Below are 53,555 nucleotides of genomic sequence, written 5' to 3' on the forward strand. Positions count from 1 at the left end.
GGGGGTGTTTTTGGGGGGGGGGGGGGGGGGGGGGGGGGGGGGGGGGGGGGGGGGGTGGGGGGGGGCGGGGGGGGGGGGGCGGGCCGGGGGGGGGGGGCCCCCCCGCGCCGAGTCACTGGGTGGCGATCGCGGTGAGCACGTCGAGCCGGGCGGCGCGTCGGGCGGGCACGAGCCCGGCGACCAGACCGGCGAGGACTGCGGCGGCGACGACGGCCACCACCTGTCCGACGGGCACCTCGATGACCAGGGGCTCGTCCGCGGACAGTCCGGCCAGGGTGGCCGCCGCCAACCCCAGACCGAGGGCGACGCCGGTGACCACGGCGACCGCGGCGATGAGCAGCGCCTCGGCGCGGACCATCCACGACAGCTGCGCCCGTGTCATACCGACCGCCCGCAGCAGTCCGATCTCCCGGGTCCGCTCGACGATGGACAGCGCCAGGGTGTTGGTGATGCCCAGCAGCGCGATCAGCACCGCGAACCCGAGCAGCACGGTGATCAGCCCGAGCACCTGGTCGACGGCGGCGGCGCGGTCGGCGGCGGCCTCGGCCTGGTCGAGGACCTCGGCGTTCGGGAAGTCGGCAACCGCGGCCTCCACCGCCGTCCGCGCCTCGCCCGGGTCGACCCCGTCGGCGAGGGCGACGTAGACGGTGGCGTCGACGTTCTCGCTGTAGTGCGCGGCGTAGGTGCCGAGGGAGAGCACGTAGCTGGTGGACAGCGCCCGGGCCGAGTCGTCGGCCATCAGCCCGACGACCGGCAGCAGTTGTTCGCCGTCGCGCGAGAAGGTCATCGCCAGGGTGTCGCCGACGGACAGGCCACGCTCGGCGGCGACGTCGGCAGCGAGCACGATCCCCCCGCCGTCGAGCGCCGCCAGACTGCCGGCGGCCATCTCGACGTCGGCGACCGACGGGAGGGTTGCCGGGTCGACCGCGGTGAGCGCGCTGGTCGTCCCGGCGTCCAGCCAGTGGCCGAAACGGACCGGGGAGGTCGCGGCGACCTCCGGTCGGGCGGCGACGCGCGCGGCGACCTCCGGGGAGAGCCCACCGAGCATCTCGTCGCCGCTGCTCTGCACCAGCAGGTCGGCGGTGATCGCCTCGCCCGAGCTGGCGCCGATCGCCTTCACCGAGCTGCCGACCACCGTGACGAACGCGATCAGCGCCAGGCCCAGGGCGAGGGCCGTCGCGGTGGCCGCGGTGCGCCGCGGGTCGCGCACGGTGGACTCCCGGGCCAGCCGCCCGGGCACGCCCAGCCCGTCGAGCGGTCGGCCGACCGCGCGGGCCAGCCGTGGCGCGAGCACGGGAGCGAGCACGACCAGCGCGGCCAGCAGCGGCACCGCGCCGAGGCCGACGCCGGTGACGTTGCCCAGCAGCGCGGCCGCGACCAGCTGCACCAGGCCCAGGCCGAGCAGCACCCAGCCGGTGACCAGACGGCCCCGCCGCGGACCGGCGGGCGCCGGCGCGGCGGCCCGCATCGCCTCGACCGGCGCGGTGCGGGCGGCGCGGCGGGCCGGGCCGAGCGCCGCCAGCAGCGTGATCAGCGTGCCCGCGGCCAGACCGACGACCAGCGTGCGGGCGGTGACGGTGAGCGGGCCGTCGGGCAGCGCCAGTCCGGCGCCCCGGGCGAGGCCGCGCAGCGCGTGCGCGGCACCGATGCCGGCCGCGGTGCCGCCGGCCGCGCCGGTGAGGCCGACCAGCAACGCCTCGCCGAGCACCGAGCCGAACACCTGCCGGCCGGTGGCCCCGGCGGCACGCAGCAACGCCAGTTCCCGGGCCCGCTGGGTGAGCACGATGGCGAAGGTGTTGGCGATCAGGAACGCCCCGACCACCAGCCCGGCGGCGGCGAGCGCGAGGAGCACGATGCGCAGGTAGCCGATGCTCTCCTTCGCCGCGTCGGCGCTGGCGGCGGCGGCGTCCTGGCCGCCGGTGACGGCGTACTGCGCGCCGAGCGCGGCGGCGAGGTCGCCGCGCAGGTCGGTCACGGCAACACCGTCGGCGGCGATCACGTCGACCGAGGTGAGGCCGGTACCGAGGTCGAGCAGCGTCTGGGCGGTGGGCAGGTCGACGAGCACCACGGTGCTGTTGGCCAGCCCGTCGCGGTCGCCGACGCCGGTCAGCCCGACCACGCGCAGCTGCCGGGTCGCGGTGGCCGAGACGGTGACCGTGTCACCGAGGGCGATGCCCTGCTCATCGGCGGTGGCGGCGTCCAGGACGACCTCGTCGGCCGCACGGGGGGCGTGCCCGGACCTGAGCTCGTAGGCGGTGAACGGGGCCTCGGCCCAGGTGCCGAGGATCGTCGGCCCGGCGGGTTCCACGGCGGTGCCGCGGACCTGCAGCTGCCCCGGTCCGGAGGCCACCGGGCGGATCCGGTCGACGCCGGCGACGGCGGCGATCCGGTCGGCCAGGTCGGCCGGCAGCGGGTCGCGCGCCACCTCCACGCCCATCGCGGCGTCGAAGGCGGCCGCATCCCGGACGGTGAGGTCCACCCCGGCGGCGGTGGTGCGGAACTGCTCGTCGAGCAGGCGGGTGCTGGTGTCGGTGAGCACCAGGCTGCCGACGGCGAACGCGACGCCGAGCGCGACGGCGAGCCACGTCAGCGTCAGCCGGGAGCGGTGCGCGAGCGCGTTGGACCAGGACAGGCGCCACATCGCGATCACGCCCCCACCGGCTCGTCGCGGCGGGAGACGTCGAGGCGGGCGAGGCGGGCCAGCACGGTCTCGGCGGTGGGGCCGGTGAGCTCGTCGACGATCCGGCCGTCGGCGAGGAAGACCACCCGGTCGGCGTAGGCGGCGGCGACCGGGTCGTGGGTGACCATGACGATCGTCTGGCCGAAGCTGCGGGTGGCGTCACGCAGGAACGTCAGCAGCGCGGCGCCGGCGCGGGAGTCGAGGTTGCCGGTCGGCTCGTCGGCGAACACCAGCTCCGGGCGGGCGATCAGGGCCCGGCCGACGGCGACCCGCTGCTGCTGGCCACCGGACAACTGGGCCGGGCGGTGGTCGAGCCGGGTCCGGAGGCCGAGCATGTGCACGAGCTCGTCCGTCCACGCCGGATCCGGCCGCTTGCCGGCCAGGGTCAGCGGCAGCGCGATGTTCTCCGCCGCGGTCAGCGCCGGGATGAGGTTGAACGCCTGGAACACGAAGCCCAGCCGCTCGCGGCGCAGCAGGGTGCGGCCGCGCTCGGACAGCGCGCCCAGGTCGGTGTCGCCGACGAACACCTGGCCGGAGTCGATGTCGTCCAGGCCGGCGAGGGTGTGGATCAGGGTGGACTTGCCCGACCCGGACGGTCCCATGACGGCGGTGAAGTCCCCAGCAGGGATGGTGACGCTGGCCGAGTCGAGGGCGCGGACGGCGGCCTCGCCACGGCCGTGGGTCTTGACCACGTCGACCGCGCGGGCGGCGATCACGGGCCGGGTCGGGGGCGGGGCGGGCTGCGTGTCGGTGACGGTCATCGTCTCTCCCGGGAGGAGCGGGTCGTCGGGGGCGGCAAGCGGGTCGAGGTGGTGGAGGCGGCGGTCAGGCGCAGGGGCACGGGCGGGGGCGTCGCCAGGGCCGGGCCGGGCGCAGGCAGCGGACCAGCCGGGCGTGCTCGGCCTCGCGGATCAGTTCCTGCTGGCGCGAGCGAGTGAGGTGCTCGTGGGTGGAGGTCATGGCGGGCTCCTGGCAAGCGGTGGCGGACGGTGGACTCCGGACGCCGCTGCCCGGGTCGTGGGGCCGGAGTGCCGGTGGACGACCCGGACAGCGGGGTGGCGATGAGGGCTACGGGACGAGGGCGTAGCCGGCCTCGTCGACGGCGGCGGCGATGTCGGCGCGGTCGACCGGGCGGTCGGCAGTGACGGTGACGGTGCCGCTGGCCAGGTCGACGGTGACCGACCGGACGCCGGCCACGCCGGAGATCTCCTCGGTGACCGCCCGCTGGCAGTGCGCGCAGGTCATGCCGGTGACGGTGAAGGTGGTCGAGCCGACGAAGGTGCGGGGCGTGTTGGACAGCACGGGGACTCCTCGGGGTGGTGGTGGGGTCGGGGACGAGAGTCGGCGTGGGGGTGGGTCGCTCTCACCGGGGAAACCGCCGGGTTCCACGCCGGGTTCGCCAGGAGGCCGGGTTCGCCAGGAGGCCGGGAGCGCCGGGTGGCTCAGTGGCCGTGGGCGCCGTGGCCCTGGGCGCCGTGGCCGTGGGGGCCGTGGCCGTGGCCGTGGGCGCCGTGGCCGGCGGCTGCGGCGGCCGGCCGGCCGCCGGGCACGGCGAGTGCGGTGAGGACGAACAGGGCGACCAGGACACCGGCGGCGGCAGCGAATGCGCGCCCGTAGCCGTCGACCAGACCGGCGGAGGTGGCGAGGTCACCGGCGACGGCGGTGAGCCCGGCGACGCCGAGGGCCGCGCCGATCTCGTGTCCGGTCATCATCAGCCCGCTAGCCACGCCGGAGCTCTCGCCCGGCACGTCGCCCATCGCGGCGACCGCGATCGCCACGAACATCGGCCCCACGCCCGCGCCGACGAGCAGGAGGCCGGGCAGCACGTCGGCGGCGTAGGAGGTGCCGCCGGCGTTCGCGGCCAGAAGGAGCGCGCCGCCGGCCATGACGACCAGGCCGCCGAGGACCAGCGTGCGGGCACCGACCCGGCCGACCACCTTCGACGCGGCGGTGGCGGCGAGGGTGATCGCGCCGGCCAGGGGCAGGAACTCCAGGCCGGCCACGACCGGCGAGGCTCCGACGACGTCCTGCAGGTACAGCGAGGTCAGGAAGACGGCGCCGACCACCACGCCGGTGACGCCGGCCATGACCGCCGACGCGGAGACCAGCGACCGGATGCGCCAGGTCGCCGGGGGCACGAGGGGATCGGTGGTGCGGCGCTCGAGCCGGGCGAAGGCGGTCAGCAGCACCGCGGCGGCGGCCAGCGCGAGCCAGGTGCGGGGCGCCGTCCAGCCGGCCGAGCGGGTGGCCTCGATGCCGGACACCAGGGCCAGCAGCCCGCCCACCAGGGTCAGCGCGCCCGGCACGTCGAGCCGGCGCAGCGCCCCCGCCCGGGAGGCGCCCCGGGCCACGGCGCGCAGGGTGCCGAGGACGACGGCGACGCCGATCGGCACGTTGACGAAGAACACCGCCCGCCAGCCCAGTGCGCTGGTCAGCGCCCCGCCGAACAGCACGCCGGCGGCGATGCCGAGGCTGCCGACGGTGCCCCACACGGCGAGCGCCGTCTGCCGCTGCCTGCCGGCGTAGGCGGTCATGACGATCGACAGCGCCGCGGGGGTGAGCAGCGCGGCGCCGGCTCCCTGCGCGGCGCGGGAGACGACCAGCATCCACGGGGCCTGGGCGAGCGCGCTGGTCAGGGAGGCGGCGGTGAACAGGCCGACGCCGGTGAGGAACGCCCCCCGGCGGTCGATCAGGTCCGCGATGCGACCGCCGAGCAGGAGCAGGCCGCCGGAGAGCAGCACGTAGGCGCTGACGGTCCACTGGTAGTCCGCGGCCGAGAGGTGCAGACCGCGGCTGATCGACGGCAGTGCGACGTTCACCACGGAGACGTCGAGGATCACCATCACCTGCGCGGTGATCATCAGACCGAAGACGGTCCACGGCCGGCGCGGCTCGTCGACGGTGGGCACGGTCGGGTGGGCTGACGGGTGCGGGTCGGCGGGCGCCGCCGGTCCGGCGGCGGAGTGGGTCGTCACGGGTTCCCTCCTCGGGAGGCAGGTCCGGGTGTGCCGCCACCGTCCGGCGTGGCGGAGTCCGGTCGCGCCGGTGGTTCCGCCGGGATGGCCTGCCCGCGGGCGACGACCCGTCCGGCCGGGAACCGCGCGGGGAAGGCGGCTCGGTTCCGTCCGGTGGCGCACTAGGGTCTCGGCGTGCTCTCCGGCAGGGACTCCGAGCGGGCAGCCATCGCCGCACTGGTGGACGAGGCGTGGGCCGGCCGGGGCGGGGCGCTGGTGCTGGTCGGACACCCGGGCGTGGGCAAGTCGGCGTTGTTGCGCGACACGGTGGCCCGGGCCGACGGCATGACGGTGCTCCGCACGCAGGGTCTGGAGTCGGAGTCCCCGCTGGCGTTCGCCGCGCTCCACCGTCTGCTGCGCCCGGTCGTGGCCGACTGTGCGCACCACCTGCCGCAGCCGCAGGCCCGGGCGCTGCGGGCGGCCTTCGGTGAGGTCGACGACGGCCCCGGCGACCGCTTCCTGGTCTTCCTGGCCGCGTTGAACGTCCTCGCCGACGCCGGGCAGCGCCGCCCGGTGCTCGCCGTCGTCGACGACGCCCACTGGCTCGACGACGCGTCCGCCGCGGCGCTGCTGTTCGTGGCCCGGCGACTCCAGGTGGAGCGGGTCGCCCTCCTGTTCACCGCCCGCGACGCCGACGTGCGCACCTTCGACAGTGGTGACCTGCCCCGCCTCGCCGTCGGGGCCCTCGACGCCCAGGCCGCCGGTGACCTGCTCTCCGCCCGCGCCGGGGTCCCCGTCCCCCCGGAGGTGCGCGACGCGCTGGTCGCGAGCACCGGCGGCAACCCCCTGGCGCTCGTGGAGCTCGCCGGGGCCCTGACGCCGGAGCAGCTGTCCGGCCGGGTGCGGTTGCCGACCCGGCTGCCGCTGACCGAGGGCGTGGAGCGGGCCTTCCTCGACCGCTACCGGCGGCTGCCGGAGCAGGCCCGGACGGTTCTGCTGGTCACGGCCGCCGACGACTCCGGTCAGACGCGGGTGGTGCGGCAGGCGGCCGCCTCCCTGGGAGCCGGTGAGGACGCACTGCAGGTGGCCGAGCGCTCGGGGCTGCTCCAGGTCCGCGACGCCGCCGTCGACCTCCGGCACCCGCTGGTGCGCTCGGCGGTGTACGGCGCCGCCACCAGCACCGAGCGCCGACGGGCCCATCGAGCCCTGGCGGCCGTGCTGACCGGCCCTGACGAGGCCGACCGGCGCGCCTGGCACCTCGCCGCCGCCGTCGAGGAGCCGGACGAGGCCGTGGTCGCCGAGCTCGACGCCGCCGCCGAGCGGGCCCGGGCGCGAGGAGGTCTGGAGGCGGCCGCGTCCGCCTGGGAACGCGCCGCCGAGCTCTCACCGGCCGGGAACGCCCAGGCCGAGCGGCTCTACGCCGCCGCCCGCTCCGCCTGGCTGGCCGCCCGACCCGCCCGGGCCCGGGCGCTGGTCGACGCCGCCGCGGCGCAGGCGCGTGACGCGCTGCTGCTCGCGGACGTCCTCCGGCTCCGGGCGCGCATCGAGTGGAACACCGGCTCGCTGCACGCCGGGCAGCGGATGGTGCTCCAGGCCGCCGCCGAGGTGGCGCCGCACGACGCGCAGCGTGCGCGGGAGATGGCCATGTTCGCCGCGGCGCTGGCCGCGTTCGGTGCGCGCTCCGGCAGCGCCGTCGCCCCTCCGGCCCTGGTCCCCCGCCCCGAGCCCGACGCGCCGGTGCGCGCCCGGTGCTTCTCCGACCTGCTGCACGGCCTCGACGCCGCCGTCCACGGCGACTGGCAGGGGGCGATGCCGCCGCTGGAGGAGGCCTTCGCCCTCGCCGAGCACCTGGCCGAGGAGGACCTGGACCTGCTGCCCAACCTGGGCATCGCCGCGATGTACCTGGGCGACGACGCGTTGACCCGGCGCTACCACGAGCAGCTGCTGACCCGGGCGCGCAGCACCGGCGCCGTGCTGATGATCCTCTACTCGCTGGCCCGGCTCGGCTTCGCGGAGGTGGCCACCGGGCGGTGGACCGCGGCCCGCGCCGCGGCCGCCGAGGCGCTGCCATTGGCCGACCAGTCCGGGCACCGGGGGTTGGCCGCCCTGCCGACCGCGTGGCTGGCGTTGCTGGCCGCGCTGCGGAGCGACGGGGCGGTGGACCGGTACCTCGCCGACGCGGAGCGGATCTGCGCCGATCACGCGCTCGGCATCCTGGCCGAGGTGGTGCCCGACGTGCTGCGGTGGGCCCGTGGCGTGCGCGACGCGGCCGATCCGGCCGCCGCGCTGCACCAGCTGGAGCAGATCCGCCATCCGATGACCCGCCGGCTGGCCGCCACGGACCGCATCGAGGCCGCCGTGCGGGCCGGGCGGCCGCACCCGGCTCACGCCTGGGTGGAGGAGCTGGCCGGCTTCGCCGAGGCCACCGGCTCCGCCTGGGCCTCCGCCGTGGCCGAGCACGGCCGGGCGCTGCTCACCGACGGCCCCGAGGCCGAGCGCCACTTCGAGCAGGCCCTCGCCGCGCACGCCAAGAGCGACCGCCCGCCCGACCGGGCCCGCACCCAGCTGGCGTACGGCGCCTTCCTGCGCCGCTCCCGCCGCCGGGTCGACGCCCGGCCCCACCTGCGCGCCGCCCTCGAGACGTTCGAGGACCTCGGCGCGCAGCCGTGGGCCGAGCGCGCCCGGCAGGAGCTGCGCGCGTCCGGCGAGACCGCCCGCCGTCGCGACGCGTCCACGGTCGTGGACCTCACCCCGCAGGAACTGCAGGTGGCCCGGTTGGTGCGTCAGGGCCTGGCCAACCGGGACGTCGCCGCGCAGCTGTTCGTCAGCCCGCGCACCGTCGACTTCCACCTGCGCAACGTGTTCGCCAAGCTGGGCGTCACCAGTCGCACCGAGCTGGCCGCCCACCCGCTCGACTGACGCCCGCGTCGGCGGCCGGGGCCCACCCGGCGGTCTCGCCGGTGCGACGGGAGCTCCGCAGCGCTCGGTACGGTCGGCGCCGTGCTGGCCGGACGGGACGCCGAGCGTGCGCGGATCGCCGCCCTGCTCGACGGCGCACGCGCCGGGACCGGGGGTGCGCTGGTGGTCCGCGGCGTCGCCGGGGCCGGCAAGTCGACGCTGCTGGCCGAGGCGGTGGACGCCGCCGCGGGCATGCGGGTGCTGCGCACCTCGGGCGTGGAGTCGGAGTCGCCGCTGGCCTTCGCCGCCCTGCAGCGGCTGCTGTGGCCACTGCGGACGCTCCTCACCGGGCTGCCGGCGCCCCAGCAGGCCGCGCTCGGTGCCGCCCTCGGCGAGGCGGCCGGTGAGGGCGAGCGCTTCCTGGCGTTCCTCGGCACGCTGAGCCTGCTCGCCGACGCCGCCGAGGACTCCCCCGTGCTGGCCGTCGTCGACGACGCCCACTGGCTCGACGACGCCTCGGCCGCGGCGCTGCTGTTCGTCGCCCGCCGGCTGCAGGCCGAGCGGGTGGCCGTGCTGTTCGCCGCCCGCGACGGCGACGCCCGCCGCTTCGACGCACCCGACCTGCCCGCCGTCGTCCTCGGCGGCATGGCCGGGGCGGACGCCGAGGCGGTGCTGTCCACGCGGGCCGGCGCCACGGTGGACCCGGCGGTGCGCGACCGGCTGGTGGCGGCCACCGGCGGCAACCCGCTGGCGCTGGTCGAGCTGGCCGGGGTGCTCACCCCCGAGCAGCTGGCCGGGCGGTCGCCGCTGCCCACGCAGCTGCCGCTGACCGGTGGGGTGGAGCGGGGCTTCCTGGACCGCTACCGGCGGCTCGGCGAGCCGGCGCAGCGGTTGCTGCTGCTGGCCGCGGCCGACGACACCGCCCGGCTGACGGTGGTCCGGGCCGCGGCGGAGCACCTCGGAGCCGGCGACGACGCCCTCGACGAGGTGGAGCGCGCCGGGCTGCTGCACGTCGACGGGGACGTGCTCGCCCTCTACCACCCGCTGGTGCGCTCCGCGGTCTACCGGGCCGCCACCAGCGCGCAGCGCCGCGCGGCACACCGCGCCCTGGCCGCGGCGGTCGGCCCCGACGCGGACCGCCGGGCCTGGCACCTGGCCGCCGCCGCCGACCGGCCGGACGAGACCGTCGTCGCCGCCCTCGACGACGTGGCCGAGCGCGCCGCCACCCGCGGTGGCCACGAGGCGGCGGCCGCCGCGTGGGCCCGCGCCGCCGAGCTCACCACCGCGGGCGCGGCCCGTGGCTGGCGGCTGTACACGGCCGCGTCGTCGGCCTGGCTGGGGGCGCACCCCTCCCAGGCCACGGCGCTGGCCGCCGCGGCCGCGGCCGAGCCGCTCGAGCCGCGGGTGCGGGCGCGGCTGCTGACCCTGCAGGGGCAGATCGAGTGGAACACCCGCTCGCTCGACGACGGCTACGACCTCGTCCTGCAGGCCGCCCGGGTCGCCGCCGAGGCGGACGAGGCGATGGCGCAGGAGCTGGCGATGCTCGCCGCCTCGCTGGCCGCCTTCGGTGCCCGGTCGCCCCGGGACGTCGACCCGGCCGCGCTGGTCCGCCCCCCGGCACCGGACGCGCCGCCCCGCGTGCGGGCGGCCTCCGCCCTGCTGCGCGGGTTCCGCGCCACCGCCTGCCGGGACTGGGCCACCGCCGCCGAGTGCTTCCGCGGCGCCTTCGCCCTCACCGACGCCGACCCGGTCGACGACCACGTGCTGCAACCCAACCTGGGGGTCGCGGCGATGCTCGTCGACGACGACGAGCGGGGTCTCCGGCTGCACGCCGAGCAGCTGACCGCCGCCCGCCGCGCGGGCGCGCTCACCATGGTCGAGCACGCCCTCACCCGGGGGGCGCAGTTCCAGATCGCCACCGGCGACTGGGCCCAGGCCGCCGGCGCCGCGACCGAGGCGCTGGCGCTGACCGCCGGCACGGGACACCCCGGCCTGACCGCGCTGCCGACCGCCGAGCTCGGGCTGCTGGCCGCCCTGCGCGGGGACGACGCCGCCGACCGCCTCCTGGCCGAGGCGACCGCGATCCGGGAGGCGCACCCGGTCGGGCTCGCGGACTTCCTCGTCGCCGACCTGGTGCGCTGGGCACGGGGGCTCCGCGCCCGGCAGCCGGCGTCGGCCCTGTACCACCTCGAGCAGATCAGCTCACCCGGATACCGCCGCATGGCCGCGCTCGACCGGCTCGAGACCGCGGTCCGCGCCGGCCGCGAGGACCTCGCCCGCACCTGGCTGGGCGAGCTGGAGGACTTCGCCGCGGGCACCGGCGCCCCGGCCGCGCGCGCCGTCGTCGAGCACGGTCGCGCCCTGCTCGCCGGGGACGACGCCACCGAGGAGCACTTCCGGCGTGCCCTGGACGCGCACGCCGCGTCGCTGCGGACGCCCGCCCGGGCCCGCACCGAGCTGGCCCTCGGCGAGCACCTGCGCCGTGCACGGCGCCGGGTGGACGCCCGGGAGCACCTGCGCACCGCGCTGTCGCTGTTCGAGGAGCTGGACGCGACCCCGTGGGCCGAGCGGGCGGCGCAGGAGCTGCGTGCGTCCGGGGAGACCGCGCGGCGCCGCGACGTCTCCACGACCACCGAGCTGACCGCGCAGGAACGTCAGGTGACGGCCCTGGTCCGGCAGGGCCTGTCCAACCGGGACGTCGCGGCACAGTTGTTCGTCAGCCCGCGCACCGTCGACTTCCACCTGCGGAACGTGTTCAGCAAGCTCGGGGTGGCCTCCCGCGCCGAGCTCACCGCCCTCCCGCTGGACTGACGCGCGGCTGCCCGGCTCCCGGGGACGCCGGGGAACCCGGTGGTTCTCCCGGCGTGACGCCTCCCGTCCGCTCCTAGCGTCCGGCGCAGAGCCAGCCCGGACCGAGGAGCCTCCACGACCAGCACCGCCGCGCACGCTCACCGCGGCCTCGGCTGACCGCACCGCCCGTCCCCTCCCCCACCCCTGCCAGGAGCCGTCATGCCCACCCCCGTCCCCACCGACCGGTCCGTCGACGTGCTCGTGATCGGTGCCGGCCAGGCCGGTCTCGCCATCGGCCACCACCTCGCCCGCCGCGACGCGGACCTCCTGCTGCTCGACGCCGGACCCGAGGTCGGCCACTCGTGGCGCTCCCGCTGGGACTCGCTGCGGCTGTTCAGCCCCGCCCGGTACGACTCGCTGCCCGGCCTCCCGTTCCCCGCTCCCGCGGACACCCACCCGAGCAAGGACGACGTCGCCGACTACCTGGCCGCCTACGCCCGGCGCTTCGCCCTGCCGGTGCGGACGAACTCCCCGGTGCTGCGGTTGCACCGCGACGGCGACGGCGGCTTCACCGCGACCACGCCGACCGGGACGGTGCGCGCCGAGCAGGTCGTCGTCGCCACCGGGCCGTTCCAGACCCCGCACGTCCCGGCTCTGGCCCAGCAGGTGGACCCGGCGGTACCGCAGCTCCACAGCGCCGGGTACCGCAACCCGACCCAGCTGCCCGGCGACGGCCGGGTGCTCGTCGTCGGCGGCGCCAACTCCGGCCTGCAGATCGCCGCCGAGCTCGCCGCCACCCAGCCCGTCACCGTCGCCGTCGGCACCCGGCCGACCGAGCTGCCGCAGCGCATCGCCGGCCGTGACCTGTTCACCTGGCTGGACACGGTCGGGTTCTTCACCGTGCCCGCGCACACCCGCATCGCCCGCCGGCTGCGCGCCCGCGGTGACCTGGTCATCGGCACCCGCACCCGCGACCTGCGCCGCCGCGGCATCGACCTGCGACCCCGGCTCACCGCGGTCACCGGACGCACCGCCCGCTTCGCCGACGGCACCACCCTCGACGTCGACGCGGTCGTGTGGGCGACCGGGTACCGCAGCGACCACTCGTGGCTGCACGTGCCCGGCGTGGTCGTCGACGGGCAGGTCCGGCACGACGCCGGGGTCACCGCGGTGCCCGGGCTGTACTTCCTGGGGTTGCCGTGGCAGACGTGCCGCGGCTCGGCGCTGCTGGGCTTCGTCGGCGCGGACGCCGCCCCCCTGTCCGACCGCATGGCCGCCGACGCGCGCGGGTCGCGGCCGCAGGCCGCACCCGGCCGTGGAGAGCCCGAGATCCCGGCGGTCACGCCGGCGTGACGCCTCCCCCGCGTCACCGTCCCGGGTGGGGACCTCGGAGGCGGCCGAGGTGGTCGTGGACCATGCGGATGGCGACCGCGCCCTCCCCGACCGCGGAGGCCACCCGCTTCACCGACCCGTGCCGGACGTCGCCGACGGCGAACACGCCGGGCACGCTGGTCTCGAACTCGCGGACCTCACCGCCGGCGGGGCCGCCGCGCCGGTCGGCGCCGGTCAGGACGTGGCCCGTGCCGTCCCGGTCGATCGCGTCGGGCAGCCAGTCGGTGTGCGGCTCGGCCCCGATCAGCACGAACAGGCCCGCGGCGGGGACCGTCTCGGTGTCCCCGCCGTCCCGGTCGCGCACCACCAGGTGGGTCAGCCGCCCCTCACCGCTGCCGCCGACCGCCTCGGCGCCGTGGCGGACGGTGACGTTGGGCGCCGCGTCGATCTCGCGGACCAGGTAGTCGGACATGGTCGCGGCCAGTGAGGCGCCGCGCACCAGGAGCGTCACCCGCCGGGCGTAGCGGGCCAGGTGCAGCGCGGCCTGCCCCGCCGAGTTGGCCCCTCCGACGACGTACACCTCCTCCCCCGCCATCGCCTGCGCCTCCGGTGCCGCGGCGCCGTAGAAGACCCCCGCCCCGACGAGTGCGTCCAGGGACGGGACGCCGAGCCGCCGGTAGGTCACCCCGGTGGCGAGGACGACGGCCCGGCTGGTGACGGCGCTGCCGTCGCTCAGCGAGACGACGAGGCCGTCGCCCGAGGTCTCCAGGCCGACCGCGCGCGGTCCGTAGACGAACTCCGCGCCCAGCAGCCAGGCCTGCTCGTAGGCCCGCTGCGCCAGGTCGGCGCCGGGGATGCCGCGGGGGAAGCCCAGGTAGTTGCGGATGAGCGAGCTGGTGCCGGCCTGCCCACCCATCGCCTCGGCCTCCAGCACGACCGTGCGCAGCCCCTCGGAGGCGCCGTAGACCGCCGCGGCCAGCCCCGCGGGGCCCGCACCGACGACCGTGACGTCGTGGGGCCGCGGGTCCGGCCGGGTCCTGACGCCGAGCGCGTCGGCGATCTCGAGACCGGACGGGTCCTCGAGGACCCGTCCGTCGAAGAGGACGACCACCGGCAGGCGGGCGGCCGGCCGGCCCACCTCCCGCAGCAGCGCCCGGCCCTCCTCGGACGCCACGTCGTGGAAGCCGTAGGCCACGCTGTTGCGGCTGAGCAGGTCCCGGATCTCGTGGGAGCGCGCCGTCCAGCGCTCCCCGACCACCCGGGCCGCCAGGAACCGCGGCCGGTTCGGCAGCGCCCACTGGTACAGGAACTGCCCGATCGCCTGGTGGAAGTGCTCGTCCCCGGGCTGCCAGGGCTTGGTGACCCAGTCGATCTGCCGCAGCACCGACACCGGCAGCACGGGGGCGGTCGACCGGTCGTGCCAGGTGATCAGCACCGACCGTCGCGCCTCCGGGTGCAGCGCCCGCACCCGGTCGAGGAACTCGACGCCGGTCATCCCGGGCATCCACTGGTCGGCGAGGACCAGCGCCACCTCCCCGCCCGCCGCCCGCACCCGCGCCAGGTCGCCGAGCGCCTCCTCCGCCGAGGTGAGGCAGCGGACGTCGTAGTCGGTGCCGTAGCGCTTGGTCAGCTCCTCCTGCACCGGACGCAGTGCGGCCGGGTCGGCGTCCACCGCCATCAGCACGGGCCTGTCCATCGCGTCCCCTCCGCCGGTGACCGCGCAGTGTGCCGCAGGCCGGTTCGCGCGTGGGGTGGGTGCTCAGCCCCCGCCACGGCAGGAGGCCCCGCGGTCGCCGACCACGGGGCCTCCGTGCGTCCTCGGAGCGGCCTGACGTCAGCCGCTGCGATCAGGCGGCCGTCGCGCGGGCGGCCTCCTCGATCAGCCGCGCGACGACGTCGGGCCGGGAGACGGTCACGGCGTGCGACGCATCGACCTCGACGGTGTGCGAGTTCGCCCGCTCGGCCATGAACCGCTGGGCCCCGGCCGGGACGGCCAGGTCCTGGAGCGTGACCAGGGTCCAGGACGGGACGGTCCTCCAGGCCGCCTTCGTCGCCTTGTCCGCGAGCGCGTCGCCGGTGATCGGCCGCTGCGTGACGGCCATCAGCTCGGCGACGTCCGCCGGCACGTCGGCGGCGAAGACCGGCCGGAACCTCTCCTGCTCGATGTAGAGGTCGTCGACGGTCTGCCCGTCGGGACCCTGCACGGGCACCGGGCGCAGCGCCGACCCCAGCTCGTTGCCCGGGAACCTCCCGGCCAGTTCACCGGTGCTCTCCCCCTCGTCGAGCAGGAAGCTGGCGACGAAGACCAGCGCCCTCACCTGCGGGAGCCCCGCGGCCGCCTCGCTCACCACGCTGCCGCCGTACGAGTGGCCGGCCAGGACGACCGGCCCGTCCACGCTCTCCAGGACGTCGCGCAGGAGCGCGGCGTCGCCGTGCAGCGAACGGAGCGGGTTGGCCACCCCGATCACCGGATGGCCGTCCCGCCGGAGCCGGGCGATCACGCCGTTCCAGCTCGACGAGTCGGCGAAGGCCCCGTGGACAAGCACCACCGTGGGCGGGGCGGTGCGGGTCTCGAGCGTGCTGCTGGTCATGGCTCCTCCTCATCGGTCAGGCGGGCGCTCCGACGTCGCCCGTCCGGTGGCACCTCTCCTGCGTCCCCCGCGAACGCCTCCGGTATGCGATATATTGCATGCAGTACGGACGAGCGGGAAGGGTCTCTTCCGCGCTTCCTCGTTCCGCCTCGTCCCGCCGTCCGTGCGCCCGGTACCGCCAGGAGGTCCACCCGTGCCGATCCCCCCGACGAGCCCTGGGGTCGACCGCGGCCTGCTGCGCGACGACGTCTACCGCCGCCTGCGCGACGCGATCGTCGACGGCACGTTCACCCCCGGCGAGCAGCTCAGGGACCTGGAGCTCGCCGCCTGGCTCGGCGTCAGCCGGACGCCGGTCCGCGAGGCGCTGCTGCGCCTCGCGCACAGCGGGCTGGTCCTGGCCCGGCCGGGTCGGTCGACGGTCGTGAGCCCGCTCGACGTCCGCGCGGTCCGGGACGCCCGCGACGTCGTCGCGGCGATGCACGAGCTCGCCGTCCGGGAGGCCGTCCCCGTCCTCACCGAGGCGGACCTGGCCGCCATGCGCGACGCCAACCGCCGGTTCGCCGCCGCCGTCGACTCCGGGAACGTCGAGTCCGCCCTCCGGATCGACGACGAGCTGCACGGCGTCCTGGTGCGCATCTCCGGCAACCGGGCGCTCGCGACCGTCCTCGAGCAGTTCACGCCCACGGTGCGCCGTGCGGAGCGGTTGCGGTTCGGCTCCCTCCGCGGCCGGGCGTCGGTCACCCGGCACGACGAGCTGATCCGGCTCTGTGCCGCCGGTGACGTCGAGGGCGCGGCCGCCGTCGCGTACGACACCTGGCACAGCCTGCCGAGCGCCGGGGCGTGACCGCCGGACGGCGGTCGTCACGGGGCGATGACCAGCCCCGCGACGAGGTCGCCGTCCATCGTGAAGCGGTAGCGGAGGTCGACGACGCCGCCGGGGAAGTCGCCCTCCAGCCGGTGGGTGGCGACCCAGTGCGCGTCGTCGACGCGCTCGGCACCGACGAGCTCGGTGGTGTAGCTGAACCCGGCGCCGGCCTCGGACAGGAAGCGCCGGATCTCCTCGGTGCCCCGGTGGGTCCTGCCCTCGTCGACGACCACCGCGGTCGGGGTGAAGGCGCGCAGCGCGACGTCGGCCTCCCGGGCCCGGTGCGCGGTGAGGAAGCCGCGGATCGTCGCGGGCAGCTGGTCGGGCCGGATGCCGGTCGGTGTGGTCACGCCCCGACGGTGCACCCTCCCCCTGGGGGAGGGTCGAGCGGTGGACCCTCCCCCAGGGGGAGGGTGCACAGTGCTCCGGTGCTGGCGATCGGCGAGTTCTCCCGGCTGACCCACCTCAGCGTGCGCACCCTGCGCCGGTACCACGACGCGGGCCTGCTCGAGCCGGCGACCGTGGACGAGGCCACCGGCTACCGCTACTACAGCGCGGACCAGATCCCGACCGCCCAGGTCGTCCACCGCCTGCGCGAGCTCGACGTCCCCCTGTCCGACGTCCAGCGCATCCTGCGCTCCCCCGACCCGGGCGCCCGTGCCGCGCTGGTCTCCGAGCACCTGCAGCGGCTGGAGTCCGAACTGGACCGCACCCGGGCCGCGGTGGCGTCGCTGCGCCGGCTGCTGCGACCGGAGCCGGCCCCGCTCGACGTCGAGGTGCGCGCGGTGCCGGCCACGACCGTGGCCGCGGTCGAGGACGACGTGACGCACGACCAGCTCCTCCCCTGGTACGCCGGCGCCACGGCCGAGCTGGACGCCGTGGTCGGCGAGCCGACCGGCGTCCCCGGAGGGCTGTACGACAACGCGCTCTTCGAGGCCGGCCGCGGGCACGCGCTCGTGTACCGGCCGACGGCCCGGCCGCCGAGCAGCGGCCGCGTGCACCCGGTGACCCTGCCGGCCGTCGAGCTGGCCGTCACCACCCACGTCGGCGAGCACCACGACATCGACGTCACCTACGGCGAGCTGGGGACCTGGGTGGTGGCCAACGCCCTCGCGGTGGCCGGGCCGGTGCGGGAGACCTACCTGGCCGGCCCGCGCGACACCCCCGACCCGTCGGCCTGGCGGACCGAGATCGGCTGGCCGGTCTTCCGCGTGGCCGCGCGCTGACGGTCACCCGCGCGGCGTCAGGCCCCGCCGCAGCTCCTCCAGGGCCTGCGCGAGGCCGACCCGGGGCACCCAGCCCCACCTCCGCGCGCGGTCGGTGAGCAGCTGCCCGGTCCACACCGGCTCGTCGGTCCACTCCGGGGCGACGCCCAGCGCGTCGGTCACCGTGCCGAGGTAGTCCCGCCACGTCGCGGGCTCACCGGCGACGATGACCGGGGTCGTGCCGCCGGCCACGGGGCCCCGCTCCGGGTCGTCGGACGTCGCGACGGCACCGGTGGCGACGTCCGCGACGAAGGCCGCCAGGTCCTCGACGTGCACCCAGGGCCAGGTCTGCGACGGGTCGGCCCGGCGGTCCCCGCCGTCGCGGATCCCCCGCGGTCGCAGCGTGTTCCACACCGAGGTCTCGCCGGTGCCCAGGACCGCCGGCGGGCGGACCAGCACGGTCGTGAGCCCGCCGACCTGCGCCAGCGCGGCGTCGGCGGCGTTCTTGGTGTCGGGGTAGTCGCCGCTGCCCTCGGGCAGGAGGGGGCCGTCCTCGGCGATGTCCCCGACGCCGGCCGAGCGGTCGTAGACCCCCGCCGTGGAGAGGTGCACCAGCCGGGCGACGCCGGAGTCGCGGGCGGCCCGGGCGAGGACCGCCGTGCCCTCGACGCCCACCCGGTGCTGGACCTCCCGCGGCGAGCCCATCGGGTGGACCGTCGTGACGACCGCGTCGGCGCCCCGGGTCACCGCGCGGGCGAGGGACTCGTCGGCGAAGTCGCCGACGTGCTCGGTGACCCCGTCGAGCGCAGGCGCGCCGCCGGCGCGGCGGACCACGGCGCGCACCCGCGCCGACCGCTCGACGAGCGCCCTGCACACCGCGGTGCCCACCAGGCCGTTCGCACCGGTCACCACGACGACGGGAGAGACGGGGGCCATGTCGCCCACCCTGTCAGCGAGCCCACGACGGCGCTCGTCGGTGGGCCCCTCACGACGAGAGGTAGCGGATCACCGCCAGCACCCGGCGGTGGTCGTCGTCGCTGGGCGCCAGGCCGAGCTCGTCGTAGATGTGGGACGTGTGCTGCACGACCGCCCGTTCGGTGACGGACAGGGTCCGGGCGATCGACGCGTTGGTCCGCCCCTCGGACATCAGGGCGAGCACCTGCTGCTGGCGGGGGGTCAACCGGTCGAGCGCACCGTGGTGCCCCCTGGCGCGGGCGACCATGAGGCTCACGACCTCGGGGTCGAGGACGGTGCCGCCGGCAGCGATGCGGCGGATGTCGTCGGTGAACGTGTCGACGTCGGCGATCCGCTGCTTGAGGAGGTAGCCGACGCCCGACGAGCGGTCGCCCAGCAGCTCGACGGCGTAGGCGCGCTGGAGGTGCTGCGACAGCACGAGGACGGCGATCCCGGGGTGCTCCCGGCGGATCCTCACCGCCGCGCGCAGGCCCGCGTCCTTGCGGTCGGGGGGCATCCGGATGTCGGTGACGACGACGTCGGGGGCGTGCTCCTCCGTGCTGCGGACCAGCTCGTGGGCGTCCCCGACCGCGGCGACGACGTCGAACCCGGCCGCCTGCAGCACGTGCGTGAGCCCGGTGCGCAACAGCGCCTCGTCCTCGCCGATCACGACCCGCACGGCAGCTCCACCAGCAGCCGGGTGCCGCCGCCGGCCGGGCTGTCGACGGTGAACCGGCCACCGAGGGCGTCGACACGGTCGGCGAGGCCGCGCAGCCCCACCCCACCCTCCTGGGTCGCACCGCCGACGCCGTCGTCGGTCACGCCGATGACGAGCCGCGCCGGCGCGTGCTCGAGCGTCACGGTCAGGGTGGCGGCCGCGGCGTGCTTGACCGCGTTCGTCAGCGCCTCCGCGACCACGAAGTAGGCCGTCCTCTCGACCGTCGCCGGCAGGCGCCCGTCGACCTCGGCCACCGCCAGCCGGGTGGGCAGCGGCACGCGGTCGACCAGGTCCTCGATCGCCGCGGTCAGGCCCCGCTCGACGAGGGCGGCCGGCATCAGGGCGTGCACGATCCCCCGGAGGTGCCGGGCGGCACCGTCGATGCCGACACGGAGGCGCGTCGCCGCGCCGGGGAGATCGGCCGCCCCGTCGACGTGCGCCAGCTGCTGTGCCTCCAGGGCGAGCAGGACGAGCTCCACCTGCAGACCGTCGTGCAGGTCCTGGGCGATGCGCTGCCGCGCCCGGTCGCCGGCCTCGACGAGGCGGGCGCGCGACTGCCGGAGGTCGGCGTGGCTGGCCCGCAGCTCGGCCGTCAGCCGGTCGTGGTCGATGGCGAGGGCGGCCACCTGCCCCGCCCCGCGGACCAGCTCGGCGTCGTCGACCACCGTCGTGTCGTAGACGACGGCGCCGATCCGTCGCGACCCGAGCTCGATGTCGACCAGGTCGCGGTGCTCGCCCAGCGCCGACGCGTCGAACGGTGCGCCGCTCCCGTCCACGAGCGTGCGCCCGTCGCGCGAGGCGTAGACGACCTGCAGCGACGGGTCCCCGAGGACCCGCCCGAGGGCCTCGGCGAGCCGCTCCGGGGTGGCGGCGGGCGAGGCCACCCAGGCACCGAGCTCCTGGATCTCGGCGGTCCTCGCGAACCCCCCGCGCAGCACCGCCGCCGCGAGGGCGACGGGCACCCCGGCGAGCAGTCCGATCTGGAGCCCGACCACCTGCACGGGCGAGAGACCGGCGGACGGACCCAGGAGAGGACCCAGCGGCGTCGCCAGGACGGCCAGGATCCCGTAGGCGTACAGCGGCAGCAGGACCCTCCGTTGGCCGGGCGTCGCGGTCCGCAGCCGCCCGGCGAGCACACCCGCCGTCATGAGCATGACGACCATCCCGGCGGCCCGCTGGAGCCAGGTCCCGGCGGCGAGCAGGTCCACCCGGTGGCCGACGGAGAGCACGCCGCCCGGGCTGGCACCCGCGTCGAAGAGGTAGGTCGGGACCTGCAGGACCAGGGACACCCCGAAGGCCCCCACCACCGTCAGGCGGGAGGTGCGCGAGCGGAGGCGGCCGGACGGGAAGGCGTGCAGCAGCCAGACGGTCACGGCGAGCGGGGTGGTGGCGAGCACGACACCGACCGCCACCAGGACGGGTGTCCCGGTGTTGGCGAGGGCGGCCACGAACCACGAGAGAGCCCCGATGACCATGATCGGGCCGGTCCGGTTGCTCGGCCGGCGCCGCCACGCCTCGAGCCCCGCGGCCAGGTGGACGAGCCCCCCGGCCGGGAACAGGGCGAGCAGCCACCACCCGGCGCCACCCCGGTCGGCGAACAGGGCGATCTCGACGCCGGCGACGACGGCACCGGACGCGCCGATCAGCGCGAGGCCCACCATCAGCGCCCGGGCCAGCGGCGACCGGACACCGCCCCGATGCGCCACCGGTGCAGCATGGCACCGGCGACGTGCGCCCGGTGCGGCGTCGCACCGGCCACGACTCCCGCCGGACCCTGTACCCAGGTCCAGGTGAGCGGGCCACCCCGGTCCATTGGCCGGCGGTCGCGACCTCGCCAGGGTCGGCTACGCCCCCGGACCGGCTCCCCTCGGAAGGTCGACCATGACAGCTGCAGAGCGCTCGTGCGGGTCGCGTCGTCCCCGGTCGGCCGGCTCGCTGACCGCCTCGATCGCGGCCACGGCGGCCGCGCTGCTGGTCGTGGCCCCCGCCCCGGCGCACGCGTCGCCCGGGAACGCGACGGCGTCGTCGGGGGTCCCGGCGTACGCCGCGGCCGTGCAGCCCGAACTCGACCGGATCGTGCGGGACCTGGCGGTCACCGGCGCCGTCGTCCTGGTGCGGTCCCCCGAGCTGGGCGACTGGGCCACCACGATGGGCACCGGGACCTGGCACGGCACCGAGCCGGTCTCGCTCGCCGACCACGTCCGGATCGGCAGCAACACCAAGACCTGGACCGCCACGGTGGTCCTGCAGCTGGTCGACGAGGGCAGGATCGGCCTGGACGACCCGGTGTCGCGGTATCGCCCCGACGTGCCCGACGGGGAGGACATCACCATCGCCCAGCTGCTCGACATGACCAGCGGCCTGGCCAACTACACCACCGACCTCACGCTGAACGAGCAGATGGACAGCAACCCCGGCCGGGTGTGGGACCCGGAGGAGCTGCTCGCCATCGGCCTCGCCGAGCCGCCCGCCTTCCCCCCGGGCGAGGGGTTCCTGTACTCGAACACCAACACCGTGCTGCTGGGCCTGATCATCGAGCAGCTCACCGGGGTCCCGGTGGAGCAGGCCTTCCAGGACCGGATCTTCGACCCGCTGGGGCTGGACGAGACCTCCTTCCCGGCCCGGACCGACGCGTCGATCCCCGAGCCGCACCCGCGGATGTACACCTTCGGCACGAACGTGGAGACGATCGACAGCCTCGTGCTCCCACCCGAGGTCCAGGCCGCGGCCACCGCCGGGACCCTGGAGCCGATGGACGTCACCGACACCAACCCCTCCTGGGGGTGGACCGCGGGCGCCGGGATCTCCACCGCGGAGGACCTCGCCGATTACGTGGAGGAACTGGTCGACGGGTGCCTGCTCAGCCCGCGGCTGCAGCAGGAGCGGATCGCCAGCGTCCAGCCGGTGGACCCGGACGACCCGGCGAGCCCCGGCTACGGGCTCGGCCTGGCCCGCTTCGGGCCCGTGTACGGGCACACCGGTGAGCTCCCCGGGACCAACTCCTTCATGGGCCACGACCCGGTGCGGGACATCACCGTCGTCACCTGGACCTCCACCGCCCCCGCACCCGACGGCGAGGGCCCGGCCGTCGAGCTCGGCAGGACGGTGATCGACGAGCTCTACGCCGGCTGACCGGCACCCCGGCCGGCCGGGTCCCCACGACGGGGCCCGGCCCCGGGACCCCACCCCGTCCCCTCCACGGGAGGAGCTGTTCCTCGTGCGCCGATGGATGCGCCCCGCCGCCCTCGCCCTCGCCCTGCTCGCCGGGGCCGGGACGACCGGCTTCACCGCCACCCCCGAGCACCCGGCGGGGTCCGCTCCCGCCCCGGCCGCGACCCTCGACCCGGACCTCGCCGCACGGATCGACGAACTGGCGCGGGCCGCGCTGACCGACGGCGTCACCGGCGCGGTGGTCGGCATCTCCGACCCGGCCCGTGGGAGCTACCTGCAGGCCTACGGGACCGCGGACACCACGGGGACCCCGATGACCACCGACGTGCACTACCGCATCGCCAGCGTCACCAAGACCCTCACCGCCCAGGCGGTGCTGCGCCTGGTCGACCAGGGGCGGCTGTCCCTCGACGACCGCCTGGACGAGTACGTCCCCGACATCCCCCACGGGGACGAGATCACCATCCGGGACCTCCTGGGCATGCGCGCCGGTGTGTACGACTTCGTCGCGGACGAGGACTTCCTGGCGCGGTACGCCGCCGATCCGCTCCTGCCGGGGTGGTCCCCCTACGACGCGCTCGAGATCATCCGCGCGCACGCCGGCGAGGCCACCCCACCGGGCGAGGCGACCGTGTACTCCAACTCGGAGTACGTGCTGCTCGGGCTGGTCCTCGAGCGGGTCACCGGCCGCTCGGCACAGCAGGTGACCACCTCGGTGATCGAGCAGCTCGGCCTCCCGGAGACGTCGTACCCCACGACCGCGGCCCTGCCGGAGCCGTTCGCCCACGGCTACGTGAACACCGACAGCGAGCTGGCACCGCCGGACCCCGGCGCGGAGGAGCCCCGGGACGTGACGTACAGCAACCCCGAGGTCCCGTTCACCGCCGGCGCGGTCGTCTCCACCGTGCCGGACATGCTCCGCTACGCCGAGCAGCTGGCGACCGGGGCGGGCCTCACCCCGGAGACCGCCCGGCTGCGCCAGGAGTGGACGCCGCTCACCTCGAGCGGCATCCGGGTGCAGTACGGCCTCGGCGTCCTCCGGCTCGGGGACTGGGTCGGCCACAACGGCTCGGTCTTCGGCTACAGCGACGTGGTCTCCCACCTGCCGGAGCAGGGGGCGAGCGTGGTGGTGATGGTGAACGCGGCCGACGGCGAGGCCGTCCCCGCGACCGACCTCTGGGGCGGGATCGTCAGGCTGCTGTACCCCGACAGCCTGCCGACCTGGTGACCGTCCGGGCGTCGCGGTCCGCCGCGACGACGGAGCACGGGCGCCCACCCGACCAGGCCGCCGCACCGCCCCGGCCCCCGCGCGACGACCACCCGCGGCACGCCGTCCGCGACGGCGCGCCCGGCACCCTGGCCCCGCACGCCGCCGAGGGCCACACTCCGTGTCCCGCCCTCCTCCTGGAGCTCGCGATGCTGCGGACCCGGTTGTGCGACCTGCTCGACATCGCCGTGCCGGTGGTGGTCGCGCCGTTCGGGCCCTGGGACGAGACGGCGCTGGCGGTGGAGGTCTGCCGGGCCGGGGCGCTCGGCAGCCTCGGCACCGCGCTGCGCCGGCCGTCGGAGCTGCGCGCGCAGTGGCAGCGGGTGCGGGAGGGCACCGACCGCCCCTTCGCGGTCAACCACACCGGGCGGCCGTTCGACCCCGAGGCGTTCGCGGCCACGCTCGAGTTCGCCCCCGCGGCGATCAGCTTCCACATGGGCGTCCCCGCCGACCTCGTCGCGCGTGCGCACGACGCCGGGATCCGCTGGATCCAGGCGGTCGGCGACGTCCGGGCCGCGGAGGCCGCGCTGGAGGCCGGTGCCGACGTGCTGGTCGCCCAGGGCACGGAGGCCGGCGGCAACGGCGGGTGGGTTGGCAGCCTGGTCCTCGTGCCGGCCGTCGTCGACCTGGCCGGGGACGTGCCGGTGGTCGCCGCCGGCGGCATCGCCGACGGCCGGGGCCTGGCCGCCGCCCTCGCGCTCGGGGCGCAGGGGGCGAGCCTGGGCACCCGCTTCCTCGCCACTCCCGAGATGGGCGTCGACCAGGAGTGGAAGGACCGGATCGTGGCCGCGGACGCCACCGACGCGGTCAAGGTCCCGCACAGCGAGCGGGTGATGCCCCGGTTCACCCTCCCGCAGATCGGGCAGCCGTACGCGCCCCGGGCGCTGCGGACCGAGCTGGTCTCCCGGCTGGAGCGGGCGCCGGAGACGGTCGACCCGGAGCGCGTGGGGCACGAGCTGCGCGCCCGCGTGCGGGCCGGCGGCGGCCACGACCTGCTGCCGTTCGCCGGGCAGTCGGTCCAGCTCGTCCACGACGTCGTCCCGGCCCGCGAGCTGGTCGCCCGCCTCGTCGCCGAGGCCGAGGAGGCCCTGCGGACGGCGGCGGGGGCGGTCACGACCGGGCCGGCACCGCGACCGCGGACCCCGGCACCCCCGGCCGCGCGGGGACCCGTCGACCAGCGGGCGTGAGGGCGCCGCGAGGACGCGGCCCCCGCCGGGACCGGGACCGATGCCCCGGCCCAGCGGAGCGAGCGGCGTGCGGTCAGGGGATCCGGTCCGGTATGCGGCGGCCCTCGATGAGCAGGCACACGTGCTGCAGGCCGGCGATCGACGCCGCCTGCAGCAGGGGCAACCGCACGAACACCGCGCCGAGGGGACCCAGGAACGAGGCGAAGAGCCACACCGAGGTCGCCAGGCACAGCAGGCGCCGGCCGGACCCTCCGCTGTCGACACCGCGCCGGGCGAGGGGCAGGACGCCCAGCCCGAAGGCCGTTCCCAGGACCACCGACAGCAGCGCGGCGCTGCGGGCACCCCCGAGCCAGTCCGCGGGGAGGACGCCCAGCACGGCCGCCGCGATCGCGGCCGACCACCACAGGCGTCCCGCCGGGCGGCCGGTTCCGCGGCCCGGCCGCTCGTAGCAGTCCAGTTCGGTGGGCGGGTGCTCGGCGAGCATCCGGGACCGGTCCTCGTAGACCGCCACGGAGGGGTGGTTCCGCCGGACCCGCGCGGTGAGGTCCACCGGCACGGCGCCCGACAGCCAGAGCGCCTCGATCCGGCAGAACTCGGCGCGCAGCCCACGGGTCCCCGCGACGACGTGACCCCAGCAGGAGACCACGGCGAGGACGTGGCGGCTGCGCGGCTGGTCACCGGCCCACTGCTCCGCGCCGAAGGCGTAGAAGCCGCACGTGCAGTCCGGAGCAGGGCTGGGGTGCGGCGGGCGGTCCCCGTTCAGGCAGCGCGCCTCGTTGGCGCCGTCGTGCCAGGGGTCGGTGGAGAACAGCGGGTAGAGGGCACCGTCCGGACCGATCCGGAAGGTGCGCAGCGCTCTGATCTGGCCCACACGTGGCTCGAAGCCACCGTAGGGATCCACCGCTGCTACTCCACGGGCGAGGGATCCCGGGGCGGCTGGGGTCGCTCCGGGGAGACCGGCTCGAGGGGCGGCTCGGGCACGGGCAGGACCTCGATGCGGCGGACTTCCTTGCCGATGTTGCCCACGACACCAGCGTAGGGATCCACTGCGCGATCGGGACGTCTTCCGTCCCCGCGAGCTCGGGCGGTGCCGGGGGCGGCGCACCGTCCCGTGGACGTGCCGTCCGCTCCGCGCACGGGACCGCTCGTCGCGGGGAGCGCCCGGTGGGAGGATCGGGCGTCGGGGACGGAAGGGGTGGCGCCGTGGCCGGGCAGCAGCCGATCGAGCCGAGCGAGATCTACCGGGCGGACGGCAGCCGGGTGCCCCGGCGCCGTGCGCCGCTGGGCACGGTGCCGGCCGCGGTGCGGTCCCTGCTCCCGGCGCTGTCACGCGGCACGACCGCCGGGTCCCTGGTCACCGCCTCGGCGCTCGCGGTCGCGGCGGCCGTCACCGCACGGGCCGCCGAGGCGGCACGCCACGTGCTGGAGCAGGCGGCTCGGGAGGCGCTGTCGACGCGTCCCACCGGGTCGTGGATCGAGGTCTCCGTCACCCGGATCGAGGTGCGCTGGCCGCGCTGAGCCGTGCCGGGCGCCGTGGAGGACGCGGCAGGCGGCGCCACGGAGGTCCGGCACCGTCGCGGGCGGGCTCGCGAGCGGCGGGGTGGACCGGCGTCGGCGTCTCCGGGTGGGGTCGTGTCCCGGCCGGGCGGAGTCCCGTCCCGGGTCGAGCGGACGCGCCGGACTCCCTGGCGCGACCGGGCGACCGGATGTAGCAAGGAGGTCCTGCCGTCGACGAGGGAGCACTCCGATGGCCGACAAGTCGCCCCACGACGACCACGCGACGAAGAGGTCGGGCAAGGCCGTCAAGGCCAAGCGCGACGAGCGCAAGGAGAAGCAGCGGGCCGCCAGGGAGATGGAGCGGCTGATGCGCCCGCGGAAGGCCAAGGCCTGACCGACCTCCGCGGGCGGGACCCCGCCCGCGCCGTCACCGGTCCCCGGGCAGGAGGCCCGGCGTGTGTGCGCGACCGCTCCAGCGCCCGGGGCGCCGCCCTCCACCTCATCCCGGGGCGATGTTCTGGTTGCGCCGGAACAGGTTCGTCGGGTCGTACTGCCGCTTGAGCGCGGTCAGTCGCCGGAGCTTGGTCTCCCCGTAGGCCTGCCTCACCCGGGCCTGCCCCTCCTCCATGAGGAAGTTGACGTAGACGCCGGTGTGGAACGGGGCCAGGGCCGTCCAGTAGTCGCGCGCCCACTGGCGCTGCTCCTCGAAGCCGTCCGGGCCGGCGGTGTTGCCGTTGATGTTGAAGGTGAACCCGGCGGACCGGCCGTTGAAGGCGGTGGCGTCGTCCGGGACCCGGGCGACCGCCCCGCCCATCTGCCACAACGCCACGCTGCTGAGCGGCGAGGTGATCCGGCGGCCGAACTCCACGACGACGTCGATCACGTCGTCGCTGAGCCGCGCCACGTCGCAGGAGCGGACGGAGTACCAGCAGCCGTGCCGGAACGAGGGGTCGAACATCTTCTGGTGCGCCACGAACGGCTTCGGCGACACGACGTCCAGCACCGGCGTCCCGAAGCCCCGCATCGGCGCCAGGACCCGCTGCCCCTCGTCGACGTCGCCCGCGTAGCAGGCCGCCACCGCCACCACCGGCCGGCCGACCAGCTCCGGCGGGACCACCGGCAGGGCCGGGGCGAGCCGCTGGACGACGATCGTCATCAACTCGTCGGGCCCCTCGGCCACCCAGTCCCGGTAGAAGCGCAGGACCCGCTCGGCGTCGTCCGTCGACCAGAAGGTCGCCCCGGCCATCACCTGCGGCCCCAGGGGGTGCATGCGGAACCGGAACCCGGTGACCACCCCGAAGTTGCCGCCGCCGCCGCGCAACCCCCAGAACAGGTCCGCGTTCTCGTCCTCGCCGGCCCGGACGACCTCGCCGTCGGCGGTCACCACGTCCGCGGACAGCAGGGAGTCGACGGTGAGGCCGTCCCTGCGCATGACCCAGCCGATGCCACCCCCGAGGGTCAGCCCGGCCAGCCCGGTGTGCGAGACGATGCCGGCCGGCACCACCAGGCCGTGCTCCTGGGTCCGCTCGTCCAGCTCCCCCAGCAGCACCCCCGCCTGGACGGCCGCCACCCGGGAGTCCGGATCCAGCCGGACGCGGTTCATCCGCCGGAGGTCGATCACCAGGCCGCCGTCGCAGGTGGACAGCCCCGGGAAGCTGTGCCCTCCGCTGCGGACGGCGATGGGCAGCTGCTCGTCGCGGCCGAACCGGATGGCGGCGCGGACGTCGTCCGCGCCCGTGCACCGGGCGATGACGGCGGGCCGGCCGTCGATCGACCCGTTCCAGAGCCTGCGGTGCTCGTCGTACCCGGCGTCCGCAGCGGTGAGGACCTCGCCCCGCAGCGCGGCACGGAGGCCGGCGACGGCGGTGTCGCTGACCGGGGCGGCCGTGGACCGGACGCCCCCGGGATCCGTCGTGGTGGTCATGGGAGAAGTGTCGGGACGACGGGCGGGCGCGACAGGGACCTAGGTTCCACCCTGCTCCCGGCTCAGCCGGACGGGGTCGAGGACGTCGATGTGGTCCCGGTGCGTGGCGATCACCCCGGCCTCGCGGAGCTCCCTCAGCACCCGCACCACCACCTCACGGACGCTGCCCACCGCATCGGCGAGCGCCTGCTGGCTCACGGGGACCGTGAGCACCGGCCGCGTCCCCCCGGCGGTCCGGGACCCCTGGGACGCCAGGTCCAGGAGGTGCCGGGCGACCCGTTGCCGCACGGTGGTGAAGGCGCTGCCGGGGATCTCGGAGATGAAGCTGAGCGCCCGCTCGGCCATCTCGCGCAGGAGCGCGTCGGCCACCTGCGGGTCCTGGGCGGCGGCGCGGCGCACGACGTCGGGCGACAGACGCAGCACCTCGGAGTCGACCACCGCCTGGATCCCCGCGGGCAGGCGGAAGTCGGCCCCGTACATCGACACGACGCCGACGAGCGCTCCGCGACGGGCGTACCGCACGGTCAGGCTGCGTCCGTCCGGCGCCGTGACGAACACGCGGACGAGACCGTCCACCACCAGTTCCAGCAGCTCGGCCGTCTCGCCCTCCCGGTGGATCACCGAACCGGTCGGCACGCGGACGAGACGCGCCCCCGTGAGCAGCCGCTGCTGGGCGGGGGCGGGGAGGCGGGCGAGCTTCGACGCAGCGAGGGCAGCCAGGACGCCGTCCACCCCCGCACGGTAGGTCCCCGGGGCGGGCGGATCCACGGCCGCACCGGGCGCCCCGCGCGGGGCGACCGTCAGGAGCCGGCGGTCAGGCGCCTGCCCATCTGCTCGTGGACGGCCTGGATCGCCTGCAGCGGGCGGATCATCACGCGGAACTCGACGATCCGCCCGGCGTCGTCGCAGCGCACGATGTCGACCCCGTTGACGTACCTGCCCTGCACGCTCGTCTCGAACTCCAGCACCGCGGTGTCGCCCGCGACGACCTGCTTGGTGTACCGGAACGCCCCGTCGGGACCGTCGCCGGCGAGGGCGTCGGCCGCCGCCTGGAGGTACCGCGTGGTGATCGCCCTGCCCTCCTGCGGCGTGAACACCACCGGCGAGTAGAAGACGACGTCGTCGGCGAGCAGCTCGTCCAGGGCGTCCGGCGCCTTGCTCTCCATGTAGCGGTGCCAGCGGGCGACGACGTCGTCGATCACGGGGTGCCTCCTCGGCGGCGGGTCAGCGGACCGTGCTCACGGAGCCTGCCGGGGACCCTGCCGGTCCAGCCAGTCGACCATCGCCGCCCGGGTGGCGGCCGACAGCCGGTGCCAGTCGGCCAGCGGCACCCGCGGCACCCCGGCGGCCCGGCAGGCGGCGGCCACCGCGCCGGCCGGCGCCTCGGGGTCCCAGGCGGGGTCGAGCACCACCGCGGGGCGGTCCGCCGTCGTCGCGAGCAGGTCCGCGAGCGTGTACCCGGGCCGGGCGCGCAGCAGCGGCTCCCCGCAGCTCGGGGCGGTGAGCACCATCCCGGCCGGCGGCACGTCCCCCAGGGCGGACAGGTGCAGCGCCACCAGCGCCCCGGTGCCGTAGGCGGCGACCCAGGCCCGGTCGTGCCCGGTGGCCGCCGCGGCGACGGCGGCCACCGCGGCCGCGTCGGCGGTCATCCGGCCCAGCGGGGAGGAGTCCGGCCCGGGGTGCTCGCCGTGCCGCGAGCCGCTGCCGACCGGGTCGTGGCAGGCGACGGCCCAGCCGGCCGCGGCCAGCAGCGCGGGCAGCGGCTCGGCCTGCTCGTACCCGGCCCGCCACCCGGTCGCGGCGCACGGCGGGCCGAGCCAGAGCACCAGCCCGCGGCTCCTCCGCCCGTCCGGCGGGCGCAGGAGGGTGACCGCGACGCCGTCCGGGGTCCGCAGGTCCTCCTCCCCCGCCCCGCCGGCGGCGGTCCCGGCCGGGCCGAGTGCGGCGCGGACGGCGGCTCGCAGCTCCTCGCCGCGGAACGGGCGTGGCCCCGGGCGCACGCGGTCGGCCGGCCACGGGACCGGTGACGGCGCTCCCGGCGCGCGCCCGGGACGGCGGGGTGGGCCGCCGAGCGCCGCCTGCGCCCAGTCCAGCTGGGCGGCCACCGCGGACCCGTCCGCCCGGTGCCCGCCCGGGCGCAGCACCAGCTCCAGCGCGTCGGGCCGGCCGAGCAGCGCGTGGGCCTCCCGCGCGGCGTCCACCGCGGCGCGGGCGGCCGGGACGCGCTCGACCGGGTCCTCGACCGCCACCGACACCAGCACCGGGCGCGGGGCGGCCAGCGCGAGCAGCTCGTGCGCGTCGGTGGGCAGCCGGTGCTCCCGCCCGGCGAACCAGCGCAGCCGCGGGTGGAACCAGCCCGGGTAGTGCCGGGTGAGCAGCTCCACCCCCTCGCCGAAGTGCCGGTCGGTGCACAGCCGGGCGGGGATGGCGCCCAGCACGCCGCTGGAGCTGGACACGACGCCGGCGAAGCGGTCGTCGAACGCGGCGGCGAGCAGCGCGGTCTTGCCGTTGCGGCTGTGCCCGCCGACGAGCACCCGGCGGGCGTCCACGCCGGCCTGGTCCTGCAGCGCGTCGAGGACCCGGGACAGCGCCCACGCCCGCCAGGCCAGCCGGCCGGCGACCACCGAGGGGAAGGCCCGCTCCACGTCCTCGGTGTCGTCGTCGCCGTCCGCGGCCGAGACCAGGCAGGCCCCCCACCCGCGGGCCAGCGCCGCCTCCGCCCACGACCCGTGGCCGGACTGCAGGAGGTAGACCGGGACGTCGCGGCGCACGCCCGCCGCGGGCACGGGCAGCAGCAGCCGCGCCCGCACCGACCAGCCCGCGCCGACGACGAGCTCGCGGACCTCCACGCCGCCCGCCGTGCGCACCCGGTCGACGCGGGCGGGCGTGCGGCGGGGTGGAGGCGGGAGGTCCCCGGTCAGCCACCGCCGCCAGCGGGCGCGCAGCACCGCCCGCCGCGCCGGCCACCCGGCGGCACCGGCGCGGCCGCCGGGGAGGCCCTCGACCGGGGACCACAGGCCGGTGCGGGCCGGCAGCCGGGCGAAGTCCGGCGCCGGCTCCCCGCCGGCCGCCAGCCAGGCCTCGAAGGGCCCGCTCGGCGGCAGGATGCCGGCGAGCTCGGCGGTGTTGCGCCGCCGGCGGGCCGCGGCCGAGCGCCCGTCCCGGGACCGGCTCCCCGGCACCACCTGCGTCATGCGTCCGCACCGTAGGACCGCCCGGTGTCCTGACGGGTGTCCCCCGTGTCGCGTCGGTGCTGCGCCGGGCCCGTGGGGTTCGGCGGGCCCGGGGCCCGGGCACCAGGGCGGCGTGCGCGTGCTGCTGGTGATCACCGACGACGACTGGTACGAGGACGCCGGCTACGCGGCCGGGTGGGTGCGGGCGCTGGAGGCGGAGGGCGCGGAGGTCGAGCGGCTGGCCCGGGTGCCGGACGACTGGCCGGTCACCGGCCCGCCACCGGGCCGCTACGACCTGGCGATCGCGCACGTGCTGGTCGAGGAGGTCGTGGCCTACGCGCCGACCTTCGCCCTGGCCACGCTGCTCGAGGCGGCCGGCGTGCCGCTGCTCAACCCCGTCACCTCCCTGGTCGCCTCCGCCGACAAGCTGGTGACCCACGCCGTGTGGGCGGCCGCCGGCGTGCCGCAACCGGCCGCGTGGGACCTCGCCCGGGTCCGGGAGTGGCCGATGCCGGGACGGCGGATGGTGCTCAAGCCCTCGCTCGGCGACGGTGCCCGCTACGTCGAGCTGGTCGGCGACCTCGACGCCGCCCGTGCGGTCGAGGCCGGCTGGCGGGAGCACGAGGCGGCCGGCGGGCACCGGCGCGGCACGTCGCTGCTGCAGGAGTGGATCGCCGAGCCGGCGTGCGCGCGCGTCTTCGCCACGCCCACCACCACCTCCCTGGTCTACGAGAAGTCCCGGGAGGAGGGGGCGCTGGTCACCCACGGCACGGTGTACCCGAAGGTGTACGAGGCGCCGCCGGAGATGGCGCAGCTGGCCTCGCGGATGGTCGCCGCGCTCGGCGGCGGGCTGATGGGCGTGGACGTGCTCGTCGAGCCGGACGGCCGGCTGCTCGCGCTGGAGGCCAACGCCCCCTTCGGCTTCGACGTCACCGACCCCGAGCAGGGCCGGTGGGTGGCCCGCGCCGCGCTCGCGGTCGCCGAGCGCGCGGCCGCGAACCGCCCGGCGGCGGCCGCGTGAGCCCGGAGGACGGCCTCGACGAGGCGCTGCACCGGCTGCCCGAGCTGGTGCTCGAGCCGCGCTCGGGCTCGGGCGGCTGGGGCGTGCTCATCGGCCCGCGGGCGGACGCCGGCCGGCTCGCGCGCGCCCGTGCCGCCGTCCTGGCCGACCCCGGGGAGTGGATCGCCCAGGAGCCGGTGGCGCTGTCGACCCACCCCACGGTCGTCGACGGCGCGCTCGTGCCGCGGCACGTGGACTACCGGCCGTACGCCTCCTGCGCCGGCGAGGAGACGACCGTGCTGCCGGGCGGCCTCACCCGGGTGTCCCTGACCGGGGGTGAGCTGGTGGTCAACGCCTCGCAGGGCGCCGGTGCCAAGGGCACCTGCGTGGTCGGCTGAGCGTCCCCCGGCGCCGGGATGGGCGAGCATGCACCGGTGGGATCCCCCTCCCGCACCCGCCGGGTCGCGGCCGTGGTCGTGGCCGCCGGGTGCACCGCCGCCGTTCCCGTGTCCGGGGAGCTGTCCCCCGGCGCGCTGCTGGCCGTCGGCGGCACCGGCCTGCTGGCGACGGCGGCCGGGCTGGCCGCGCACGCCGGCGCGGGCGCCCCGCGGGTCGGCCGCCGGGCCCTGCCCTGGCTCGCCTGGCTGGCCGCGGCCCTGGCGTGGGAGGCGGTCACCCTCCTCGACGGCGACCTGCCGGCCCTGAGCGACCTCGCCGACCCGCTCCTCGCCCACCCGGCCGCGCGGGCGGCGGCGACCCTGGGCTGGCTGGCGGCCGGGGCCTGGCTGCTGACCCGGCCCGCGGCTCCTCCGGAGCGGTCGTGACCGGCACCGCGGTGTCGGTCACGGCGGTGCTGCTGCTCCTGGCCGCCGGCCTGTCCCTGGAGGCCTCCGCCCGCCGGAGGGGCTCCCCGGCTCCCCTGGCGCAGGCGCTCGCTGCGGCGATGCGCACGACCCCCGGCCGGCTGGCGGTGCTCCTCGCGTGGGCCTGGCTCGGCGTGCACTTCCTGGCCCGCTGACCACGCCGTCCCGCTCCCGGCCCCTGGTGGACGGCGGCCGGCGGCCACCGCGGCGAGGTCCGCTTCCTGTCACACCCCGGGGCCACACTGTGGCTGTCCGGATCGCACCGCAGGTGCCGCCCCCGCACACCGGAGCCACCGCACACCAGCGCCACCGCACACCGGAGCCACCGCACACCGGAGCCACCGCACCGGCGGGATCCGGGAGGAGGTGAGGACGAGATGAGGACCTACGACCCCGCGGACGGCATCCTCTACGTCCACCTGGCACAGGACGCCGGCACCCCTCCGTCGCCACCGCCCTCCCCCGAGGAGTGCCGCCGGCTGCCGACCGGCTACCCGAACGTCTCCCTCCGGGCCCGGCTCGCCGGCACCCGGGCGACCGCGTCCCGTCCCGCGCTCGTCCTCCTCCCCGGAGGATCGGCAGCGGCCGACGTCCCCGCCCCCGTCGCGGCGCCGCTGCGCCTGGCCCGGTAGCGGGGAGGGCGGCCTCCGGGCGCGGCGTCCGGCGACCCCGCAGCCCAGCCCGGCGCCCCCGTCCGTGCCTGCACGGGCACGGCCCCCGGCGCCCCGGGGCCGAAGTGCCCTGGAGCGGCGCGCCCCCGGAGGGCTTGGCTGGTCCCACGGGGGTGTCCGACACACCGGGGAGCCGATCCGATGGTCACCACCCTGCCGGCCCTGACGCCGCTGGAGCAGAGCCTCCTCGTGACGCTCCGCTCCCGGGCGGCGGACGCCCGCTCGCCGCGTCCCGTCCTGGGGGACGCGCTGGCCGACGAGATCGTCCGGGAACTCGGCCCGGACGCCGCCCGGGTGCGCGTCGACGCCAACCTGGTCACCAGCTGCGCGCTGCGCGCCAAGCGGCTCGACGAGATCGCGGCCGACTTCGTGCACCGCCACCCGGACGCCGTCGGGCTGGACCTGGGCGCCGGGCTGGACACCCGGTGGGCGCGGATCGCCCCGCCGCCCACCGTGGACTGGTTCGACGTCGACCTGCCCGCCGTCGTCGCCGTCCGGGACGCCGTCGTGCCCGCCCGCGCGCGGACCCGCACGATCGCCGCGGACGTGCGGGACGGGCACTGGCTGGACGCGGTCCCGGCCGGCCGTCCGGCGGTGGTCGTCGCCGACGGCCTGGTCGGGTTCCTCGACCGGAGCGAGGTGACGACCCTGCTCGACCGGCTCACCGGCCACTTCCCCGCCGGCGAGATCGCCTTCAACAGCTACTCCCGCTTCGCCCTCCGGGCGACCCGGCTCGTGCCCGGCACCAGGGCCGTCTCCGGGCTCCTCCGGTTCCCCGGCATCGACGACCCGCACGAGCTCGAACGCTGGGACCCGCGCCTGCACCTGGTCCGGGAGATCCTGCTCAGCCGGGAGCCCGAGGTCGCCCTGTTCCCGCCGCTGCTGCGCCTCTACCACCGGCTCGCGGCGCACAGCACGGCCTGGTCCCGCCGGGGGACGGTCGTCCTGCACTACCGCTTCCCGCGCTGACCCGTCGTCGCCGCGGCCGGGGCGGCGGGCGCGAGGGCGCGGCCGACGCCGGCCGGGGAGGCGTCGCGTCGCCGCACGCGCGCCGGCCACTCGGCGAGGAGGGCGCGCAGGACCGCCGGCCGCTCGTGGGGCAACGCGTGCCCGGCGTCGTCGACGACGGCGAGCGTGGCGTGCGGGTGGACGTCCAGCAGGTCCACCGCGGCGGCGTACGCGACCGTGGAGTCCAGCCGTCCGGCCACGACCAGCGTCGGGCCCGGGTAGGGCGGCGCACCGTCCGGGGCGAGCTCCCAGCGGGCGCCGATCCGCGGTGCCCCGGGACGTCGCGCACGCCCGGCAGCAGCGGGCGGACCAGCGCGAGGCCCGCGACTGCGCCGGGCGCCGCGCGGCCATCGCCCGGGCGAGGTGGCCGCCCGCCGAGTGCCCGACCAGCAGGTACCGGTCCCCGCCGGTCACCTCGTCGGCGGCGGCGAGCAGCGCGCCGAGGACGTCGTCGGCGCTGCGCAGGGCCGCGGAGCGGGCGTCCGGCCCATCCCGGGCAGGTCGGGGTGGACGCGCCGGAGGCCGGGGACGCCGGCGAGCAGCGGCTCCGAGCACGCCTCGGTCTCGCGGTGGTCGACCTCCGCGCCGTGCAGCACCCGCACGGCCCGCCCGGTCCCGTGCTCCACGCGGTGCACCGCCACCCGGGCAGCCTCCTACCGCGCGGCCACGGCATCCACCGGGACCGGCGCCCCGTCCGGCCGGGCGCGCGCCGGCATCATCGGGCCGTCGCCGGCGGGGTCGAGCACGTCCTCCTCGAACCACGCGTAGCGGCCGGCGAGCACCCGCTGCGCGGCCGCGTACTGGCGGTCGTCGTCGTTGGCCCACAGCTCGCGGAACAGCCGGCCGGCCCGGCGGCGGGCCTGGCCGCAGAACAGGTCGGCCAGCTCGACCGCCTCCTGGCGGCGGTCGGGCCGCTCGCGGGCGAGGGTGTCGGCGTGCACGCAGGCGCAGGCGACGGCGTAGAGCTCGGCACCGATGTCGACGATCCGCCCGAGCAGCCGGCCCTTGCGCTCCAGGCGCCCCTGGTGGCGGGCCATCGCGTAGAAGGTCGAGCGGGCGAGCTTGCGCGCGGAGCGCTCGGCCCAGCGCAGGTGCCCGGCCAGCTCGCCGAACTCGGCGAAGGCGCCGGGACGCCGGCCGGGGCCCGTGGCCAGCGCCGGGAACCACCGGGCGTAGAAGGCGCCCGCCCTCCCGGCGGCCCGCGCCTTGTCGGCCAGGCCGGAGTCGCCGAGCAGGCCGCCCGCGACCTGCAGGTGCTGGTCGACGGCCTCGCGGGCGATGAGCAGGTGCATGATCTCGGTGGAGCCCTCGAAGATCCGGTTGATGCGCATGTCGCGCAGCATCTGCTCGGCCGGCACCGGCTTCTCGCCACGCCGGGCGAGGGACTCGGCGGTCTCGTAGGCGCGGCCGCCGCGGATCTGCACCATCTCGTCGACGGCGGTCCACCCGAGCTCGGAGCCGTAGAGCTTGGCGAGGGCGGCCTCGATGCGGATGTCGTTGCGCTTGTCGTCGGCGAGGCGGCTGGACACCTCGAGCACCGCCTCGAGCCCGAACGCGGTGCCGGCGAGCCACGCGAGCTTCTGCGCGATCGCGTCGTGCTCGCCGATCGGCCGGCCCCACTGCCGGCGCTCGGCCGACCACTCGCGCGCGATCTTCAGGGCGTACCGGGCCTCCGCCAGGCAGAACGCCGGCAGCGACAGGCGGCCGGTGTTCAGCGTGGTGAGCGCGATCCGCAGCCCCCTCCCCTCGCCGCCGATGACGTCGCCCGCGGGGACGAGGACGTCGTCGAAGCGGGTCACCGAGTTCTCGATGCCCCGCAGCCCCATGAACGCGTTGCGGTGCTCGACCGTGACGCCCGGGCGGTCGGTGGGGCAGATGAAGGCGGTGATGCCGCCCCGGTGACCCTCGGACGCGGGGACGACGGCCATCACCACGACGACGTCGGCGATGGCGCCGTTGGTCGCCCACAGCTTGGTGCCGGTGATCCGGTAGCCGGTGCCGTCGTCGGTCGGGACCGCCGTGGTGCTCATCCGGGCGGGGTCGGAGCCGACGTCGGGCTCGGTGAGCAGGAACGCCGACACGGCGTCGCGGGCGAGCCGGGGCAGCCAGGTCCGCTTCTGCTCCTCCGAGCCGAACAGCCGCAGCGGCTCGGGCAGGCCGATCGACTGGTGCGCCGACAGCAGCGTCGAGATCGACGAGTGCCAGGTGCCGGCCAGGGCCAGCGCCCGGTTGTAGTACACCTGGCTCAGCCCCAGTCCCCCGTACTCCTCGGGGATCTTCATGCCGAGGGCGCCGAGCTCCCCGAGGCCCCTGACCACGTCGGCGGGGATCCTCGCCTCCCGCTCGATCCGCTGGGGGTCGACGCGCTCGGTGAGGAAGGCGCGGAGGCGCTCGAGGAACGCCTCCCCCTTCGCCACCGCGGCCGGGTCGAGCTCCGGCTGCGGGTGGACCAGGTCCAGGCGGAGGTTGCCGAGGAACAGCTCCCGGCCGAACGACGGCCGGGTCCACGCGGCCTCGCGGCCGGCCTCGGCGACCTGCTTCGACTGCTCGTACGTGGGGTTCGACGCCATGGGGCAGCATCGCGCCGGTCCCCACGCCGGGACAACGGTCCCCGGCACGAGGACCGGCGCGATGCGGTCAGGCGCCGAGGGCCTCCTCCTGCCCGGACGACGTCCGCAGCGCGTCGGTCAGCAGCGCCACGAGCGCCTCGAGCTGCACGTCCGCCGACGAGGACACCTCCTCGTCGGAGCCGTCCAGCGCCCGGGCGGCGAGGCCCGCCTTGGTGTCGATCAGCTCGGCGATCCGCGCGTCGAGGGTCTGGGCGGCGATGATCCGCCACGCGGTGACCGGCTCGGTCTGGCCGATGCGGTGGCTGCGGTCGATCGCCTGGGTCTGCTCGGCGTCGGTCCACGACAGCTCGGCGAGCACGACGTTGGACGCGACCTGCAGGTTCAGCCCCACGCCCGCCGCGGTCAGCGAGCACACCGCGACGTGGACGTCGGGGTCGGTGACGAACGCGTCGACCTCCCGCTGCCGCGCCGCCGGCGTCTGGTCGCCCCGGATGGAGGAGAACCGCACGCCCTGCCGGGCGAAGGTCTCCTCGGCGGCGTCCATGACGTCGACGTGCTTGGCGAAGAAGACGACCTTGCCGGCGCTGCGGGCCAGCTGGGCGGCGTAGTCGGCGGCCAGCCCGGCCTTCGCCCGGCCGATCCGCCGCATCATGCCGAACACGTTCTCGCCGGTCGTGGTGGTGGCGTCCTTCAGCTCGGACCGGGCCACCCGGCGCACCAGGTCGGCGTCGATCCCCTCGACGACGCCGGAGGTCCGCGCCGCGAGCGCGGTCTCGTACTGCCGCACCATCCGGCGGACCAGCTCCTGCTCGGCCGCCCGGATCGACCGGCCGGCCGCGCCGTCCAGCTCGACCGGGAGGTCGGCGATGCGGCGGGCGGGGATGTCGGCGGCGACGTCGACCTTGCGGCGGCGCACGATCCCCAGGTCGATCACGCACTGCCGGGCGGCGGCGGAGAAGCCGCGGTCCGCGGGCGTCAGGCCGGTGTCCTCGAGCGCGTCCATCAGCTCGCCGAGCGGCTTGGCGTCGTCGATCCAGCCGAGGAACTGCCAGATGGCCCGGAAGTCCTCGATGTCGTTGATCAGCGGGGTGCCGGTGAGGGCCATCAGCAGCGGCCGCACGGTGCGCGACCGGATCCGCTCGGACAGCGCGAGGACGTGCTGCGAGCGCTGCGAGGTCTTGTTCTTGATGAAGTGCGCCTCGTCGACGACCATCCCGCGGAAGCCGAAGTCGCCGAGCCAGCCCACGTGGCGGTCGAGGACCTCGTAGTTGACGACGACGACGTCGGCGAAGCCGTCGACCGTCTCGCCGTCGCCCTGCACCACGGTGGCCGGGCGGTGCGGCGTCCAGCGGCCGGCCTCCCGCGCCCAGTTGGTCTTGACGACGTTGGGCACGACGACGAGCAGCGGGTAGGCGTCCGCCGCCTCCGCGGCGAGCAGCGCCTGCGCGGTCTTGCCCAGGCCGGGCTCGTCGGCGAGCAGGAAGGTCCGGTGCCCGGCCGCGGCCGCGGCGACCAGCTGCCCCTGGTGCGGCATCAGCTCCAGCCCGGCCGGGGTGAAGCGGTCCGTCGGGAAGGGCAGGTCCATGCACGCCGGGGCCCCGCCGCCGGCGCGCTCGAAGGAGGTCAGCAGCGGGCCGAGCAGCTCCCAGCCGGCCAGGCGGCGAGGGCGCGGGGCGCGCGGGGCGGCGGCGGAGAAGTCCGGGGCGAGGAACGGGTTGGCCAGCTGCCGGGAGATGACCGACTGCGGCACGGCGCGGCGCTGGGGGGTGGCGGGCTCGTCCGGGACGTCGGCCGGCGCGGCCTCCTCGACGACCGGCTCGACACCGGCGGCCTTCTGCATCTCGCGCACGAGCGACCGGGCCGCGTCGGAGACGACGGCGTCCTCGCCGAGCAGCGCCAGCAGCCCGGCGTCGCGGACGGCGGTCGTCGCGAGGATGGTCGCCACGCCGTCCAGGCGCTTGAGCTGCTCGCTCCGGCGGCCGTCGCTGAGGCCCGTGTCCGCGCGGACGCGGGCGCGCTCGTCGCGCAGCAGCAGCGCGACGGCCTGGAACCGCGTGCGCACGGAGGGCGTCACGCGCCCGCGCCGGGCGGCCGCCTCCACGTCCCGGACGGTGCGGGCGAGCACCGCGACGACGTCGTCGTCACGGCGGCCCCGCCGCTGGTCGCGCGGGGCGCTGCGGCGAGCGCCTGACTGGCGCTGGCCTGGTCGAGCCAAGGATCCTCCTCTGCAGTGCCGGGCACGGTCGCCGCGGCAGCGTCGCGCACGGTCCCGCGGCCGGAGCGGGGACGCTCCGGACGGGGTCCGGTGCCCCGCGTCGGGCGGGGCGCCCGAGGGCGCCCGGGGACCGCGGACGGCGGCCCGGGAGCCCCGGCCGGCGGGAGGTCGCCGTCGGGCGACCCGCTCCGGTCCCGGGGGCGGGGCCTCCATGGTGTCAACACCCGGGGAGCCGCGCTGTTCCCGGGCCCTCCCCAGCCGGCCGGACGGGACCGGTCGTGGCCGAACCCCTGGTCCGACCGTGACGCAGGTCACACCATGGCGGGATGACGCAGCCGTCCCCCGCGGTGCCCGGGTGGGCCGCCCGCGCGCTGTCCACCGTGTTCGACCCCTGCTGCCGGGAGAAGGGCATCTCCGTCGTCGACATGGGCCTGCTCCGGTCGGTCGACGTCCGCGACGGCCACGTCCGGGTCGAGCTGCTGCTCACCTCGGGCTGGTGCCCGTTCGCCGCCCGGGTGGTCAGCGACGTCGAGACGGCGATCCGGCAGCAACCCGGCGTCGAGACCTGCGAGGTGGAGGTCGTCTGGGACGAGGCCTGGACGACCGACCGGCTCTCCCCCGCGGCCGCCCGCCGGCTGCGGTCCCTTCCCGACCCCGTCGCCGTCCCCGACCGCGACGCCTTCCTCACCGCCCACCGCTCCCGGCCGCTCGGCCCCAGCCCAGGAGGACGACCATGATCGGCGACGCATTCGTGTTCGACGGGGTCGCGCACCCGTTCAACTTCACGGCCAAGAACGCGTTCGGGTCACCGGGGCAGATGTTCGCCAACCACCTGTACGCCTTCCACACGACGCTGACCCCGGACGGCGAGCCGACGCTGTCGGCGGAGGAGTTCCTCCGGGAGTGGACGCCGGCCGACATCCGGCAGATGGTCTACGAGCAGTCGGACACCGACATGCTGGCCGCGATGCCGCTGCCGCTGACCGACCTGTTCCGCGACGGGCTCTCCCCGTGGGAGACGTGCGCGGAACTGGCGATGCGGGACCCGGACCGGACGGTGTTCTGGGGCTCGGTGAACCCGCTCGAGGGACGCCGGGCGCTGGACCTGATGGAGCGCCAGGTCGGCGAGTTCGGCGCCAGGGCGTTCAAGTTCTACAACGTCCGCTACGACTACGGCTCCCCGTTCCCGTGGCGGATGGACGACCCGAGGGTCGCCTTCCCGGTGTTCGAGAAGGCCCAGGAGCTCGGGGTGAACCTCATCGGCGTGCACAAGGGCGTGCCGCTGGGGCCGCAGCCGGTCGAGGCGACCCAGACCTGGGACATGGACGGCGCCGCGGCCGCCTTCCCGGACATCAACTTCGTGATCTTCCACGTCGGGCTGCCGTTCATCGACGAGACCTGCTGGCAGCTGATCCGCTGGCCCAACCTGTACGCCTCGCTGGCGGCGACGATCAACTTCGTCGTCCGGGCGCCGCGGATGTTCGCCGAGATCCTCGGCAAGCTGCTGTTCTGGTGCGGGGAGGACAAGATCGTCTACGGCTCGGAGGCGCCGATCTTCCACCCGCAGTGGGCGCTGCGGGCCTTCATGGACTTCTCCATCCCGCAGGACCTGTGCGAGGGCTACGGCTATCCGCAGCTCACCGACGTCGCCAAGCGGAAGATCCTCGGCGAGAACCTGCTCCGCCTGCACGGGTTCGACGTGGAGGAGACGAAGGCGCGGCTGGGCCGCCCCCAGCAGCACTGATCCCGCGTCGGGGACGGAGGACGATCCGGCCGGCGGCGCCGGCGAGCAGCCGCGGCGGCTCGCCGCGCTCGGGGAGCGCGTGCGCGCGGGGCTCCTTGCCGCCGCCTCGTCCGGTGACCGTCCGTGCCCGGCTCACGGCGGAGTGAGCGACTCGCCCGGGGACCCGGGAGACCACGCCGCGGAACTGGCAGGTGTCGTGCACCCGGCACCGGGACTTCGGCGACAGCGGACGCACGGTCCCCCTGGTGACGCCTGCGCGGACTGTCGATCCTCACGGCCTCAGATCCGAGGAGGTCCCCGTGAACCGCTCCGCGCTCGTGTCGTCGCTCCTCACCGGCGCCCTGCTGCTGGCCGGCTGCTCGGGCGGAGCGGACGGCACGGCCTCTCCGACCACCGGCAGCTCCGCGAGCCCCTCCGTCGAGGCGTCCGCGACCCCGCCGCCGGCACCGGCCGACGCGACCGACGACGGCACCACGACCGACGACGGCACCACCACCACGGACGACGGCACCGCGGACGACGACACCGCGGACGACGACGGCACCGCGGACGACACCACCGCCGCCGACGACGACGGCACCGCCGCGGGGACCTCGGCGCCCCAGGACCCCGGTGACGAGGGCACGGGTGACGAGGGCACGGGTGACGAGGGCACGGGCAACGGGACCGAGGGCCTCCCCGGCTGGCCGATCGAGTCCACCCCGACGCACGGCGCCCTCCTCTGGGCCGCCTACGTCGCCGTCGGAGCACCCGGCGACCCCGCGCTCCAGCAGGTCCTCGCCGACGTCCAGGAACTCTGGCCGGGCGCCGGCCTGGGCGAGCTGGCGTGTGACGAGGGGGCGGCAGAGGCGCTGGGCCGCGACCGGTCGGAGCACGCCGTCGCCGTGTACTTCCCCACCGAGCAGCACGTCACCGAGTTCCGCAGGCGCTGGGAGGCGCCGTTCGTCGGGGCCGTCCGGGTGACCACGCTCTGCGCGGACTGACGGCGGGCGCGCCGGGCGGTGGGCGCCCGGCAGCCGCGGGCCGGGCACGACGTCGAGGTGGCGCCGGGCCCGCACGGCACCTCCCGCACCCACGGGCCGGCGCGCTGCCCGTGGGCTGCGGGGGGTGACCGGGAACCCGTTGGCGGCCGAACCGTTGGTACCCCAACGTCCTACCCTGGCGGGGTGACCACGAGCCAGACGCCGCAGGCTCCCGCCGGGTCCGAGGACCTGCGCGCCCTCGCCTCCGAGGACGTGCTCGCCCTCGACCGGCAGGTGTGCTTCGCGCTCTCGGTGGCCGCGCGCAACGTGGTCGCCGTCTACCGCCCCGTCCTCGAACCGCTGGGCCTGACCCATCCGCAGTACCTGGTGATGCTCGCGCTGTGGCAGCACGGGTCGCTGTCGGTGAAGCGGCTGTCGGGGCTGCTGCAGCTCGACCCCGGCACCCTCTCCCCCCTGCTCAAGCGGCTCGAGACGGCCGGCCTGCTGCGCCGGGAGCGCGATCCCGCGGACCAGCGCAACCTGGCGCTCGCGCTGACCGAGGAGGGGCTAGCGCTGCGTGCCCGGGCCGAGGCGATCCCGGCCGGCGTCGTCGAGCGTCTCGGCATGCCCCTCGAGGAGCTGGTGAGCCTGCACGGGGCCCTCACCCGGGTGATCGCCGCCTCGCAGGAGGCGCTGGCCGCCCGCGATCGAGCGTGAACCGCCCCGACTGTCGGGTCCGACACATGGTCCACCAATGCTTGGTGCCCCACGGGATCCGGGGGACGATGGAGGCGTGGCCGTCACCGAGCAGGAGCACATCACCGACATGACCCAGCCCAGCCCGACGTCCGGCGCGCCGGCCGACCCCGTCGTCCGCCCCGCCCCCCACCGGTGGCTGTGGTACGCCCTCGGCGGCGGACTCCCCCGGCGCAACCGCGGCTGGGTCCTGTTCGACACGACGACGAGCACCTGGTGGGCGCGCCACGTCGTGCGCAGCCTCGTGCAGATGGCGGTCCCCATCGCCCTGGTCATGCTGCTGCTGCCGGCCGGCTGGGGGCTGCGGCTGGCGGCGGCCGGCGGGGGCATCGCGCTGGGGATGGTCTACTCGCTGGCCTACATGGTGGAGGCGACCGAGAACCGCGTGGTCAAGGCCGGCTACCCGGTCGGCACCGCCGCCGCCCACCGCGAGGCCCGGTGGGAGGCGCGCGAGCAGCGCGACCGGCAGCGCCGCCAGGCCGCGGCGGCCCGGCGCGCCGCCCGCTACCGCGACCGGACGGGCCGCTAGGTGCGCAGCCGCCGGGTGCACTGACCGGCGGCTCCGGTCGACGGCGGGTACCGCGGTGCTGGTGCCCGCCCCCTTCCCGGGAGCACACTGCCCTCCGTGGCCTCGGCACCGGCCACGTCGGCCGGGAGCGCACGCCGCCGGCTCCGGGAGGAGCCCCCGCGGCGCAGCCGTCCTCGTGCCCGTCCCGGGGACGTGCGGTGAGCGGCCGGCACCGCGACCCCGCGACCGGGTCCCCACTCCGTCACCGCCGGGAGGACGTCGCCCCGGCACTCGCGGGCGCGGGGCGGACCACACCCGGCACCCTCGCCCACCTGATCGCCGTCCACGGACGCCGGCCGACGGTCGCGGCGATGCTGCTCGTCGCGATGGCCCTCCCCCTGGTCGGGCTGGTGTTCCTGCTGCGCAGCGACTTCGAGGGGCTGCACTGGACCGGGCCGGCGCTGCACTTCTCCGTCTTCCTGACCGTCGGGGCCGTGGCGGCCAGCCTGTCGCTGGTCGCCGGGGAGGCGGCCCGCCGGCGCGGGGACGCCCGCGTCCTGCTCCTGTCCCTGGCGTTCCTCGCGACCAGCGGCTTCATGGCGCTGCACGCCGTCGGCACCCAGCACGTGCTCACCCACGACGCGCTGCCCGGCTTCACCGTCGCCATCACGACCGGTCTGCTCGTCGCCGCCCCCTTCGCCGCGGCGTCGGCGCTGGTGGACGCTCGGCCCCCGGCCGAGGCGTGGGTGGCGCGCCACCGGCGGGCGCTGCGCGGCGCCGTCCTCGGGTCGATCGTCGTCTGGGGGCTGTGGTCGGTGGCCGAGTGGCCGCCGCTGCAGCAGGTGAGCGCCGAGGGCGGGGAGCACGTCGCGCTCACGGCGGCCGCGGCGGTCGGCGCGCTCCTCTACCTGCTGGCGGCGGTCCGCCTCTGGTGGGTCAACCGGAGCCACTTCGGGCTGCTGCTCTTCAGCGTCGTGGCCTGCTACGGCCTGCTCGCGGAGGCCCTGGTGGGCGTGGCGCTGGCCGGCGAGCGCAAGTGGCACCCCGCCTGGTGGGTGTGGCACGCGCTGATCGTCATCGCCTACCTCCTGGTCTTCGCCGCCGCGCGGCGCGAGTGGCGCGACGAGCGCTTCCGCACCCTCTACCTGCCGACGACGCGCGAGCACCGCGGCGAGGTGTCCGTCCTGGTCGGTGACCTGGCGGGCTTCACCACCTTCACCGCCCGGCGCGACGCGGTGGAGGTCGCGGCCATGCTGCGGGCCTACTACGAGCGGGCCGCGCCGCTGATCTCCCGGAGGTTCGGCGGCGAGGTGGAGAAGTTCGCCGGCGACGGCGTGTTCGCCACGTTCAACCGCGCCGGGGACCAGCCCGACCACGCGCTGCGCGCGGTGGAGGCGGCCGCGGTGCTGCAGGCGGAGGTGGCGCGGATCCGCGCCGAGCACCCCGACTGGCCGGGGCTGCGGATCGGCGTCGAGAGCGGCCCGGTCGTGTTCAGCGAGATGGGTGGCAGCGGCTACCTGGTCTACCCCGCCGTCGGGGACACCGTGAACGTCGCGGCCCGGCTGCAGCAGCACGCCCCGGTCGGCGGCGTCCTGGTCGGCACCGGGACGCGCGACCAGCTGCCGGGCGCGGTCGACCTCGTGCCGGTGACGGGACTGCAGCTCAAGGGCAGGGACGCGGCGGTGGACGCCTACCTCGTGCAGCTCCCCCTGCGGACCTCCGCCGTCCCGGCCCCACGGCCCGGCGGCAGGCGCGGCGCCTCCTCGGCCCGGTCCGCGCGCTGACCGGCCCGGACGGGCGGCCCGCCCGGCGTGGTCGAACCCGGTGCGGGACGGGGCGGCCCGCTGGCACGGTGCCTCCTGCACGGGGGGAGGCGCAGGCGACGTGGCCGCGGCGAGAGGAGCCGACATGGGCACGAGGGAGGTGGCGCCCCGGGCGGCGCACGCGCTGGCGACGCTCCTCGGCGCCGACGGGTTGCCCGTCCGGCTGCGGGCCTGGGACGGCAGCGAGACCGGCCCGGCGGGCGCACCGGTGGTCGTCGTCCGCTCGCGGCGGGCGTTCCGCCGGGTCCTGTGGTCGCCGGTCCAGCTCGGCCTGGCCCGCGCCTACGTCGCCGGCGACATCGACGTCCCCGGCGACGTGTTCGCCACCCTCACCGCGCTGGGCGTGCTCGCGACGTGGGGACAGGGGGAACCGGCCCCGCCGCTGCGCCCGTCCGCGCGCTGGGCGCTGCTGCGCACCGCCGCCCGGCTGGGCGCCGTCGGGCCGCCGCCGGCCCCGCCGGCGGAGGAGGCCCGCGTCGGCGGGACCGGGCTCCGCCACTCCCGCGGCCGGGACGCCGCCGCGATCGCCCACCACTACGACGTCGGCAACGACTTCTACGCCCTCGTCCTCGGGCCCACGCTGGTCTACTCGTGCGCGGTGTGGACCGACGAGCGCACCGGCCTCGACGCCGCCCAGGAGGCCAAGCTCGACCTGGTCTGCCGCAAGCTCGGGCTCCGGCCCGGGATGCGCGTGCTCGACGTGGGCTGCGGGTGGGGCGGCCTGGCGTTGCACGCCGCGCGCCGGTACGGCGCCGACGTCGTCGGGGTCACGCTGTCCGCCCAGCAGGCCGCCCTGGCGCGCGAGCGGGTCGCGGAGGCGGGCCTGGCCGGCCGGGTCGAGGTGCGGGTGCAGGACTACCGCGAGGTCACCGACGGGCCGTTCGACGCGATCGCCTCGATCGGGATGGCCGAGCACGTCGGCCGGCAGCAGATGCCCGGGTACGCCGCGCACCTGCGCGACCTGCTGCGCCCCGGCGGCCGGCTGCTCAACCACGCCATCGCATGGCGCGACGGGCGGTGGCGGCCGGACCCGGACTCGTTCATCGCCCGCTACGTCTTCCCCGACGGGGAGCTGCTGGGCCTGGCGGAGACCGTCGGCGCGCTGGAGGACGCCGGCCTGGAGGTGCTCGACGTGGAGGCGCTGCGCCGGCACTACGCCCTGACCCTGCGCGCCTGGGTCGCCCGGCTGGAGCGGCACTGGGACGAGGCGGTGGCCGCCGCCGGCGAAGGGCGCGCCCGGGTGTGGCGGCTGTACATGGCGGCGTGTGCCCTGGCGTTCGAGGCGGGGACCATGGGCGTCGACCAGGTGCTCGCCCAGCGGCCCGGCGGCGCGCCGCCCCCGCTGCGGCGCACCGCGTGGGTGTGAGCCTCAGGCGACGTCCTGCGCCGGCGCCCCCGGACCCGGCTCGGCGAGGATCCAGCCGGTGCGCCCGTGCAGCGGCGGGGTCTTGGTGCCGTCGGTGAACCAGACGACGACGCCGCCGTGCGCCCGGCAGCGCGAGCGCACCACCCGGACCCGGCCCCCGCGGGCGGTCTTGACCGGCCGGACGAGCGGGAGTCCGAAGTCGGTGCCGATGACGTCGCCGGTCAGGACCGGCTCCCCGGCGGACAGGCGGGACGTCGGGACGGTGGTCATCAGTGCCTCCGGGATGTGCTTCGAACGTGTGTTCGATGGTGCACCCGAGGGGTGACGTCGCGCCACCGGGTCCTCAGTCGGGCCGGATCCCGTTCCGCGTGACCCGGATCGTCGACGCGCTGCGGGTGCGCCGGGTGGGCACGACCTCGCCGAGCTCGGCCAGCCGCTCGACCGCGGCGTCCTTGTCGACCTGCGTGCGCATCCCGCCGCCGGACCACTCGCAGTGCAGGTCGCCGGCCGGCCCGGAGCGGCCCCGCAGCCGCTCGCGGGCGAACTCCTTGTGGCGCCGCGCCTCGTTCTCCGCCGCCCGCCAGGCGTCGTAGTCGTGGACGGCCTCCACGTAGTCGGCGTCGGTGACCGTCAGCCGGGACTGGCGGGACACCTCGCCCTCCGTCTCGGGGTCCACCGGCGGCCCCCAGCACAGGTCGAGGAACGGGCACCAGTCGCACATCCCGTCCACGCCGGGCCCGAACCCGTCGCGCGGGACGGCGTCGACGCCGTCCTCCTCCACGGTGGCGTAGACGTCGGTCAACCACATGAGCGCCTCGGCGGTCAGCGCCGGGTCGTGGTCGGCCTCGAAGACGACGTCCTCGCCGGAGTCGCGGGACAGGTAGCGGATCCGCAGGCCCTCGACGTCCTGCCCGTCCCCCGACGGCAGCCGCCGGTCGGCGGTCTGCCCGGTGCGCAACAGCCACCCGTAGAGGGCCACCTGGAACCAGTGCCGGACCGGCACGCCGCGGGTGAGGACCCGCTCGAAGCCGAACCGCGACGTCGTCTTGAGGTCCTCCACCACCGGCTCGTGCCACCAGTCGCAGCGGCCCTTGACCTGCTCGCCCCGCAGGCCCACCTCGGTCAGCCCGCCGTACTGGCGGCGCAGCGCCCGGAGCACCCCGCGGTGCAGCTCGGTGCCGATGAAGGCCTGCAGCCCGGCGCGGGCGTTGGTGGGGCGGCGGCGGGCGATCCGGTAGGCCGCCCGGCGGCGGCACTCGCCGACCTCGGAGGCGCCGATCATCCGCTGCCGGGAGCGGGCCCGGCGGCTGTCGAGGTCCCGGACCGCCGCGGCCAGGCTGGGCGCGGCCCGCCGCTCGGCGGCGCTGGGGCGCGCGGGCAGCACGGCGGTCACCGTCCCGCCTCCCGGAGGAGGCGGCGGAGCGGGGCCGGGTGGACCGGCCCCGCTCCGTCCCGCGGCTCAGGCGACGTCCGCACGACCGTCGTCGCCGTCCCGGCGCTCGGCGATGACCGCGCGCACCAGTGCGGTCAGCCGCTTGGTGGCCACGTGCTCGACGGACCGGCCGAACCGGGCGCCGATCTGCTCGTCGGTCACGCCCAGGCTCTCCAGGCTGGCCAGCACGCCCCGGCGGGCCGCGGTGTTCCGCCGCTCCCGCGGGTCGTCCGGGGTCGGCGAGGACTCCAGCAGCGGGTTCGCCGGCGCGGCCTCCTCGGCGTCGGGCCGGGGCGCCGAGACGGCGGCCTGCGCGGCCGCCGCCGCGGCCTGGGCGGCCTGCAGCACCGCGGCGGGCGTCTGCGGGACCGACGGGTCGCCGGCCGCGACCCGGCGTCGGCCGGCGGGGTGGGCCTCCACCGACGCCTCGACCAGCTGCTCGTGCCGGGCGCGGATCAGCTCCGCGACCGTGTACGAGCCGCCGGCGGTGGGGACGTCGGCCTGCAGCAGGCCGTTGCGGTTGGCCTCGGTCCAGACCGCGCGCAGCTCGTCGTCGTCGCGGGCGTCGTCGATCCGCGCGACCAGGTCGGCGGCGTCCGGCTCGCCCCGCCCGCCGGCCCGGGCGGCCGGGCGGGCCTGCTGCGCCTCCTCGGTGCGCTCGTGGTCGAGCAGCCCGCCGCCGTGGAAGGAGACGAGGTCGCGCACGTGCGCGGTGCCCGGGTCGCACTTGAGCGCGTCGAACACCAGCCACTCCAGCAGCCGGCCGGAGGCCTTCGGGTCGGTGACCTCGCGGGCCGGGTCGTCGTTGGGCTTGATGCCCACGTGCACGCTGCGCGCGCCGACGATCAGCGGCCGGCGGCCGCGGCGCAGCCGCATCCACACGCTCGCCGCGTACGGGAACTCCCGGTGGGTCTGCACCGACCAGGTCTTCTGCCCCTCGATCGGGCGGCCGTTGCTGTCGACCTCGGTGACCTCCTTGCCGCGGGCGGTCACGACGACGATCCCCGGGAAGGTGAGCAGCTCGGTCTGCAGCTTGCGCCAGCGGGCGCCGGCGTCGTTCCACAGGTTCTGGCTGATGGTCACCTCGGCGTTGGGGTCGCGCTTGAGCAGCTCGCGGTTGCGGGCGGACTTCGCGGCGCGCTCGCTGGCCCAGTCCTTGAGGCCGTCCCAGATCGCCGAGCCGGTGTCGATGCCGAGCACGACCGGGGGCTCGCCGGCGTCGGAGGCGCGGCGGGCCTCGGCCTTGACCGCCTGGACGGCCGCCAGCACCGCGGCGTAGGAGCCGTCGTGCTCGATGAGCTGGTACCTCGCACCGGGGATCGCGCCGTACTCGTCACCGGCGCCCTCGTTGAGGTCGATCCAGTAGAGCGCGCCGATCCGGTCACTGCTGCTGAACTGGGCCAGCGCCCAGCTCTTTCCTGCCTTCTCCTCGCCCTCGAGGAGGATGCACGGCCACGGCACGCGGCCGGTGGGCTTGCGGGTCTTGAGGCCAGGGACGGCCATGTCGGACTCCTTGATGACACGGGGAAGATGTCGATCCCGAACCTACGGAGGGGTACCGACAAAACGGCGTGTCGACTTGACACCCCGTCCCGGGAACCGCGTCAGTCCTGGTCCGGGCCGTCGTCGGAGGACACCCGGCCGCGCAGCCGGTGGGCGAGGGCGGTGTGCCGGCGCCCGGAGCCGGCGGCCCGCACGGCCTGGGCCAGCGCCCGGGGCGAGCCGACCAGCACGACGAGCTGCTTGGCCCGGGTGACCGCGGTGTAGAGCAGGTTGCGCTGCAGCATCATCCAGGCGCTGGTGGTCAGCGGGACGACGACGCACGGGTACTCGCTGCCCTGCGAGCGGTGCACGGTGACCGCGTAGGCGTGCACCAGCTCGTCGAGCTCGGCGAAGTCGTACTCGATCGCCTCGTCCTCGTCGGTGACCACGGTGACCTTCTGGTCCACCGGGTCGATCGCGGTGACGACGCCCTGGGTGCCGTTGAAGACGCCGTTGCGGCCCTTGTCGTAGTCGTTGCGGACCTGGGTGACCTTGTCCCCCACGCGGAATACCCGCCCGCCGAAACGCTTCTCCGCGCGGTCGGGCCGCGCCGGGGTGAGCGCCTCCTGCAGCAGCTCGTTGAGCCCGGCGGCCCCGGCGGGGCCGCGGTGCACCGGGGTGAGCACCTGGACGTCGCGGCGCGGGTCGAGGCCGAACCGGGCCGGGATCCGCCGGGTGACGACGTCCACGGTGAGCCGGGCGGCCTCCTCGGCGTCGTCGGTGGGGAACAGGAAGAAGTCGTCGAGGCCCTGCACCTGCGGCGGGGTGCCGGCGTTGATCCGGTGGGCGTTGGTCACCACGCCGGACCGGCTGGCCTGCCGGAAGACCTGCGTCAGGCGCACGTGCGGCACCGGGGTGCCCTCGGCGAGCAGGTCGCGCAGCACCTCGCCGGCGCCGACCGACGGCAGCTGGTCGACGTCGCCGACCAGGAGCAGGTGCGCGCCCGGCGGGACCGCCCGCACCAGCTTGTTGGCCAGCAGCAGGTCCAGCATCGAGGACTCGTCGACGACGACCAGGTCGGCGTCGAGCGGCCGGTCCCGGTCGTAGGCGGCGTCGCCGCCGGGGCGCAGCTCCAGCAGCCGGTGGACGGTCACCGCCTCGACCCCGGTCAGCTCGGTGAGCCGCTTCGCCGCCCGGCCGGTCGGTGCCGCCAGCACGATCCGCGCGCCCTTGGCCTTCGCGAGGGTGACGATCGAGCGCACCGTGAAGCTCTTGCCGCAGCCGGGTCCGCCGGTGAGGACGGCGAGCCGCTCGGTCAGGGCCAGCCGGACGGCGTCCCGCTGGCCGGGCGCGAGCTCGACGCCGGTGCGCCGGTGCAGCCAGGCCAGCGCGGCGTCCCAGTCGACGGTGGCGAAGGCCGGCATGCGGTCCTCGGCCGCGGTGGCCAGCCTCCGCAGCCCGGCGGCGAGGGAGACCTCGGCCCGGTGGAAGGGGACGAGGTAGTGGGCCACGGTGGGCGGGGCGCCGTGCGCGCCGGGCAGCTCGTCGCGGATCAGTCCCTGGTCCGCGACCAGCAGGGCCAGGCAGTGGCGCACCAGGTCGGCGGGGACCTGCAGCATCTCGACCGCGCGGGCCATGAGTTCCGGCTCGGGGAGGAAGCAGTGGCCCTGCCCGGTCGCCTCCGAGAGCACGAACTGCAGGCCCGCCTCCACCCGCTGGGTGCTGTCGTGCGGGATGCCGACCGCGGCGGCGATCGTGTCGGCCGTCTTGAAGCCGATGCCCCAGACCTCGGCGGCCAGGCGGTAGGGCTCCGTGCGGACGACGCCGATCGAGGCGCCGCCGTACTGCTTGTAGATGCGCACGGCGAGCGAGGTGGAGACCCCGACGCCCTGCAGGAAGACCATCACCTCCTTGATGGCCCGCTGCTCCTCCCAGGCCTCGGTGATCAGCCGGGTGCGCTTGGGGCCGAGCTTGGGCACCTCGGCCAGCCGGGCCGGCTGCTCCTCGATCACCCGCAGCGCGTCGGCCCCGAAGTGGTCGACGATCTGCGCCGCCAGGCGCGGGCCGATCCCCTTGACCAGCCCCGAGCCGAGGTAGCGCCGGATGCCCTGCACCGTGGCCGGCAGCACGGTCGTGTAGTCCTCGACCTGGAACTGGCGGCCGTACTGGGGGTGCGCGCCCCAGCGACCGCGCAGCTGCAGCGTCTCCCCCGGCTGGGCGCCGAGCAACGAGCCCACCACGGTGACCAGGTCACCTCCGCGCCCGGTGTCGACCCGGGCCACGGTGTAGCCGGTCTGGGCGTTCGCGAACGTGATCCGCTCCAGCGTCGCCTCCAGGACCGCCCCCGTCCGCGCCTCTGCCACTCGCCGTCCCCTCGCTGCTCCGCCGTCCCCCCCGATCGTCACACCACCCGATGACGAAATCCGCGGAGCGCACGGAACTGTCGGACGGTGCTCGTAACCTCCGGACGCTCACCTGAGCGATGCACTGACAACACGGAGGACCGGATCATGGCCGGCGACACTGTCATCACCGTCATCGGCAACCTGACCAGCGACCCCGAGCTGCGTTTCACGCCCTCGGGAGCGGCGGTTGCCGACTTCACCATCGCCTCGACCCCCCGCACCCTGGACCGCCAGACCCAGGAGTGGAAGGACGGCGACGCGCTCTTCCTGCGCTGCAGCTGCTGGCGCCAGATGGCCGAGAACGTCGCGGGGTCGCTGACCCGCGGCTCCCGGGTCATGGCGCAGGGGCGCCTCAAGCAGCGGTCCTTCGAGACCAAGGAGGGCGAGAAGCGCACCGTCATCGAGCTCGAGGTCGACGAGATCGGCCCGTCGCTGCGGTACGCGACGGCGACCGTCGCCAAGGTCGCCCGCTCCGGGGACGGTCCCGGTGGCGGACAGGGTCCCCGGGAGGTCCGCAACGGTGCCGGCCGGGGCAGCTCGCCCGATCCCTGGGCCGCGGCGCCGGTCGGCGGCTTCGCCGAGGAGGAGCCGCCGTTCTGACCGGGACGGTGCCGGCTCCGCGGTCCCTGACCCCGGGGCCGGCACCGTCCCGGCGCCCGGCTCGCCCGGGCCCGCTCCCTCGAGCGCGGGCCCGGGCGGGCTCCGTCGACCACGTGCGGCTGTGATCCCGTCGGAGCGCCGACCGACACGGCCCGCACGGGGACCCGGCGCGCCGGGCACCGCCTAGCCTCGGACCCGTGGCGTTCACCGTTCCCGACGCCCACCTCCTCGCCCTGGCCGCCCACGAGGGGCAGACCGACGAGCACGGCCGGGACCTCTACCTGGCGCGTCTGCGACCGATCGCCGAGTCGCTGCGGCCGTACGGGCCGGAGGCGGAGATGGCCGGCGTGCTGCAGGACGTCGCCCGGACGACCGCGGACCATCCCGATCCCGCCCGCCGCTACGACCTGCCCCGGCTGCTCGCCCTGGGTGTCCCGGCGGTCGTCGTCGAGGCGATCGACGCCGTGACGCCGCGTCCGGGCGAGCCCTACATCGCCGGCCTCATCCGGCGGTGTGCGGCGCACCCGCTCGGCCGCCTGGTCAAGCTGGCCGAGAACCAGCACCTGCTCGCGGCCGCCGCCCAGCAGGCAGCCACCGACCCGGCCCGGGCGCGCAGCCTGCGGGAGGGCCGGTACCGGCCTGCGCGGCGGATCCTGCTCGCGGCCGAGGCCGCGGACCCCGTCCACGGCCGGCGCGTCCTCGTGTGAGGACATCGGCGAGGATTTCGTCAGGACGCAGCAGCGAAGCCACTGCAGCCACGCGGTCCTGCCCCGCGCTCTTCTGAGGAATGCCGGAAGGGCCCCGCACCGGGTGGTGCGGGGCCCTTCCTGAATGGTTGTCCGGCGGCGTCCTACTCTCCCACCCCGTCTCCGGGGCAGTACCATCGGCGCTGAGAGGCTTAGCTTCCGGGTTCGGAATGGATCCGGGCGTTTCCCTCTCGCCAT

At 76.6% G+C, this 53,555-nt stretch carries 49 protein-coding genes and 1 rRNA gene; 25 read left to right on the forward strand and 25 right to left on the reverse strand.

The genetic code is table 11. From position 1 onward, the window contains the following. Positions 1 to 112: 112 nt before the first annotated feature. The 5 genes from ACI79Z_RS20100 to ACI79Z_RS20120 all read right to left on the reverse strand — a co-directional run bounded on the left by ACI79Z_RS20100 (position 113) and on the right by ACI79Z_RS20120 (position 5,655). On the reverse strand, positions 113 to 2,641 hold the full coding sequence (locus tag ACI79Z_RS20100; protein WP_456903643.1) for an FtsX-like permease family protein: 2,529 nt from the start codon (positions 2,639 to 2,641) through the stop codon (positions 113 to 115). 5 nt (positions 2,642 to 2,646) lie between these two features. Next, the gene (locus ACI79Z_RS20105) at positions 2,647 to 3,441 is read right to left on the reverse strand and encodes an ABC transporter ATP-binding protein (RefSeq protein ID WP_456903614.1); all 795 of its coding nucleotides are present in this window, start codon (positions 3,439 to 3,441) and stop codon (positions 2,647 to 2,649) included. A 64-nt stretch (positions 3,442 to 3,505) separates the two neighbouring features. Next, complete coding sequence (locus ACI79Z_RS20110; RefSeq protein ID WP_387989504.1) at positions 3,506 to 3,640, reverse strand: hypothetical protein; 135 nt, start codon at positions 3,638 to 3,640, stop codon at positions 3,506 to 3,508. Between the two features lie 108 nt (positions 3,641 to 3,748). Then, complete coding sequence (locus tag ACI79Z_RS20115) at positions 3,749 to 3,982, reverse strand: heavy-metal-associated domain-containing protein (protein WP_387989501.1); 234 nt, start codon at positions 3,980 to 3,982, stop codon at positions 3,749 to 3,751. Between the two features lie 140 nt (positions 3,983 to 4,122). After that, positions 4,123 to 5,655 carry an MFS transporter gene (locus ACI79Z_RS20120; RefSeq protein WP_456903615.1) on the reverse strand — a complete coding sequence of 511 codons (1,533 nt, stop codon included), beginning with the start codon at positions 5,653 to 5,655 and terminating at the stop codon, positions 4,123 to 4,125. Between the two features lie 174 nt (positions 5,656 to 5,829). On the opposite strand from ACI79Z_RS20120, the gene ACI79Z_RS20125 reads away from it, so the two are divergent. The 3 genes from ACI79Z_RS20125 to ACI79Z_RS20135 all read left to right on the forward strand — a co-directional run bounded on the left by ACI79Z_RS20125 (position 5,830) and on the right by ACI79Z_RS20135 (position 12,675). Next, a complete protein-coding gene (locus ACI79Z_RS20125; RefSeq protein ID WP_456903616.1) occupies positions 5,830 to 8,553 on the forward strand; it encodes an AAA family ATPase in 2,724 nt (907 codons plus the stop codon). An 81-nt stretch (positions 8,554 to 8,634) separates the two neighbouring features. Continuing rightward, on the forward strand, positions 8,635 to 11,343 hold the full coding sequence (locus ACI79Z_RS20130; RefSeq protein WP_456903617.1) for an AAA family ATPase: 2,709 nt from the start codon (positions 8,635 to 8,637) through the stop codon (positions 11,341 to 11,343). A 198-nt stretch (positions 11,344 to 11,541) separates the two neighbouring features. After that, positions 11,542 to 12,675: a flavin-containing monooxygenase gene (locus tag ACI79Z_RS20135; RefSeq protein ID WP_456903618.1), complete on the forward strand. Its 1,134-nt coding sequence runs from the start codon at positions 11,542 to 11,544 to the stop codon at positions 12,673 to 12,675. A 13-nt stretch (positions 12,676 to 12,688) separates the two neighbouring features. Here the strand turns inward: ACI79Z_RS20135 and ACI79Z_RS20140 are convergent, their stop codons facing one another. Together ACI79Z_RS20140 and ACI79Z_RS20145 are read right to left on the reverse strand one after the other, a co-directional pair. After that, a complete protein-coding gene (locus ACI79Z_RS20140) occupies positions 12,689 to 14,350 on the reverse strand; it encodes an FAD-dependent oxidoreductase (RefSeq protein WP_456903619.1) in 1,662 nt (553 codons plus the stop codon). Positions 14,351 to 14,501: 151 nt separating this feature from the next. Beyond that, on the reverse strand, positions 14,502 to 15,245 hold the full coding sequence (locus tag ACI79Z_RS20145) for an alpha/beta fold hydrolase (RefSeq protein ID WP_387989483.1): 744 nt from the start codon (positions 15,243 to 15,245) through the stop codon (positions 14,502 to 14,504). Between the two features lie 193 nt (positions 15,246 to 15,438). Between ACI79Z_RS20145 and ACI79Z_RS20150 the strand changes: the two genes are divergently transcribed. Then, a complete protein-coding gene (locus tag ACI79Z_RS20150; protein WP_387989480.1) occupies positions 15,439 to 16,089 on the forward strand; it encodes a GntR family transcriptional regulator in 651 nt (216 codons plus the stop codon). Between the two features lie 17 nt (positions 16,090 to 16,106). Here the strand turns inward: ACI79Z_RS20150 and ACI79Z_RS20155 are convergent, their stop codons facing one another. Beyond that, positions 16,107 to 16,460, reverse strand: a complete 354-nt coding sequence (locus ACI79Z_RS20155; RefSeq protein WP_456903620.1) for a nuclear transport factor 2 family protein — start codon at positions 16,458 to 16,460, stop codon at positions 16,107 to 16,109. A 78-nt stretch (positions 16,461 to 16,538) separates the two neighbouring features. On the opposite strand from ACI79Z_RS20155, the gene ACI79Z_RS20160 reads away from it, so the two are divergent. Continuing rightward, a complete protein-coding gene (locus tag ACI79Z_RS20160) occupies positions 16,539 to 17,336 on the forward strand; it encodes a MerR family transcriptional regulator (protein ID WP_387989475.1) in 798 nt (265 codons plus the stop codon). Positions 17,337 to 17,339: 3 nt separating this feature from the next. On the opposite strand, the gene ACI79Z_RS20165 is transcribed toward ACI79Z_RS20160, so the two are convergent. Genes ACI79Z_RS20165 through ACI79Z_RS20175 form a run of 3 tightly spaced genes read right to left on the reverse strand, consistent with a single transcriptional unit; the run spans position 17,340 to position 20,693 of the window. After that, positions 17,340 to 18,251, reverse strand: coding sequence for an NAD-dependent epimerase/dehydratase family protein (locus ACI79Z_RS20165; protein WP_456903621.1), 912 nt, complete (start codon positions 18,249 to 18,251; stop codon positions 17,340 to 17,342). A 49-nt stretch (positions 18,252 to 18,300) separates the two neighbouring features. Continuing rightward, positions 18,301 to 18,948, reverse strand: coding sequence for a response regulator transcription factor (locus tag ACI79Z_RS20170; RefSeq protein WP_456903622.1), 648 nt, complete (start codon positions 18,946 to 18,948; stop codon positions 18,301 to 18,303). After that, positions 18,936 to 20,693: a sensor histidine kinase gene (locus tag ACI79Z_RS20175; RefSeq protein WP_456903623.1), complete on the reverse strand. Its 1,758-nt coding sequence runs from the start codon at positions 20,691 to 20,693 to the stop codon at positions 18,936 to 18,938. Before ACI79Z_RS20175 ends, ACI79Z_RS20170 begins: the two co-directional genes overlap by 13 nt. Positions 20,694 to 20,868: 175 nt before the next feature. Between ACI79Z_RS20175 and ACI79Z_RS20180 the strand changes: the two genes are divergently transcribed. The 3 genes from ACI79Z_RS20180 (at position 20,869) to ACI79Z_RS20190 (ending at position 24,612) form a co-directional block, all read left to right on the forward strand. Continuing rightward, positions 20,869 to 22,119 (forward strand): serine hydrolase domain-containing protein, encoded by a 1,251-nt coding sequence (locus ACI79Z_RS20180; protein ID WP_456903624.1) that lies wholly within the window; start codon positions 20,869 to 20,871, stop codon positions 22,117 to 22,119. A gap of 85 nt (positions 22,120 to 22,204) precedes the next feature. Then, entirely contained in the window at positions 22,205 to 23,386 is a 1,182-nt protein-coding gene (locus ACI79Z_RS20185) for a serine hydrolase domain-containing protein (protein WP_456903625.1), read from the forward strand. Further along, positions 23,383 to 24,612 (forward strand): NAD(P)H-dependent flavin oxidoreductase, encoded by a 1,230-nt coding sequence (locus ACI79Z_RS20190; RefSeq protein ID WP_456903626.1) that lies wholly within the window; start codon positions 23,383 to 23,385, stop codon positions 24,610 to 24,612. Before ACI79Z_RS20185 ends, ACI79Z_RS20190 begins: the two co-directional genes overlap by 4 nt. Before the next feature lie 73 nt (positions 24,613 to 24,685). Here ACI79Z_RS20190 and ACI79Z_RS20195 read toward each other — a convergent pair whose 3' ends face one another. Then, complete coding sequence (locus ACI79Z_RS20195; RefSeq protein WP_387989456.1) at positions 24,686 to 25,483, reverse strand: hypothetical protein; 798 nt, start codon at positions 25,481 to 25,483, stop codon at positions 24,686 to 24,688. Between the two features lie 332 nt (positions 25,484 to 25,815). Between ACI79Z_RS20195 and ACI79Z_RS20200 the strand changes: the two genes are divergently transcribed. Together ACI79Z_RS20200 and ACI79Z_RS20205 are read left to right on the forward strand one after the other, a co-directional pair. After that, entirely contained in the window at positions 25,816 to 26,130 is a 315-nt protein-coding gene (locus ACI79Z_RS20200; protein ID WP_387989453.1) for a hypothetical protein, read from the forward strand. A 229-nt stretch (positions 26,131 to 26,359) separates the two neighbouring features. Next, a complete protein-coding gene (locus tag ACI79Z_RS20205; protein WP_387989450.1) occupies positions 26,360 to 26,503 on the forward strand; it encodes a hypothetical protein in 144 nt (47 codons plus the stop codon). Between the two features lie 105 nt (positions 26,504 to 26,608). On the opposite strand, the gene ACI79Z_RS20210 is transcribed toward ACI79Z_RS20205, so the two are convergent. The 4 genes from ACI79Z_RS20210 to ACI79Z_RS20225 all read right to left on the reverse strand — a co-directional run bounded on the left by ACI79Z_RS20210 (position 26,609) and on the right by ACI79Z_RS20225 (position 31,227). Then, on the reverse strand, positions 26,609 to 28,033 hold the full coding sequence (locus ACI79Z_RS20210) for an FAD-binding oxidoreductase (protein WP_387989447.1): 1,425 nt from the start codon (positions 28,031 to 28,033) through the stop codon (positions 26,609 to 26,611). 39 nt (positions 28,034 to 28,072) lie between these two features. Continuing rightward, positions 28,073 to 28,765 (reverse strand): Crp/Fnr family transcriptional regulator, encoded by a 693-nt coding sequence (locus ACI79Z_RS20215; RefSeq protein ID WP_387989444.1) that lies wholly within the window; start codon positions 28,763 to 28,765, stop codon positions 28,073 to 28,075. Positions 28,766 to 28,833: 68 nt separating this feature from the next. Next, positions 28,834 to 29,235: a nuclear transport factor 2 family protein gene (locus ACI79Z_RS20220; protein ID WP_387989441.1), complete on the reverse strand. Its 402-nt coding sequence runs from the start codon at positions 29,233 to 29,235 to the stop codon at positions 28,834 to 28,836. A gap of 36 nt (positions 29,236 to 29,271) precedes the next feature. Further along, a complete protein-coding gene (locus tag ACI79Z_RS20225; RefSeq protein ID WP_456903627.1) occupies positions 29,272 to 31,227 on the reverse strand; it encodes a glucuronyl esterase domain-containing protein in 1,956 nt (651 codons plus the stop codon). A 112-nt stretch (positions 31,228 to 31,339) separates the two neighbouring features. On the opposite strand from ACI79Z_RS20225, the gene ACI79Z_RS20230 reads away from it, so the two are divergent. From ACI79Z_RS20230 to ACI79Z_RS20255, 6 genes are all read left to right on the forward strand, one after another. After that, on the forward strand, positions 31,340 to 32,227 hold the full coding sequence (locus tag ACI79Z_RS20230; RefSeq protein ID WP_456903628.1) for an ATP-grasp domain-containing protein: 888 nt from the start codon (positions 31,340 to 31,342) through the stop codon (positions 32,225 to 32,227). Beyond that, entirely contained in the window at positions 32,224 to 32,604 is a 381-nt protein-coding gene (locus tag ACI79Z_RS20235) for a circularly permuted type 2 ATP-grasp protein (protein ID WP_456903629.1), read from the forward strand. Before ACI79Z_RS20230 ends, ACI79Z_RS20235 begins: the two co-directional genes overlap by 4 nt. A 36-nt stretch (positions 32,605 to 32,640) precedes the next feature. Further along, on the forward strand, positions 32,641 to 33,030 hold the full coding sequence (locus ACI79Z_RS20240; protein WP_387989429.1) for a hypothetical protein: 390 nt from the start codon (positions 32,641 to 32,643) through the stop codon (positions 33,028 to 33,030). Further along, entirely contained in the window at positions 33,027 to 33,224 is a 198-nt protein-coding gene (locus ACI79Z_RS20245; RefSeq protein ID WP_456903630.1) for a DUF6186 family protein, read from the forward strand. The genes ACI79Z_RS20240 and ACI79Z_RS20245 overlap by 4 nt, the downstream gene beginning before the upstream one ends. A 222-nt stretch (positions 33,225 to 33,446) precedes the next feature. Continuing rightward, positions 33,447 to 33,701: a hypothetical protein gene (locus ACI79Z_RS20250; RefSeq protein WP_456903631.1), complete on the forward strand. Its 255-nt coding sequence runs from the start codon at positions 33,447 to 33,449 to the stop codon at positions 33,699 to 33,701. Between the two features lie 180 nt (positions 33,702 to 33,881). Continuing rightward, positions 33,882 to 34,709 (forward strand): class I SAM-dependent methyltransferase, encoded by an 828-nt coding sequence (locus tag ACI79Z_RS20255; RefSeq protein ID WP_387989420.1) that lies wholly within the window; start codon positions 33,882 to 33,884, stop codon positions 34,707 to 34,709. On the opposite strand, the gene ACI79Z_RS20260 is transcribed toward ACI79Z_RS20255, so the two are convergent. From ACI79Z_RS20260 to ACI79Z_RS20275, 4 genes are all read right to left on the reverse strand, one after another. Continuing rightward, positions 34,691 to 34,948, reverse strand: a complete 258-nt coding sequence (locus ACI79Z_RS20260) for an alpha/beta fold hydrolase (RefSeq protein ID WP_456903632.1) — start codon at positions 34,946 to 34,948, stop codon at positions 34,691 to 34,693. The genes ACI79Z_RS20255 and ACI79Z_RS20260 overlap by 19 nt on opposite strands. A 210-nt stretch (positions 34,949 to 35,158) precedes the next feature. Beyond that, on the reverse strand, positions 35,159 to 35,389 hold the full coding sequence (locus tag ACI79Z_RS20265; RefSeq protein WP_456903633.1) for a hypothetical protein: 231 nt from the start codon (positions 35,387 to 35,389) through the stop codon (positions 35,159 to 35,161). 12 nt (positions 35,390 to 35,401) lie between these two features. Further along, a complete protein-coding gene (locus ACI79Z_RS20270; protein ID WP_456903634.1) occupies positions 35,402 to 37,318 on the reverse strand; it encodes an acyl-CoA dehydrogenase family protein in 1,917 nt (638 codons plus the stop codon). Positions 37,319 to 37,385: 67 nt separating this feature from the next. After that, on the reverse strand, positions 37,386 to 39,533 hold the full coding sequence (locus tag ACI79Z_RS20275; protein ID WP_456903635.1) for a DEAD/DEAH box helicase: 2,148 nt from the start codon (positions 39,531 to 39,533) through the stop codon (positions 37,386 to 37,388). 326 nt (positions 39,534 to 39,859) lie between these two features. Between ACI79Z_RS20275 and ACI79Z_RS20280 the strand changes: the two genes are divergently transcribed. The 7 genes from ACI79Z_RS20280 (at position 39,860) to ACI79Z_RS20310 (ending at position 46,692) form a co-directional block, all read left to right on the forward strand. After that, on the forward strand, positions 39,860 to 40,270 hold the full coding sequence (locus ACI79Z_RS20280) for a metal-sulfur cluster assembly factor (RefSeq protein ID WP_387989393.1): 411 nt from the start codon (positions 39,860 to 39,862) through the stop codon (positions 40,268 to 40,270). Beyond that, on the forward strand, positions 40,267 to 41,277 hold the full coding sequence (locus ACI79Z_RS20285) for an amidohydrolase family protein (protein WP_387989390.1): 1,011 nt from the start codon (positions 40,267 to 40,269) through the stop codon (positions 41,275 to 41,277). Before ACI79Z_RS20280 ends, ACI79Z_RS20285 begins: the two co-directional genes overlap by 4 nt. Before the next feature lie 299 nt (positions 41,278 to 41,576). After that, positions 41,577 to 42,260 carry a hypothetical protein gene (locus tag ACI79Z_RS20290; protein WP_456903636.1) on the forward strand — a complete coding sequence of 228 codons (684 nt, stop codon included), beginning with the start codon at positions 41,577 to 41,579 and terminating at the stop codon, positions 42,258 to 42,260. A gap of 183 nt (positions 42,261 to 42,443) precedes the next feature. Then, positions 42,444 to 42,956: a MarR family winged helix-turn-helix transcriptional regulator gene (locus tag ACI79Z_RS20295; RefSeq protein WP_456903637.1), complete on the forward strand. Its 513-nt coding sequence runs from the start codon at positions 42,444 to 42,446 to the stop codon at positions 42,954 to 42,956. A 76-nt stretch (positions 42,957 to 43,032) separates the two neighbouring features. Then, positions 43,033 to 43,524 (forward strand): DUF5313 family protein, encoded by a 492-nt coding sequence (locus ACI79Z_RS20300; RefSeq protein WP_456903638.1) that lies wholly within the window; start codon positions 43,033 to 43,035, stop codon positions 43,522 to 43,524. Between the two features lie 350 nt (positions 43,525 to 43,874). Next, positions 43,875 to 45,287, forward strand: coding sequence for an adenylate/guanylate cyclase domain-containing protein (locus tag ACI79Z_RS20305; protein WP_456903639.1), 1,413 nt, complete (start codon positions 43,875 to 43,877; stop codon positions 45,285 to 45,287). 124 nt (positions 45,288 to 45,411) lie between these two features. Then, the gene (locus ACI79Z_RS20310) at positions 45,412 to 46,692 is read left to right on the forward strand and encodes a class I SAM-dependent methyltransferase (protein ID WP_387989377.1); all 1,281 of its coding nucleotides are present in this window, start codon (positions 45,412 to 45,414) and stop codon (positions 46,690 to 46,692) included. Positions 46,693 to 46,695: 3 nt separating this feature from the next. Here ACI79Z_RS20310 and ACI79Z_RS20315 read toward each other — a convergent pair whose 3' ends face one another. The 4 genes from ACI79Z_RS20315 to recD2 form a co-directional block, all read right to left on the reverse strand. Beyond that, a complete protein-coding gene (locus ACI79Z_RS20315; RefSeq protein ID WP_456903640.1) occupies positions 46,696 to 46,962 on the reverse strand; it encodes a hypothetical protein in 267 nt (88 codons plus the stop codon). Positions 46,963 to 47,035: 73 nt separating this feature from the next. Continuing rightward, complete coding sequence (locus ACI79Z_RS20320; RefSeq protein ID WP_387989371.1) at positions 47,036 to 48,085, reverse strand: PD-(D/E)XK nuclease family protein; 1,050 nt, start codon at positions 48,083 to 48,085, stop codon at positions 47,036 to 47,038. 66 nt (positions 48,086 to 48,151) lie between these two features. Next, positions 48,152 to 49,627, reverse strand: coding sequence for a hypothetical protein (locus tag ACI79Z_RS20325; RefSeq protein WP_387989368.1), 1,476 nt, complete (start codon positions 49,625 to 49,627; stop codon positions 48,152 to 48,154). 101 nt (positions 49,628 to 49,728) lie between these two features. After that, positions 49,729 to 51,969, reverse strand: coding sequence for an SF1B family DNA helicase RecD2 (gene recD2, locus ACI79Z_RS20330; RefSeq protein WP_387989365.1), 2,241 nt, complete (start codon positions 51,967 to 51,969; stop codon positions 49,729 to 49,731). A gap of 147 nt (positions 51,970 to 52,116) precedes the next feature. Between recD2 and ACI79Z_RS20335 the strand changes: the two genes are divergently transcribed. After that, positions 52,117 to 52,611, forward strand: a complete 495-nt coding sequence (locus ACI79Z_RS20335; protein ID WP_456903641.1) for a single-stranded DNA-binding protein — start codon at positions 52,117 to 52,119, stop codon at positions 52,609 to 52,611. 197 nt (positions 52,612 to 52,808) lie between these two features. Next, positions 52,809 to 53,318: a phosphohydrolase gene (locus ACI79Z_RS20340; protein WP_456903642.1), complete on the forward strand. Its 510-nt coding sequence runs from the start codon at positions 52,809 to 52,811 to the stop codon at positions 53,316 to 53,318. A gap of 130 nt (positions 53,319 to 53,448) precedes the next feature. Here ACI79Z_RS20340 and rrf read toward each other — a convergent pair. After that, positions 53,449 to 53,555 (reverse strand): 5S ribosomal RNA (gene rrf, locus ACI79Z_RS20345); the annotation flags it as partial.

It is taken from the genome of Geodermatophilus sp. SYSU D00663 (genome assembly GCF_054050655.1).

Coding starts and splice junctions, on each gene's coding strand:
- ACI79Z_RS20165 (WP_456903621.1), bottom strand. CDS start 18,251: ATGGCCCCCGTCTCTCCCGTCGTCGTGGTGACCGGTGCGAACGGCCTG.
- ACI79Z_RS20180 (WP_456903624.1), top strand. CDS start 20,869: ATGACAGCTGCAGAGCGCTCGTGCGGGTCGCGTCGTCCCCGGTCGGCC.
- ACI79Z_RS20270 (WP_456903634.1), bottom strand. CDS start 37,318: ATGGCGTCGAACCCCACGTACGAGCAGTCGAAGCAGGTCGCCGAGGCC.
- ACI79Z_RS20255 (WP_387989420.1), top strand. CDS start 33,882: ATGGTCACCACCCTGCCGGCCCTGACGCCGCTGGAGCAGAGCCTCCTC.
- ACI79Z_RS20145 (WP_387989483.1), bottom strand. CDS start 15,245: ATGACCAGCAGCACGCTCGAGACCCGCACCGCCCCGCCCACGGTGGTG.
- ACI79Z_RS20110 (WP_387989504.1), bottom strand. CDS start 3,640: ATGACCTCCACCCACGAGCACCTCACTCGCTCGCGCCAGCAGGAACTG.
- ACI79Z_RS20205 (WP_387989450.1), top strand. CDS start 26,360: ATGGCCGACAAGTCGCCCCACGACGACCACGCGACGAAGAGGTCGGGC.
- ACI79Z_RS20315 (WP_456903640.1), bottom strand. CDS start 46,962: ATGACCACCGTCCCGACGTCCCGCCTGTCCGCCGGGGAGCCGGTCCTG.
- ACI79Z_RS20285 (WP_387989390.1), top strand. CDS start 40,267: ATGATCGGCGACGCATTCGTGTTCGACGGGGTCGCGCACCCGTTCAAC.
- ACI79Z_RS20310 (WP_387989377.1), top strand. CDS start 45,412: ATGGGCACGAGGGAGGTGGCGCCCCGGGCGGCGCACGCGCTGGCGACG.
- ACI79Z_RS20105 (WP_456903614.1), bottom strand. CDS start 3,441: ATGACCGTCACCGACACGCAGCCCGCCCCGCCCCCGACCCGGCCCGTG.
- ACI79Z_RS20305 (WP_456903639.1), top strand. CDS start 43,875: ATGCTGCTCGTCGCGATGGCCCTCCCCCTGGTCGGGCTGGTGTTCCTG.
- ACI79Z_RS20335 (WP_456903641.1), top strand. CDS start 52,117: ATGGCCGGCGACACTGTCATCACCGTCATCGGCAACCTGACCAGCGAC.
- ACI79Z_RS20140 (WP_456903619.1), bottom strand. CDS start 14,350: ATGGACAGGCCCGTGCTGATGGCGGTGGACGCCGACCCGGCCGCACTG.
- ACI79Z_RS20225 (WP_456903627.1), bottom strand. CDS start 31,227: ATGACGCAGGTGGTGCCGGGGAGCCGGTCCCGGGACGGGCGCTCGGCC.
- ACI79Z_RS20135 (WP_456903618.1), top strand. CDS start 11,542: ATGCCCACCCCCGTCCCCACCGACCGGTCCGTCGACGTGCTCGTGATC.
- ACI79Z_RS20210 (WP_387989447.1), bottom strand. CDS start 28,033: ATGACCACCACGACGGATCCCGGGGGCGTCCGGTCCACGGCCGCCCCG.
- ACI79Z_RS20250 (WP_456903631.1), top strand. CDS start 33,447: ATGAGGACCTACGACCCCGCGGACGGCATCCTCTACGTCCACCTGGCA.
- ACI79Z_RS20325 (WP_387989368.1), bottom strand. CDS start 49,627: ATGGCCGTCCCTGGCCTCAAGACCCGCAAGCCCACCGGCCGCGTGCCG.
- ACI79Z_RS20100 (WP_456903643.1), bottom strand. CDS start 2,641: ATGTGGCGCCTGTCCTGGTCCAACGCGCTCGCGCACCGCTCCCGGCTG.
- ACI79Z_RS20280 (WP_387989393.1), top strand. CDS start 39,860: ATGACGCAGCCGTCCCCCGCGGTGCCCGGGTGGGCCGCCCGCGCGCTG.